Consider the following 55496-nt stretch of genomic DNA (forward strand, 5'->3'; position numbering starts at 1 on the left):
GACGTGCCCAACAGCCGTCCTCGGCAGATACGTGAAACCACGACCGCCGACGTTCTGCCGATGTCGGCCGCTGAGGATTCAGACACCAATGTGGGACTGGCCGCCGTCCGCGCGACGTGTCGTCGCTCAGTTCAGCGGCGGGCCCCTACGACAAGTCGCCCGGGAACCGACACGATCTGTCGGATCCCACGTGGGGTGTCCGCGGCGTGTCCGCGTTCCACCTTCCTGTCCAGGGCCGGCACATTCGGCGCGTGATGCCGGGCGGGCCCGGGCAGCCGCGAGGGCGCCGGGCCGGGTGTCGGCACGCAAGGTGCGTCGGTGATCTCTGCTCCACTCGGCGTCTGAGCCCCAGCTCCCAGCCCATCCGCGTCGCCGTCATGGCATTGGTCGACGACGGGCGGGTGCTCCTCGTCCGCCGCCACCAGGGCCGGGCCGACTACCCCGGCTGCTGGGACCTGCCCGGCGGGCACGTCGAAGCGGGTGAGACCCCCGCCGGTGCCGCACGCCGAGAGTGCCTCGACGACCTCGGCTCGTTCACCGCCGACGAGCTGCCCTCCCTGACGATGTTCGACCCCGCGGCGATCACGGACCCGGTCCGCGCGCAGCACGCGAGCACGTAATGTGGCGTGCCGCGGCATGAGGAGGCGATGTCAGCTTGCGGAGATTCGTTCGCCGAGGCGCTCGATCCCGCCGCGGATCATGGCTCCGTACCCGTCCGGCGGCAGCTCACGGGCCACGGCGCGGGCGAGGTCCACCTGGGTCCGGGCGTCGGCGATCCTGCCTGCGCGCAGGTAGCCATCGCCGAGGTTGAGCCGCAGGCTGGGCTCGAAACGAGCGGCGGAGGGAACACCGATCACCGCGAGGCCGTCGTCGGGGATCGAGGGGAAGGCCTCCAGGGCCTGCTCGTCCCAAGCGATCTCAGCCTCCAGGGAATCCTGTTGGTCGGCGAGGTAGTGCGCGATGACGCACCGCATGGCCGCATCGTCCGGAGCTGTGTCCGCCCAGCAGGCTTCCAGAGCAGCGCGCGCACTGTCGTTACGGCCTGCGAGGGCCTGCTGGATCGTCGCGAGAATGATGCCCCAGGTCTGCATGGCGGGAAAGCTAGCGGCGATGGGCGAGGCCGGTCTTGAACGAATCGGACACCGGCTGGTCAGGCTCTGGGAAGAGCGCGTGACGGTCGAGTCATGGTGAGGTCGCCGACTTCGCGGGTCAGGTGCGACTGGTCTGCGAACCCAGCCGTCGCGGCCACCCCGGCGAGACCCAGGCCCCGATTCTGCGCGCGCAAAACGGCTGCCGCGTGCAGGCGCAGGATGCGTCGTAGCGTCGTCGGCGGCATCCCGAAACTGTCCACGCAACGACGGTGCAGATGTCGAACCGAGAGACCGAGCCGCACCGCGGTCGTTGCGACCGGTTCCCCAATCCTGGCCGATCCGAGCAGCTCTACCGCTACCGGATCCAGGGCAGCGCCAAGTCGAGTAGCGGCGAACTTCGCCATGGCATGAGCCTGGGCATCCGGCGATCCGACTCCGTCCATCTGCTCGGTCAGGTCCACTGCGTCGGCCTCGGCGCCGGGCAGGGCAGGCAACTCCACTCTTGCATCGGCCCACGGGCGGAGGCTGCGGCCCGCGAAGGCGCGGCCGGTGACGTGCTCGAGCCGGATGCCCACGACGACATCCCGTCCCCGGCCTGCTCGCCAGGGGCGCGTGGCCGGGCCGAGCCACCACGCCCGATCTTCGACCCACGCCAGTCCGCAACGCCCATCCGGCACACTCACATAGTCGCCTGCGTGGATGGGTCCGGCGACGTACGCCAGCGCCACCCCCGGCGCAGGGTGCCGCCAGATCCGGACCATCTGGCGAGGCTACGACGTTCGGCAAGCCCCCGACGAGTGGCCGCCTCTCGACAGATCCGTGAAGCCACGACCACCGACAGCTATGGTGATCGCGGCCGCCGAGGATTCGGACACGAACGTGGGACTGGCGGTCGACCACGCAACGCGTCATCGCGCAGGCCCACGACGGGCACCGATGACAGACCGGCTGGGAACCTACACGTCGGAACGGGTGTCGGGAACGCCGTCGACGGCGTCCACGATGACGTCGACCCCGAGCAGTAGGTTCGGGGTAGCTGCCTCGTGGACGACGACGTAGCCGGGAAGTCCGACGTGGTCCTGGACTCGGGTCAGCGCCGCCTCCGCCTCGTTTGGCGTCCCCCTGCTCGCGCCACTACGCTCGACTTCCCCGCGGAGGCGAGGTCGCGCCGCTGCTCCACGATGAGGTCGACGCGCCGCCCACCGCCAGTGCCACGGTCGAGCCCAGGCGAAAAGTTCGTGGTGAAGCCTGGAGCGCCGTGCTGCTCGCCGACATCGACGAGACGGCAGTCCCCGAGCACTCGGCCGCGCAGATGATCACCCGCAACATCGCCACCGTCCGGCAGGCGGTCGAGACCCTCGCCACCCGCACGCAGTGGACCGCCGGGCAAATCGACGACATGCACCACACCTTGCTTCCTACCCAGCCGAGGGGCTTCCGCGACCGGTGGGTGTGGATCAGCGGAAGCTCTCCGGTCCGCGCCAAGTACGTCGCGCCACACCCGGAGCAGGTCGCGGGTCTCATGGACGACCTCGCCACCTACCTCGAGACGACGGATGACCCCCCGCTCGTCCAGGCTACACGCGCGCGGTGCACAGCCCGCGCTTCGACGCACGAAGGACCCACCTCCCTCGGGTGCGGAGGACGATCCGACGACCGGAGCGGCTACAGCGGGGAGCGCGCCCTCATCGACAGACGCGTGAAACCACGACCGCCGATGGTGGTGCTCATGCCGGCTGCTGAGGATTCGGGCAGCGACGTGGGATTGTCCGCCGTCCACGCGACGTGTCATCGCGCAGGTCGGCGCGAGCAGCTACGACGAGGAGACCGGAACCTACAGCGGCCGGGCGGAAGCAGCAGTGATGTCGGATCTCGTTCAGCGTGTCCGCGCCCCACCTAGTCGTAGACACCCCTGTCGTGTCCACGGTCGATGGCGGGGCCTGGGGCGGCCCTGACTGCGAACTTTGCAGTCGATCCACGGCTCCCATGAACCACGATGGGTCTGTGCTCATCGACATGGTGATGGTCCCGCCGCAGGGCCCCACAATCGAGACCGTCGTCGATCGGCGTGACGGACGCTCGTGGATGGTGAAGGTCGAGCCGCTCCTCATCGCCACGATCCCCGTCACGGCCGACCTCTGGTCCGAGGTCCACAGTCTGGCCCCGTTGGGGCTCGATCCGGCCCTTCCCGCGGTGAACGTGTCCTGGCGAGACGCCGTGATGTTCTGTAACGCTCTGTCGACGCGCGAGGGCCTGGCGCCGGTCTACACCGTGACGGAGCACGAGGTGCCACCGGGCGCCGCGTGGCGGCCTCACCACGAACCGGCATCCGACACCTGGCACGTCGAATGGAACCGCACGGCTGACGGGTACCGCCTACCGACCGAGGCCGAGTGGCAGGTCGCCTGCCGCGCCGGCACCACGGGCCCGCGTTACGGGAACCTCGACGACATCGCCTGGTACGACGCCACCACGGCCACCGGCCCGCGCCCCGCCGGACGGAAAAACCCGAACGCCTGGGGCCTGTACGACACCCTCGGCGGAGTGTGGGAGTGGTGCTGGGACCTGTATGACGAAGCCGTCTACGGTCCTTACCGCGTCATCCGCGGCGGCGGCTGGAGCGACCCCCACTGGAGCTGCCGCGCCGGGGTGCGCCGCAAGACCAACCCGCAGGCGTCCTTCGACGACCTGGGTTTCCGACTCGCCCGCAACCTCCCCGCCTGACTACGGCGGCTGTCCAGGGCGGGGCCGGTTGCGATCCGGGGACCTCCGCGGCAAGGAGCCTGCCAGGTCGAGACAGGGCCCCGCACCCGCGCAATGTCATCTGTTGGCCTGAGCAGGACGAGCACCCACGCTTCGGCTTCCCAAGGATTCGGACACGGACGTGGGACCACGCCGCTTACGCGCAACGCGTCATCGCGCAGGTCAGTGACGAGCACTCATGACAAGCCGGTTGGAACCTACACCTGGAACGCCGGCGACCGACAGGGCCTCGACGTCACGCAGAATCGTGCGCGGTGAGACCTCGAATCGTCGAGCCAGTTCTTGACTCGTCATCCGCTCGTGAGTCTGCAGGAGCAGCAACATCGACAACAGCCTCGAGGACTTCATGGCCCGATCCTCACGGAAAACATGACACAAGATGTCCTGTTTTGGTGATCGACTGATGCCACCTGATCCACCAACCCGAGGAGACATGCATGTCCGCACCCAACCTGTTCCTGACCTACGTCAGCGACGCCGAGCAGTCCACCGCCTTCTACAGCGACCTGTTCGACATCGAGCCCACCTTCACCAGCCCTCGCTATGTCGCCTTCGAGGTGGCACCCGGGGTGCTGTTCGCCATCTGGACCGGCCACAACGAGAACACCACCCGCGACACGCCACGCACGAGCGAGATCGGACTCATGGTCCCCGGCCCTTCCTCGAAGGTCGATGACGTCTACAAGGAGTGGGTTGCGAAGGGCGTGCGCGTGGTCGACGAACCCCATGACGACGTGTTCGGCCGAACCTTCGTGATCGCCGACCCCGACGGCAACCTCATCCGGGTCAGCCCCACCGACTGACTCGGCAACCGACTCCCACGTGGCGGCGAGCACCAGCTCGCCGCCACGACTACGTCCGCACGAGGCGCTTCGCCTGGTCCGCCGTCGTGGCGGTTCAGCCGACGAGGGCGAGGACGCCGCGCACGAGAGTCGTCGCCCCGCCGAGACCGGCGAGCCCGAGGGCGAGGGTGCGCGCCTGACCCGCCTCCACGTGGCGGGAGACCCGCCCGCCGAGGACGATGCCCACGATCACGGTCGCGAGGACGACCGGCAGGAACCACGGCGGGGGCAGCTCCCCGGAGGTCGGGGCGAGGGTCGTCTTGAGGATCACCGACATCGCGCCCATCGCCATGAAGATCGGTTGGAGGGTCGCGGCGAACGTCGCCTGCTCGAGGCGTGCGAGGCGGGAGTACACGACCATCACCGGGGCCGCGACGCCCGCCGTCGTGTTGAACAGGCCGCCGATCGCCCCCGCGACGACGGTCGGGAGGCGTCCGCCCCAGTGGGGCAGCCGCGGCAACGCGACGGAGGTCACGAGCGCGAGGACGACGACGCCACCGATGACGATCTGCAACCACGCCGCCGACAGGGCTCGCACGAGCAGCGCCCCCGCCACCGCGCCGGGCGCCGCGGAGACGATGACGAGACCCGCACGGCGCCATTCGATGTCGCGACGCACCGACAGGCCGATGAGGAGACCGGACATCGTCGTCGTCGCATTCGTGACGAGCACGCCCTGCGCCGAGCCGAGGAGCAGGGCGAGGATCGGCGCACACACGAGCCCGACGCCCGTGCCGGAGACGCGCTGCAGCACCGTGCCCACGAGAATCGCGAGCGCCGCCGTGGCCCAGAGCGTCATGCGCGCACTCTAGGGCCACGCGCCGTCCTGGCCGTGGCCGTCGTCCATCTCGTCGGCACCCTCGAACTCCCGCCCTCGCCACCACGGGTGCAGGCTCCGGCACCGTTGCCCCACCACGTCTCGTGTGCGGACCGTCTCTCGACAGATCGCCCCCATTGACACCGAGACGGCCCCGGCGCCGTCGTCACCGTGGGGGTGGCGAGGCGTCCGGGGCCGTCGGGGTGGGGCGTCGTCAGACGGTGGCGCGGGTCCGACGCTCGGCGTCGTTCACGGCGGAGCGCAGACTGATCCCCGCGGCGAGGAGCAGCACGCCCCAGGCGATCGCGAGGATCGCGAGCCACAGCGCGACCGTGAGGGCGGCGATGCCGGGGTTCGCGACGAAGACGACACCGGCGACGATCCACAGCAGACCGCCGAGGAGGAGCATCCACCGCGGACGCATCGTCATCTCTCCGAAGGCACCGACGGCCTCGACGATGCCGCGGACGACGAGCCACGTCCCGAGCAGCCACGCGAGGGCGACCTGGCCGGAGAACGGCCGGAAGATCACGAGCAGACCGGCCACGAGACCGGCGAGGCCGATGACGAAGAGGAGGCCGCGCCCGGGCAGGCCTCGTCCGGCGAACGCGAGGCCGAGCGCGGTGATGCCGTCGACGAGGGCATACACGCCCCACAGGATGACGAGGCCGAGGGCCGTGCCCATGGGCCAGAAGGCGGCGACGAGGCCGAAGAGGACGGCGACGACGCCAAGGGCGATGAGAGTGCCGGAGGAGCGGCGGGCGAAGACATCCATGAGGTACTCCCGAAGGAAGGGGCGGGTAGGGGACGGGCGGCCCACCGCTCGTCGGGCGGACCACATACACCTGGGGCAACGTTGTGGGCCCCCCCCAACTTCCCCCGACACCGAGGCCGCCCCGCGCGGAGGCCCCACCACGGAGGCCCCACCACGGAGGCCACGGGACACGCCACGTCGGCCGACGTGAGACGCTTCCTCCGAACTTTCGCGGCCCGTTCGCGAACACTCTCGACGGAAGGTGCGACATGAGCGACGAGACCCCGACGATCGACCCGCGCAACAACCCCGAGTCCCAGGTGGCGGAGGACCGCGCGAGCCAGACCGGCACCCGCAGCACCGAGGACAGCGGCGTCGTCATGTCGACCGCGCCGAGCGCGGAGGAGGGCGCCGACGGCGTCATCGACGGCTACGTCACCGGCACGTCCGACAGCGACGTCCTCGCCGGCGTCAAGGCCACCGAGGACGACGTCGAGGAGGCCGTGCCCGGCGACACCGGCCCCGAGCACCCCGGCGAGCGCTCCGAGCGCCCCTGACCTCTCACCCCTCGACGCCCCGCCCGACCCCTCCCGGTCGAGGCGGGGCGTCGTCGTTCCACCGCCCGACCCGGGAACGACTGGCTGCCGCGTCCGTGACGGGGACACGGACAGGGAACGCCGCGGCCCTTCCCGCCGAGCGGGCATCATCGATGGATGAGGCGCGGGAGCAGGGCGCGGGGGTTGCGGTACGTCGTGGCGGGGACGTGGATCCTCACGCCGGTGGTCGCGGTGGCGTCCGCGTCCGCGTTCTCTTCCGTGATCGACGGGCACCCGGCGTATCCCGTTCTCCTCGTGCCGTGCGCCATCGTCGGCGTGGTGCTCCTCGTGCGGGCTCGACGCCTCGACGCACGGGAGTCGCCTCCGCGGCGCCCGATCGTGCCAGGACTCGCCGCGGTGGGGGCACTGCTCGCGACCGCCCGGCCCGAGGACTGCATCGTCCCGCTCGCTCCTCAGCCCACCTCCCGGTACCTCCGCTCCACGAGCGAGACGATGGCCTCGTGTGAGCCGATCGCGTCGGTCACCGCCGCGTCAAGGTCCTCGGCGGTGCCGGTGAGCCGTCGGAGGAACACGCCCGGCGCGAGGAGATGCGCGGCGAGAACGACATGTCGCCGCCTGCGGGACCGCAGGTCGGCGACGGCCTCGGCCGGGGTCGCACCCGGGCCGGTGAGGAACGCCGCGGCGACGGGGACGTCGAGGCGCGACCCGAGTGCGGTCGCCACCGCCTCGACCTCGCTCCGGGCGTCGACATCGGAGGAGCCCGCGGCGGCGAGGACGACCGCTTCCGGTTCGCGCTCGACCTCGGCGATCCGCCCGGCGAGCGCGTCGAGGACCTCGGGCGCCTCGCCGAGCCACGGGGTCACGCGTGCCGACGGCGCGGCCTCGTGCACGGCCGCAGGCACGTCGTGTCGCACGTGATACCCCGCGGCGAGGAAGAACGGGACGACGACCGGTGCGTCCTCCGCGTCGACGAACTCACCGAGCACGCCCGCGAGTTCGGGCCCGCAGACGTCGACGAACCCGACCCGTGCCTCGACGCCGAGCCGCTCCCCCGCCCGCTGCGCCACCTCGACGGCAACGGCGCGCCCGGCGGGGTCGGTGGTGCCGTGGGCGGCGAGGACGAGGGGGACGCTCATGACACCAGCGTGCCGACGTCGGCTGCGCCACGCTCGGCGAGGACGTGACGCCGCGCCGTCGCCGCGACGACGAACACCGTCGCCGCGAAGGCGAGGACCCGCACGTCCGCCGCCGCACCGCCACGAACCCCGAGCCATGTGAGCACGGCGCCGAGGTTGAGCGTGACGATGAGGCCCCCGACGACGACACCGAGGATCTGCGGGGGGAGCTTCCCGGCGAACCGGGCCGCGACCGGCGCCGCGACCACCCCACCGAGCCCGAGCGCAACGATCGTCGCCCACGGCAGCCCCGCGAGGCCGAGCCCGGTGAAGAACCCGAGGCTCGCGCACACCGTGACGACGAACTCCGACGCCGACACCGACCCGATGACGATGCGCGGCGCGACCGGCGCCGTCGAGAGCAGCGTCGAGGTGACGACCGGCCCCCAGCCGCCGCCGCCCGTCGCCGTGACGAAGCCCCCGACGAGTCCGAGCGGCGCGAGGAACCGGCGTCGCAACGCCCGTTCGGAGCCCACCGTTCCGACCCCCGGCGTCCGGAGGGCGAACCGCAGCACGACCCCGGCGCCGAGCAGGCAGAGCAGTGCCGCCATGGCCGGTCGCGCGGCCGCCGTCGACAACCCGGAGAGGACGGTCGCGCCGACGAAGGCGCCGACACCGCCGGTCACCGACAGCCGCCGGACGATGCGCCTGTCGACGTTGCCGACGCGGTGATGGCTCACCCCGGAACTCAGGGTCGTGCCGAGCTGCGCGACGTTGCTGCACGCGCCGGCGAGCGCGGGCGTGAGTCCGGTCGCGAGCAGCAGTGTCGTGGCGGTGATCCCGTACCCCATGCCGAGGGACCCGTCGACGAGCTGGGCGCCGATCCCGGCGACGAACGCGAGCAGGTGGTCGATCATGCGACGGCTCCTCGCGGGGTCGGGTGCGGGCCGGACACGACGCGGACGGGCCCCCGGTCGCGGCCGCCCGCAGGACGACGCCGCGAGGTGAGGTCGACCGCCCCCGACGCGAGATGCGTCGCGGCGCACGTCGCGAGGTGGTCCTGCACCGCGCCGCGTACGGCCACCGCGCGACGTGGGTCGTCGGCGGCGTGCACCGCGAGGGAGATCGGGCCGGACTCGGTGGGGACGACGGCCCGCGCGGGGACGCGGGCGCTCCCGCGGGAGGCCTCCCCCGCCGCGACGCAGAACACGTGTCGCCGGTCGGCGTCGGCGGCCACCCGCGCGTCGACCTCCGGGTCGCCCGTGGCGACGTGGACGAGCCAGGCGCCGTCGAGATCGCCCTCCCCCGCATACGGCCGCGACTCCCAGGAGATCCGACCGTCGGACGCGGCGTGCGACGACGTCACTGCGACGCGCGCGCCGCCGGAGGTGTCTGCCACGAGGGCCACGATCTCGGGAGCGACGACCGGGGCGACGACGTGGACATGGGCTCCGGCGGCGACGAGATCGGCGACACGCCGCGCCGTGACGGGCCCGCCGCCGACGGCGACGACGTGGCGCCCCGCGAGTGACAGCCCGAGGAGGAACGGGGCGGGGCTCATGCGGCGACTCCCGGATCTGCGGTCGTGGCGGCGCGGGCCCCGTCGAACCCGGCGCCGACGAACCCGGCCGCGAGCGTGGCGCCGCTCGCCGGGTCGATGACGAGGAACGACCCGGCCGAACGGGATTCGGCGTACGGCTCGACGGGAAGCGGCTCGGCGAGCGTCACGTCGACGCGCACGAGGTCGTTGAGCGTGGCCTCCTCGGCGGGAGCGACGTCGAGGGTGTCGACGTCGAGCCGCTCCCCCACCACTCCGATGCGGGCGGGGACGGTGCGGGTGCCGTGCTTGACGAGCACCCGCGCCCCCGGGCGCAGCGGGGTACCGGCGAGCCAGCAGAGGACACCCTCGATGCGGGAGGCGACCTCGGGTGCGTCGGCGGCGGACGCGAGGAGGTCGCCGCGGGAGACGTCGACCTGGTCGGCGAGGCGGAGCGTCACCGACAGCGGCGCCTCGGCGCGCTCGACGGTGCGCCCCGAGACGTCGATCCCGACGACACGGGTGCGGCTCCCCGAGGGGAGCACGACGACCTCGTCGCCGACGGCCACGGCCCCGGAGGCGACGTGCCCCGCGTACCCGCGGTAGTCGACGTGGGCGGGGTCGACCGCGCCGTGCTGCGGGCGGATGACCGTCTGTACGGGGAATCGGAGGCCCGCCTCGCGTTCGTCGGCGGCGGGGAGGGTCTCGAGGAGGTCGAGCAGCGTCGGCCCGGAGTACCAGGGCGTGCGCTCGGAGCGGTCGACGACGTTGTCGCCGTGGAGGGCCGACACCGGCACGACGGTGAGCGCCGAGAGCCCGAGCCGCGGCGCGAGCTCGCCGAGCTGCGCCGACACGTCGGCGTGCACGGCCTCGGCGTCGTCGACGAGGTCGATCTTGTTGAGGGCGACGACGACGTGCGGCACCCGTAGCAGTCCGAGGACGGCGAGGTGGCGTCGGGTCTGCTCGACGACCCCGTGGCGCGCGTCGACGAGGACGATGACCGCGTCGGCACCGGAGGCGCCCGTCACGGTGTTGCGTGTGTACTGCACATGCCCGGGGCAGTCGGCGAGGACGAACGAGCGACGCGGGGTCGCGAAGTAGCGGTAGGCGACGTCGATCGTGATGCCCTGCTCGCGCTCGGCGCGCAGACCGTCGGTGAGGAGCGCGAGGTCGGCGAGTTCGCCCGTCCACCCGCGGCGGCGGCTCTCGGCGTGGGCCGCGGCGAGCTGGTCTGCGAGTACCGACTTCGTGTCGTGCAGCAGGCGCCCCACGAGCGTCGACTTGCCGTCGTCGACCGACCCGGCCGTCGCGAGCCGCAGCAGTCCGCCGACTCTCGAGGCGGCCTGGGCGACAACCACATCGGTGGCCGAGGGGGTGATGGTCGTCGTCGTGTCGGCGTCCTGGCCGGCCGCCGAGTCGATCGCGGGGGTGGTGGTCTCGTGCGTCTCGGTCACGGTGCTCATCAGAAGTAGCCCTCCTTCTTGCGGTCCTCCATGGCGGCCTCGGAGAGGCGGTCGTCGGCGCGGGTGGCGCCGCGTTCGGTGATCGTCGCGGCGGCGACCTCGGCGACCACGGCGTCGGCATCGCGGGCGTCGGACTCCACCGCGCCCGTGCACGTCGCATCGCCGACGGTGCGGTAGCGCACGGAGGCCGTCCGCACGACCTCCCCGGCACGCGGCACGACGTGCTCACCCGGGGTGAGGAGCATCCCGTCCCGCTCGAAGACCTCACGCTCGTGGGCGTAGTAGAGGCTCGGCAGTGCGATGCCCTCGCGGGCGATGTAGCGCCACACGTCGAGCTCGGTCCAGTTCGACAGGGGGAACACGCGCACGTGCTCGCCGGGGGCGTGGCGGGTGTTGTAGAGACGCCACAGCTCGGGGCGCTGGTTCTTGGGGTCCCACCGGCCGAACGTGTCGCGCAGGCTCACGACCCGCTCCTTGGCGCGGGCCTTGTCCTCGTCGCGGCGTCCGCCGCCGAACAACCCGTCGAACCGCCGCGCCTCGACGACGTCGAGCAACGGCACGGTCTGCAGGGGGTTGCGGGTGCCGTCCGGGCGTTCGACGAGGCGGCCGTCGTCGAGGTACTCCTGCACGGAGGCGACGACGAGTTCGACCCCGAACTGCTCCACCGTCGCGTCGCGGAACGCGAGGACCTCGGGGAAGTTGTGGCCGGTGTCGACGTGGACGACGGGGAACGGCACCCGCCCCGGCCAGAACGCCTTGGCGGCGAGGTGGAGCATGACGACGGAGTCCTTGCCGCCGGAGAACAGCATCGCGGGCCGTTCGAGCTCGGCGACGGCCTCGCGGATGATGTGCACGGCCTCGCTCTCGAGGAGGTCGAGCAGGTCGGGCCCTCCGCCGGGCGTCGAGGGGGCGTCGGCGGCATGGCCGGTGGACGGGGTCGCGACGGCGGTCATCGGGTCTCCTCGAGGGTGTCGGGATCGGTGGGGTGCGGGGTGGCGGGGTGGAGTCCGCACTCGGTCTTGGCGAAGCCCGCCCACCGGCCGGCGCGCGGGTCCTCCCCGGGCGCGATGCGGCGGGTGCACGGCGCGCAGCCGATGCTCGGATACCCCTGGGAGAGCAGCGGGTTGACGGGCAGGAGGTGCCGCTCGGAGTGGGCGAGGAGGTCGTCGAAGCTCCACGTGACCAGCGGGTTGATCTTCACGAGCCCGAACGCCTCGTCATACGTGACGAGCGGGGTGTCGGCGCGCGTCGGCCCCTCCTCGCGGCGCACGCCGGTGATCCACGCGTCGTACCCGGTGAGGGCCGCACGCAGCGGCTCGACCTTGCGCATCGCGCAGCACGCGCCCGGGTCGCGGTCGTGCAGTCGCGGCCCGAACCGGGCGTCCTGCTCCGCGACGGACTGCCGTGCCTGGACGTCGACGACGCGTACGTCGAGGGCGTCGGCGACGCGGTCGCGGGTCTGCAGCGTCTCGGGGAAGTGGTAGCCGGTCTCGAGGAACAGGACGTCGACCCCCGGGGCGTGTTCGGAGACGACGTGCGGCAGGACGGAGTCGGCCATGGAGCACGCGACGGCGAGCCGGTCACCGAACGTCTCTGCGGCCCACTCACTCACGGCGTCGGCGAGGGCGAGCGGTGAGAGGTCGGCCTCGACGGCGGCGAACCGCGCCGCCCCTTCCTCGGCGAGGGCACGCAGCCGGGCCTCGCGCTCCTCGGGCGCCTCGATGGCGGCGTGGTCGGTGTTCTCGGTGTGGTGGCCGGGAAGGACGGTGGTCATCGAAGCTCCTCGTCGTCGCTGCGGCGGACCCAGGCGGAGAAGGTCTGGTCGGGGGTGCGGGTGGTGACGTAGCGGCGCACGACGCGCTCGACGTAGTCGGGAAGGCCGTCGGCGGTCACCTTGAGGCCGCGCACGGTGCGGCCGAGCCCGGCCTCCTCGCGGTCCTCCGAGGCGAGGCCTCCGCCGAGGTGCACCTGGAACCCCGGCACCTGCGTGCCGTCGCCGTCGTCGATCATCTGGCCCTTGAGGCCGATGTCGGCGGTCTGGATGCGGGCGCACGAGTTGGGGCACCCGTTGATGTGCAGGGAGATCGGCCGGTCGAGCTGCGGCTCGACGTCGGCGAGACGTCGTTCCAGCTCGGCGATGGCCCGTGCCGCGGTGCCCTTGGTCTCGACGATCGCGAGCTTGCAGAACTCGAGGCCCGTGCACGCGATCGTCGTGCGGCGGAACGGGGAGGGGCTCGCGGTGAGGCCGATCTCCTCGACGCCGGCGAGGAGTGCCTCGACCTCCTCCTGCGGCACGTCGAGCACGAGCACCTTCTGGTGCGGAGTGAGACGCACCCGCGTCGACCCGGCGGCCTCGGCGAGGTCGGCGAGCCGCACGAGGGTCGTGCCGCTGAGCCGCCCGACCGTCGGCGCCAGCCCGACGTAGCGAAGACCGTCCTTCTGCTCGTGCACGCCGATGTGGTCGCCGGGGCCGCTCGCCGGGGCGGGCGGCGGGCCGTCGGGCAGCCGGTGGCCGAGGTACTCGTCCTCGAGGACCTGGCGCATCTTCTCGGTCCCCCACTCGGCGAGGAGGAACTTCAGTCGCGCCTTGTGACGCAGGCGACGGAACCCGTAGTCCCGGAAGATCGACGCGACGCCCTGCCACACCTCGGCCACCTCGCCCGGCGCGACGAACACGCCGAGCCGCTCACCGAGTCGCGGTGCGGTGGAGAGGGCCCCGCCGACCCACAGGTCGTACCCGGGGCCGAGCGCGGGGTGATTCACGCCCACGAACGCGACGTCGTTGATCTCGTGGACGACGTCGAGAGAGGGGTGCCCGGTGAGCGCCGTCTTGAACTTGCGAGGCAGGTTCGAGAGTTCGGGGTCGCCGATGAACCGCTCCCGGATCTCGGCGATGGTGGGGGTTGGATCGACGATCTCGTCCGCCGCGATGCCCGCCACCGGGGAGCCGAGGATGACACGTGGCGTGTCGCCGCAGGCCTCCGTCGTCGACAGGTCGACCTCCTCCAGTCGCCGCCAGATCTCGGGGACGTCCTCGACGCGCACCCAGTGGTATTGGACGTTCTGACGGTCGGTGAGATCGGCGGTGTCACGGGCGAAGTCGCGGGAGACCTCCCCGACGGTGCGGAGCTGCCGGGTCGTCAGCGCTCCGCCGTCGACACGCACCCGGAGCATGAAGTACCGGTCCTCGAGCTCGTGCGGTTCGAGCTGCGCGGTGCGGCCGCCGTCGATGCCGGGTTTGCGCTGCGTGTAGAGCCCCCACCAGCGGAAACGGCCGTGGAGATCGTCGGGGTCGATCGAGTCGAAGCCCTGCTTGGCGTAGACCTGCTCGATGCGGTCGCGGACGTTGAGCCCGTTGTCGGCGGCCTTGAACTCCTCGTTGTGATTGAGCGGTGCGCGGCCGTCGACCGCCCACTGCCCCTGGGGCTTTCCGGAGCGGGACGGGCGGACGCGGGCAGGAGTGTCGACGGACATGATGGTTCGACCCTTCGGACGGGGGATGGGCGGGGCGCCGTGGGGGCACGCCGGGGGTGGGGCGGAAGCGGGCGCGGAGTGACGAAGGCCGGGATCACGGCCGACGGCGTCACGTCCGGCGGACGCGGGTCACGACGGGGAAGCGGGTGGGACACGCCGGACGACCGGAGAGGTGGGCGCTCGGGCACGCGGTCCTGGGCGGAGTCGTCAGTGACGGCGACAGCGACACATCGGCATGCCGACGAGGTGTCGGCGGACCGAGTCGTCTTGCGGCATAGGGCGGGTCACCGGGAAGCGCATGTCGAACATCATGCGACGTTATCGGTATGAAAACAAATTGTTGCATCGTGACGGTTGTCTCGCCGCCGGATCCGAGCCGACGCGCCGCAACTTCACACGCGCTTGGACGCCGAGATGGGGCGCCGAGGGGTGATCCTGGAACCAGGGCCGATCGTCAGGCCACGACAGCGTGGCCGCGGCCCGGATGCGAGGCCTCGCGATGACACGACGACTGCACGAGTACCGCACGGACGCCGCCATGGAATCCCACCTGGAGACGTTCGGCCGGACGCTGGACGCCTACCCGGTGGGGGCGTGCCCGCTCACGATGGAGCTGACGATGCTCCACAACGCGAAGACCCAGTCGTGCGGCAAGTGCGTGCCGTGCCGCGACGGGATCCCGCAGCTCGAGGACATGCTCGCCTCCCTCCTCGACGGCGACGGCACGCCCGCCGACCGGGAGGAGCGGGTCGCGGAGATGCGCGCCCTCGCCGAGCTCGTCCGCGACACCTCCGACTGCGCGATCGGCTACCAACCCGCGACGGTGTTCCTCGACGCGATGCGCACGTTCGAGCGCGAGGTCGACAGCCACGTCCACGAGAGCCGCTGCCTCTCCGACCGGCGCCCCGTCATCCCGTGCGTGAGCCTCTGCCCGGCCCACACCGACGTGCCCGGCTACATCGCGCTCATCGAGAAGGGCGACCACGCGGGCGCGGTCAACCTCATCCGGCAGAACAACCCGCTCCCGTCGGCGTGCGCGCTCGTCTGCGAGCACCCCTGCGAGGCGCACTGCCGGCGGCAGCTCATCGACGAGGCGATCAACATCCGCGGACTCAAGGAGTACGCCGTCGACCACGCGCCCGGCGACGAGGTCCCCGTCCCGCAGCGGGGCCCGAACACCGGTCGGCGCGTCGCGATCGTCGGCAGCGGACCGAGCGGCCTCACCGCCGCATGGTTCCTCGCACTCATGGGCCACGAGGTCGTCATCCACGAGGCGAACGAGTTGCCGGGCGGGATGCTCCGCTACGGCATCCCCGACTACCGGTTCCCCAAGACCCGGCTCGACTCCGACATCGCGGGCATCCTCGCCGTCGGCAACATCGAGATCCGGTGTGGCGTGCACATCGGCCGCGACCTCACGATGGCGGATCTGCGGCGCGACCACGACGCCGTCTACCTCGCGATCGGCGCACAGGCCGGGCTCACCCTCGACCTCGAGGGCGGCGACGCCGAGGGCGTCGTGTCGGCGGTCGACATGCTCCACGGCCTCGCCACCGGAGAACGCCCCGACTTCCGCGGCAAGCGCGTCGTCGTCGTCGGCGGCGGCAACGTCGCGATGGACGCGACCCGCACCGCCATCCGGTGCGGCGCCGAACACGTCCACGTCGTCTACCGGCGACGCCGCGAGGACATGACCGCCCTCCAACACGAGATCGTCGGCGCCGTCCGCGAGGGCGCCCGGCTCTCGGCGCTGTTCGCGCCGACGCACGTCGAGAAGGACGACCGGGGCCACGTCGCCGCGCTGTGGGTGCAGCCGCAGATGCCCGGCCCGCACGACCACGCCGGACGCCCCACGCCGGTCCCCGCCGACAAGCCGCCGGTGCGGCTGGCCGCCGACGTCGTGCTCATCGCCGTCGGTCAGGGCATCGAGAGCACCCACGTCGAGGAGTCCGGACTCCCCGTCACCCGCCGGCGCCTCGTCGCCGACGACACCGGCCGCGTCGCCCCCGGCGTGCACTCCGGCGGCGACTGCGTCACCGGCCCCTCGACCGTCATCGAGGCCATCGCCGCGGGCAAGGTCGCCGCCTACGCCATCGACACCGACCTCGGCTACCACCACACGATCGACTTCGGCATCGAGGTGCCCCACCCCGGCCCGAACAACCGGGTCCCCACCGGCCGCGTCGAGGCCCCGCTGCGCGAACCCGACCTGCGCAGGACGGACTTCGACTACGTCGGCGAACCGATGACGGCCCAGGAGGCCGGGCAGGAGGTCTCCCGCTGCCTGCGGTGCGACCACTACGGAAGCGGAGCGCTCGTGGGAGGACGGTGCTGACATGACGACGAACACCCCGCCGCTCGTCGCGGCGTCGAACGGGGACCACGTCCTCACCGGCGCGGCGGCCGCCCCCACCCCGGTCGTCGTCGACCTCACCGTCGACGGACGCGGGATCTCCGTGCCCGGCGGCACGACGATTCTGCAGGCCGCCCGGGCGCACGACCGCCGCATCCCCACCCTCTGCTGGCTCGAGGGCGTCAACGAGACCGGCTCGTGCCGCCTCTGCGTCGTCGAGGTCGAGGGCCGCGACGAACTCGTCACCGCCTGTACCGCGGTCGTCGAGCCCGGCATGGTCGTGACGACGTCGAACCCCCGCATCCGCGCCACCCGCAAGGGCCTCGTCTCGCTGCTCATGGCGAACCACCGCGAGCACTGCTTCGACTGCGTCAAGGCGGGCGACTGCGAACTGCAGGATCTGGGCGAGGAGTACGGCGTCCCCGCCGACTCCTCCTTGGGCCGCAAGGGCCGTGTCGACCGCAACCGCATGCTGCTCGACGGGCACCCGTTCCTGCGCTTCGACCCGACGTTGTGCATCACCTGCGAGCGGTGCGTGTCGATGTGCGCCGACGTCGTCGGTCGCCACGCGATCGGCACGTTCAAGGAGGGGCGGAACACGATCATCGACGCGCCCTTCCACGAGGGCTGGCGCACGACGCTCTGCGAGTCGTGCGGCAACTGCGTCCAGGCGTGCCCGACCGCGGCGATCACCGACCTGCGGCGGCACACCTACCGCATCCGCGAGGTCGAGACGGTCTCCACGACGTGCCCCCACTGCGGCACCGGTTGCCAGATCGACCTCCGCGTCAAGGACAACCGCATCGTCGACGCCGTCGGTGGCGACGGCCCCGTCAACCACGGACTCCTCTGCGGCAAGGGGCGATCCGGCTCCATCGACTTCGTCCACTCCCCCGACCGCATCCGCACCCCGCTCATCAAGAACAAGGAGACCGGGGAGTTCGAGGAGGCGACATGGGACGAGGCGCTCGACCTCGTCGCCCGCGAGTTCACCCGCCTACGCGACACCTACGGGCCGCAGACCCTCGCCGGGTTCGCGTGCAGCCGCTCCCCCAACGAGGACATCTACCTGACGCAGAAGTTCGTGCGCACCTGCCTGCGCACGAACAACGTCGACAACTGCGCCCGCGTGTGCCATTCGGCCTCCGTCGCGGGCCTCGCCATGACCCTCGGGTCGGGCGCGATGACGAACCCCATCGCCGACATCACCGGCGACGTCGACGTCATCATGCTCGTCGGCTCCAACCCCGAGGAGGCGCACCCCGTCATCGGCATGCAGATCCGGCAGGCCGTGCAGCGCGGTGCCCGGCTCGTCGTCGTCGACCCCCGCGAGATCGACCTCTGCAAGGACGCCGACCTGCACCTTCGGGTGCGTCCGGGCACGAACGTCGCCTTCGCGAACGGGCTGCTCCACGTGATGATCGCCGAGGACCTCGTCGACCACGCGTTCATCGCGGAACGCACCGAGGGGTTCGAGGCGATGAAGGACCTCGTCGCCGACTACACCCCCGAACGCGTCGGCGAGATCTGCCACGTCGACCCCGACATGCTCCGCGAGGCCGCGCGTCTCTACGCCGGGGCGGAGAAGGCGCCGATCGTCTACTGCCTCGGCGTCACCGAGCACTCGAGCGGCACCGAGGGTGTCATGAGCCTCTCCAACCTCGCCCTCGCGACCGGCAAGCTCGGCCGCCCCGGCTGCGGCATCAACCCGCTCCGCGGGCAGAACAACGTCCAGGGTGGCTGCGACATGGGCGCCCAGCCCGGCGACCTCCCCGGCTACCAGAAGGTCGCCGCCGACGGCGTCGTCGAGAAGTTCGAGCAGGCGTGGGGCGTCGACCTCAACCACGAACCGGGGATCATGGCGACCGACATCCTCGCGATGTCCGCGCGCGGCGAGATGAAGGCCCTGTTCAGCTACGGCGAGGACCCGGTGCGCACCGACCCCGACACCGCCCACGTCGTCAAGGCCATGGAGAACCTCGAGTTCTTCGCGATCATCGAGCTGTTCATGACCGACACGGCCACGTACGCCGACGTCGTCCTTCCAGGGCTGAGCTTCGCCGAGAAGACCGGCACGTTCACGAACACCGAACGCCGCGTGCAGATGGTGCGGCAGGCGGTGATCCCCGAGCCCGGCATGCGGCCCGAGACCGAGGTGCTCGCCGACCTCATGCGCCGCATGGGCTACCCGCAGCCGACCCTCACGCCCGCGCAGATCATGGACGAGATCGCCTCGGTGACACCGAGCTTCGGCGGCATCTCCCACGAGCGGATCGAACGCGAGGGCGGCCTGCAGTGGCCGTGCCCGAGCGCCGACCACCCCGGCACGCCGATCCTTCACGTCGGCTCGTTCACCCGCGGCCTCGGACGATTCTTTCCCGCCGAGTACCGGCCGAGTGCCGAGACCCCCGACGCCGACTACCCGTTCATCCTCATGACGGGCCGGATGCTCTACCACTACAACAACGGCACGATGACGATGCGCGCGCCGGGACTGGCGGAGATCAGCGGCTCCTCCTACATCGAGCTCAACGTCGACGACGCCGCACGCCTCGGGATCCCCGACGGCGGTCGAGTGGCCGTATCCTCCCGCCGTGGCCGCATCGAGACCACTGCCCGCGTCGGCACCCGCGTCTCACAAGGGGAGACGTGGATGCCGTTCCACTTCGCCGACGGCGCCGTCAACGAGCTCACCAACGCCGCCCTCGACGAGTACGCCCGCATCCCCGAGTACAAGGTCTGCGCGGTGCACGTCGAACCCGTGGGTGGCTGACGGGCGGCGGGCGCCACGGCGCGATCGCGCCCTCCCGGGGCGAGGACCCACCACGTTCGGGGTTCCTCACCGGCCCCCGGACCCGGCGCAGTGCGTCGATTCGGCTCAGGCGAGGAGCGAGCGCAACGCGCGGGGCCCCTCGACGTCGACGTCGAACGGCTCGAGCCGGGCGACGAGGCCTCGGTCGGCGGTGACGACGACGACCCGCGCGCCCTCGTCCGCGAGCTGCCCACAGCGGTCGACGATCTCGTCGTCACCGCTCCCGGGGGCGTGGACGGTCGTCACCGTCGCCACCTCCCCCTCGGGAACACCCGGTCGAGCGGCCCCTTCGAGGACGAGGACGATGTGCTCCCACGGCAGGTCGACGGCGACGAGGGCGGCGTGGAGGCGTGCTGCCGCGCCCGCCCGATCGCGCCACCAGCCGTCGGGGACGCTGCCGACGACGTTCGCACCGTCGACGACGAGGGCCGTTCCGGGACCCGTCATGCCGCCCGCCTCGCCCGGGCCCGCGTGAGCGGACCGACGACGAGCGCGACCACCACCACGACGAGGAGTGCCAGGCGGAACACCGACCGTGCCGTATTCGGCCTCGGGGCGGGGCGCGCGAGACCGAGGTACTCGGCCGCGCGGGACAGGGGGCTCGAGGCTCGGGTCATCTCCCCACCGTACCGGCCACTCTCCGGCGAGCGGCGGCGTCGATCTCAGCCGGACGCGGGCGTCGACCACGTCGTCAGGTGGGTGATGGCGGCGTCGACCGAGTCCTCCCGTGCCAGGCGATCGGCGATCCGATGCGCACGTGACCACACCCGAACGTCGTCGAGAATCGTTCCGGCAGAACGAATGTCGCCCGGAGTGACATGGCGGCGGTCGAGGGGCGCGCTCGCCACCCCGAGCTGCACGAGGCGCCGCGCCCAGAACGGCTGGTCGGCGGCGAAGGGGACGGGGATCGAGGGGATACCCGCCCGCGTGACGGCATGGGTCGTGCCCGCGCCGCAGTGGTGGACGGCCGCGGCGCACCGCGGCAGGAGCCACGAGTGCGGGGTCTGGCCGACGACGTGGACGACCTCCGGGTCGTGACCCCACGCCGCGGGATCCACGCCGCTCCACCCAGGGTTGACGACGACCCGCCTGCCCGCGAGCCCGTCGAGCACGGCGCGCAGCAGGGGCTCCGTGCCGACCATGCTGCCGAACCCGACGTAGACCGGCGGCTCACCCGCGTCGAGGAACGCCACGAGGTCGGCGGGCGGGGTCCAGCCCGGGTCGTCGAGGTGCCAGTCGCCGCAGACCGCGACGTTGGAACGCCAGTCGCGCGGCGTGGGAAGTAGCACCGGGGAGTAGCCGTAGATCACCGGCACGTCGTCCCACACGGCACGGAACCGCCCGAGGCCCCGTCGGCGACGTGCGGCGGCGACCGGTCGGTGGAACACCGCGGACATCATCGCCGTCGCGACGTGATGGGTGGCGACGTTGAGCCATGCCGGTGGCACCCCGGGCGAGACGAGGGAGGGGAACGCACGGGTGGGGGCGAGGGGGAACGCCGCGGACGCCGCGAACCGCACACCCCGGGATTCCGCGGCGGTCTGGGCCGCCCACACGGTGAGGCCGCTGCCGACGACGACGTCGGGCCGGTGTTCGTCGATCGCCGTCTCGACCGTGCATACCCACTGCTCGGTGTGGGCGCGGGCGATCTCGCCGAAGAACGCGAGGCCGGTGAGCCCGCCGTCTCGGGTCGCGCGGGCCAGGGCCTCCTCGGCGCGGCCCCCGCTGAGATGCGCCCGGAAGTCGCCGTCGAGCTCCCGGTACGGCAGGCCGAGACGCGCGGCGGAGTCGGCGCCGCTGCGGTCGAGGCACACGGCGGCGGCGTGCCCACGGTCGGCCATCCCGGCCGCGAGCGCGAGGAAGGGCCGGGTGTCGCCCTCCGACCCCGACCCGGTGACGAGCACTCTCACGACATCCCCCTCGCCGTCGACATCCCCCGCAGTGTGACGGCTCCACGACGACCTCGCGCGCCGCTGGGACCCCGCGGACGCCGCGGGAGGCGGCCCGCACGGCCTGGGAGAACGCGCGCCCGTCGAAATCGAGGCCCTCCCGGCCGTGCCTCTCGCGGACCCCACCCTCGGGGGAGGCGTGGGGCGCGTGCGTCCGCCGGCGCCGGGGTGCCCGTGGCGACGGCCTCCTCGGCGGCGGACGAGGGCTCCGATCGGTGGGCCGTGTCGGCGCCCCCGCGGGAACGGTGGGCGCCGAGCAGTCCCGCCCGCAGCATGACCGCGGCGGAGGATCCGGCCGAGGTGCCGACGACGAGGTCGGCGGCGCGCAGGTCGACGCCCGCCGCGAGCAGTGCGGTGAGGAGCGCGCTCTCCCAGGCGATCCCGGCGACGCCTCCCCCGCCGAGGACGAGGGCACGGGTGGGGGTCGGAGCGGTCATGATGATGGCCATCGTCGCGGCGGAGACCGCCCGCACCCGGGCAGTCGGGAGGTCGGTGGTCGGATCAGCCCCAGAAGGCGACGACGTCGGCGGCGACGGCCTGCGCCTGGGCGAGGCCGGCGAGGAACGACGGCTCGATGGAGGCCGGGTCGAGCACGTTGGGGCCGAACGCGGTGCGGCTCGCGGCGTCGGCCTCGATGGTGAACACGTCGGAGGACTCGTTCCGCATGCGCTCCGCGGCCTGGGCGAGCACCGGCCCGAACGGGCTGGCGGCCCCCTCGTCGGAGCATGCGACGACGAGCACGCGGTCGTGCCCGGCGGCGGCGTCGGCGTTCGTCGCCGAGCGCATCCCGCCGTCCATGTACGGGTCTCCGTCGATGGTGACGAGCGGGAACACCGTGGGCAGGGTGCAGCTCGCGGCGACGGCACGGGCGAGCTCGACGCCGTCCTGCGCGCCGAACGTGTGGAACGAGCCGTCGGCCGCGTTGACCGCGGTGATCGCGAGACGCCCCTCCGGCCAGTCGCGCGGCAGGCGCGCGGCGATCTGCGCAACCCACGTCTCCTCGGGCAGGTCGACGGGGCGGGCACGACCCCACTCGCCGAGCTTGGCGCGCACGTCCTGCTCCTCGGTGACACCACGGGTGGCGTCGAGCTTCGCGTCGGCGAACGCGGTGGAGGAGTACGACTGCGAGCCCTCGGTCTGCGGGAGACCCGCGTCGTCGTTCGTCCGTTCCTCGACGGCCTCGGAGGCGGCGAGCACCTCCTGCAGGTGCTCCGTCGTGAGGAGGCCGTGCCGGAGCATCACCCCGACCGACGACCCGGCGGAGGTGCCGACGACGAGGTCGGCCGCCTCGAGGTCGACGCCCGCCTCCATGAGGCCGATGAGGAGGCCGCTCTCCCAGGCGATGCCGGCGACACCCCCGCCCCCGAGCACGAGGGCGCGAGTGGGGCGGGTGGTGGTGTCGGTCATGCGGTCTCCTTAGGAAGGACGCGTTCGATGTCGTCGGTGAGCGTGGCCGGCGCGGTGGTGGGGGCGTAACGCTGGACGACGGCACCGATGGGGTCGACCAGGAACTTCGTGAAGTTCCACTTGATCGCGCCACCGAGCACGCCGCCACGCTCCTTCTTGAGCCAGGCCCAGAGCGGGTGCGTCTCGGCGCCGTTGACGTCGACCTTCTCGAACATCGGGAACGTCACGCCGTAGTTCCGGGTGCAGAACTCCCCGATCTCGTCGGCGGATCCGGGCTCCTGGTGAGCGAACTGGTCGCAGGGGAACCCGAGGATCTCGAGGCCGCGCCCGGCGTAGGTGTCGTAGAGCTCCTGCAGCCCCTCGTACTGCGGGGTGAGGCCGCACTTGCTCGCCGTGTTGACGACGAGCACGGCCTTGCCCGCGTAGTCGGCGAGGTTCTTGTCCTCGCCGGTGAGGGTGGTGGCGTGGAAGTCGTGGAGGGTCGGCATCAGTCGTCGACCACCACGACGGCGACGTCGATGTTGCCGCGGGTCGCGTTGCTGTAGGGGCACACCTCGTGGGCGCGGTCGGCGAGGGCCTGGGCCTCGTCGTGGGGCAGATCGGGGACGACGACCTCGAGGGTCACCTCGAGGCCGAACCCGCCGCCGTCGATCTCACCGATGCCGACCTTGGCGCCGACGCTCGAGTCGCCGAGCTCGGCCTTGGCCTGGCGGGCGACCATCTGCAGCGCGGAGTGGAAGCACGCGGCGTAGCCGGCGGCGAAGAGTTCCTCGGGGTTGGCGCCCTCGCCGGTGCCGCCCATCTCGCGAGGGATGGCGAGGTCGAGGTCGATGCGCCCGTCGGTGCTGCGCACGTGGCCGTTGCGGCCGGCTCCGGTGGCGAGGGACTCGGCGGTGTAGACGACGTTCATTCCGATTCTCCGTTCCGACCCGTGAGGGTCCGACGTTCCGTGGAGGCGACGAGGCGGTGTGCCAGGTCGCGGAGGGTGGCGGCCTCGTCGGCGTCGAGGTCGACGAGCGGGACGAGGCAGCGCTGCACGTCACCGGCGCGACCGCGCAGGTCGCGGCCCTCCGGGGTGAGGTGGAGGGTGACGGTGCGGGCGTCGGTCTCGGCCCGCTGCCGCGTGAGGACCCCACGGGTCTCCATGCGGCGCAGCAGCGGCGAGAGGGTGCCGCTGTCGAGGTGGAGACGCTCACCGAGGGCGCCGACGGTCAGGCCGTCCTCCTCCCACAGCGCCAGCAGGACGAGCCACTGCGGGTAGGTGAGGTCGAGTTCGGCGAGCAGCGGGCGGTATGCGCTCTGGGCCGCCCGGGCGGCCGAGTACAGCGCGAAGCACACCTGGCTGTCGAGCCTGAGATCCGGTTCCACGCATGAATGGTTGCACACAATTGAATTGCGCGCAATTCAATTGTTCGAGGAGGTCCCCGGCGAGCCCCGGATCCCCCACGGGCGACGCGCCGGCGAGTGACGCCCTCACTCCCCCGCGCCACCACCCGGCACCGGGGCGACGACGAGTCCGAGGCTGAACCCCCTCGCCCCGTCGTGCGGCTCGAGCAGCGGGGTGAGGAGTTCGGTGAGCCCCTGCCGCAGTTCCGCCATCTCGTCCGCCGTGGCATGGAGCGCGGTCCGGGTGAGGCTCAGATCCCCCATCACCCCCTCCGCGCCGACGCCGTCGAGGTAGGACAGCACGTCCGCCTGGAGCAGCCCGAGGAGGAGGAGCGCCTGATCGCGGCGCCCCTCGGGAGTGGGATCCGGACCCGCGAGGACGCCGGCGAGGGCGTACGTGCGCTCGACGGCGCCACGCACCTTGGCCTCGTCCACGACGGCGACGAGGCCGGCGTCGAGCAGGGTCTGCAACTGTCGATACAGGGTGGCCGTCGCCACCCCGGACAGGGAGGCCTGGACCTGGGCAGGCGTCGCGGGCGACCGGGTGAGTCGCTGGACGATGCGCCACCGCACCGGGTGCAGGAGGACCTCGAGCGAGTTCGACATCTTGACCTTTCTCACTTCTGAGACCATTATCGAAACTGACATCGATCCTACTCGGGAGCACTCGTGACCACACCCCCTGCCGGCATCACCGTCTCCGGCCTCACCAAACGCTTCGGCCGTCGGCAGGTCCTCCACGGTGTCGACCTCATCGCCCGGCCCAGCCACGTCACCGGGCTCCTCGGACCCAACGGCTCCGGCAAGAGCACGACCCTGCGGTGCCTCCTCGGGCTCTACCGGAGCGACTCGGGCACCGCCCACGTCGAAGGCCGCCCCTACACGCAGCTCCGCCGCCCGACGACGGTCGTCGGTTCCGTCCTCGACCCCCTCGCGTTCGACCCCGCGACGACGGGGCGGCGCCACCTGCGCGTCCACGCGGCGATGGGAGGACACCCCGCCCACCGCGTCGACGACTGCCTCACCGAGCTCTCGATGACCTCCTACGCCGACACCCCGGTGGGCACGTGGTCGACCGGCATGCGGCAGCGACTCGTCCTCGCGACGGCGCTCCTCGGCGACCCCCGCGTCGTCGTCCTCGACGAGCCCACCAACGGGCTCGACCCCGAGGGGATCCGGTGGATCCGCGAACTCCTCCGGCAGATGGCCGACGACGGTCGCACCGTCCTCGTCTCGACACACGTCCTCGCCGAGATCGAGAGCATCCTCGACGTCGCCGTCATCGTCCGCGACGGACGCACCGTCGCCGAGGGCGACCTCGACCGCCTCTCGGAGGAGTGGCGGGCCGACACCCTCGAGGACGTCTACCTCGCCACGGCAGGAGGCCGACCGTGATCACGTCGCTCCGGGCCGAGCTGCTCCGCCTCCTCGGAACCCCCGCCACCGGCCGTTTCCTCCTCGGTGGTCTCGCGATCGGGCTGTTCCTCACCGGGGGCCTCGTCCTCCTCGGACCAGAGCGGATGAACCCGCCCATGCCCCTGCCGGACACGCCCACGGCCGCCCGGGGGCTTCTCGGCGTGCTCGTCCTCAGCGCACCCGTGCCCGTCCTCCTCGGCTCGCGCTCCATGACCGACGAGTACGAGCACCACACCATCGTCCCCACGCTGACGGCCCAGCCACGCCGGGCCGTCGTCGTCCTCGCGAAGCTCCTCTCCGCGCTCCTCACCGGGCTCGCGTACGGGGCCGTCCTCGCGGTGGGCGCGGCGGTGGGGATGTGGGGAGGCTGCCGCCTCGCCGGGATCCACCTCGGGCTCGAGGTTCCCGCCCTCCTCGCCGACGTCGGCCGGATCGGTCTCGCGATGGCGCTCTACACCGTCATCGGCGTGGGGATCGGCGCCCTCGTCCCACGGCCGCAACTCTGCCTCGGCCTGATCGTGGGGTGGTTCTACCTCGCGGAGTCCCTCCTCAGCGTCGTCCCCGGGGCCCGCTCGGCGTACCCCTGGTTCCCCGGCGGCGCCGCCGGGGCCGTCACCGGGCAGAGCTTCGTCCTCGACGCCCTCGCGCAGACGTCCGGCACCGCCCCCGTCGAGCTGCTGCCCGGCTGGGCCGGAGCACTCGTCCTCCTCGGGTACGCCGCCGTCGCCGCCGGGGTCGCCCTCGTCACCACCCTGAGGGTGGACGTCCGGTGACCGGGGGCCACCGCCCGATTCGCCCGACCGCAGGCGCGGCCCCGCAGGTGGGTGGTCTCATGGAAGGCATGACGAACTCGCTCCTGCAGCCCTCGACGTTGCCCTTCGCCCTGCCGGACTACGCGGCGCTCACGGATGCGGACTACCGCGAGGCGTTCGAGGTGGGCATGGCCGAGCAGCTCGCCGCGCTACGGGAGATCGCGCAGAACCCCGAGCCGCCGACGCCTCAGAACGTCCTCCACGCGTGGGAGGCGAGCCCGGCGACGCTCGTGCGCGCCGCGAACGCGTTCTGGGTCGCCCGCTCCGCCGACACCTCCCCCGAGCGCGACGCCATCGCCGAGGAGTTCGCGCCGAGGCTCGCGCAGCACTCCGACGCGATCACCCTCGACGCCGACCTCTACGCCCGTCTCAAGGCGCTGCGCGAACGCGCCGACACCGGCGAGATCACCCTCGACGAACAGGACGACTGGCTCCTCACCCAGCGGATGCGCGCCCACGAACGCGCCGGTGTCGCCCTCCCCGCCGAGAAGCAGGAACGTCTGCGGGAGCTCAACACCGCCCTCGCCTCGGCGGAGAACGAGTTCGAGCGCCTCGTCGTCGCCGGACGCAACGCCGCCGCCGTGCACGTCACCGACCGCGACGACCTCGCCGGGCTCTCCGACGGCGACGTCGAGGCCCTCGCCGAGAACGCCCGCGCCGCGGGCAAGGACGGGTGGCTCGTCCCCATCGTCAACACGACCGGGCAGCCGATCCTCGACACCCTCGCCGACCGCGCCCTGCGCGAGACGATCTTCCACGCCTCGACCCGCCGGGGGCTGAGTGGCGAGTTCGACACCCGCCCCACGCTGCTCCGCATCGCGCACCTGCGCGCCGAGCGGGCCACGCTGCTCGGCTACCCGCACCACGCCGCCTACGAGCACGAGGACACGTGCGCCGGGTCGACGACGGCCGTCGACGAACTCCTCGCGAGCCTCTCGCCGGGCGTCGTCGAACTCGCCGAACGTGAGGCCGAGACGCTGCGCCGCCGCCTCGCCGAGTCCGACCCCCGCGCGACCCTCGAGCCGTGGGACTGGCAGTACCTCGCCGCGCAGGACGCGGGCGAGGGCGGCGTCGACCCCGAGAAGCTCAAGCCCTACCTCGAGTTCGACCGTGTCCTCACCGAGGGCGTCTTCGCCGCGGCCACCGCGATGTACGGACTCACGTTCCACGAGCGGCCCGACCTCGTCGGGTACACCCCGGCCTCCCGCGTCTACGAGGTGCGCGAGGAGGACGGCTCGACGCTCGGCGCCGTGATCCTCGACCCCTACACGCGCCCGACGAAGCGTGGCGGCGCGTGGATGACGTCGATCGTCGACCAGAACCACCTCTTCGGCGAGTCCCCCGTCGTGACGAACACGTGCAACGTGCCGCCGCCCGCGCCGGGCGCGCCCAGCCTCATGACGTGGGACAACGTCATCACCCTCTTCCACGAGTTCGGTCACGACCTGCACGGACTGCTCTCCGACGTGCGCTACCCCTCACGCTCGGGCACGTCGGTGCCGCGGGACTTCGTCGAGTTCCCCAGCCAGGTCAACGAGATCTGGGCGTTCGAACCCTCCCTCATCCGCCGGTTCGCCGTGCACCACGAGACGGGCGAGCCGATCCCCGAGGAGTGGGTCGACGCCCTCGTCGCGGGCCGCACCAACCCCGCCTACGACACGCTCGAACTGTTGAAGGCGATGATCCTCGACCAGGCGTGGCACCAGGCCCGCCCCGAGGACCTCCCCGAGTCCCCCGACGGTGTCGAGCAGTTCGAGGCCGACGCCCTCCAGCGGGCGGGCGTCGCTTTCCCGCTCATCCCGCCGCGCTACCGCACGACGTACTTCAGCCACATCTTCAGCGGCGGCTACTCGGCCGGGTACTACTCCTACCTGTGGTCGGAGGTCATGGACGCCGACACCGTCGCGTGGTTCCGCGAGCACGGCACGCCCGACTCGCCCGGCGGCATGACCCGCGAGGCCGGCGAGCAGTTCCGCCGCGACCTCCTCGCCAAGGGCGGATCGGTCGAGTCGACGGCGACCTACCGCCGGTTCCGCGGCGCCGACCCGCAGGTGGGCCACCTCCTCGCCCGCTTCGGACTCACCGACTGACACCCGGCGACCGACGCGGCGACGCCGGACGCGTCCCGACGAGGCGGGTCAGCGGCGCAGCCACCGCCCGAGCGATCGACCGGCGGGGGCGAGCAGGCCGGAGACGACGCTGCGGGCGACGTCGAGCTCACCCTCCTCGGCCGCGCCGGGTTCTCCGGCGAGGGTGCGCACGAAGCGCGCGACGAGCGGCTCCGAGACGCGCTGGGCGATGCCGCCACCGAGGTCGACGGGCGAGCCCATGACCTCGAGCGTCGTGTCGAGTTCGACCCGGGTGCGGCTCGCGCCGAGGGCGGTGAGCCGCACCCGGGCGGCCATGCTCGCCCGCCCGAACCCGCGCCGTTCCCCGCCCGCGGCCTCGAGGGCGGCGACGTGGTGCTCCGGGTCGGCCTCCGTCATCCGGCCCTCCCCCTCGTACGTGAGGGTGAACGGCCCCATCCGCGTCGTGAGCCGCCCGGTGAAGTCGTCCCCGTCGACGGAGTCGACCTCCGCGCCGGGAAAGGCGCGCCCCACGCGACGCACGTCGGTGAACGCCGCGTCCATCTCCTCCACGCTCGCGTCGACCTCGTGGACGTGCCTGAGCTTCACCGGTTCTCCTCGTCGTGTGGTCGTGGGGCCCGTCTGTCGGGGGCCTCGGCACGATCCTGCCGGATGCCCGCCCACCCTGCCGGACTCGCGGGGCGGCGCGGATCTGTGAACATGCCCCCTGAACGCAGTGGACCCCGGCCCACCCGGGCCGGGGTCCACCGCTGCGTCGTGCGTCGTGTGTCGTCCGTCGTGCGCGTCAGCGGTGGTCGTGACGGCCGTGCTCGTCGACGGCCTCACGCTCGACGACGGCCTGCTCGCGGGCGAGGTCGGCGCTCACCTGCTCCGTCTCGGTGACGGTGCGGCGGCTGATGCGCACCCGCTCGACGGGCACCGTCTGGAGCGTGACGACGGGCTCCTCGGCGTGGAGGACGATCTCGTAGTCGCCGTCGGCGTCGCGGCGGATCTCCTCGAGGTCCGCGCCCTCCCCGGCACCCGCGAGACGGTCACCGGTGATCGAGGGCTCGTCGCCCGCGGGCGCCGCGTCGAGGTTCGTCGTGTCGTGGTCCTCGATGATCTCGAGCTTCTCACGACGGACCGTGACGACGACGGTGCGCTCCTCGGTGACGACGCGCTTGCGGAACGTCACCCGCCCGGAGGGCACGCGCTCGGTGCGCACGCGCATCTCCTCGGCGTGGAGGACGACGCCGTCCGCGGCGTCGCGGGCGTCCGTGTCGCGCAGGTCGCGGTGGTCGTCCCGCGTCGCGTCGAGGCGGGCGTCGTGGGCGTGGTCGCGGGGCATGTCGTGACCGGCGGTCATGGCTGCACTCCTTCGTCGAGCGGGTACGTGCGTCTCCGGATCGATCCCGGAGTGTCCCCTGAAGGGTGGCACGCTGCGGCCCGCCTGGCGAGTGGAGTCGCCGATCGCCGTGGCCCCGGCGGGCTCACGTCGTCGACGTCCCGATGCGATGCGAACCCGCCACGAGCGGCCCCGAGTAGACCTCACAGGGACGTCGGTGAGGACGTCACTCCGAGACGACGACGACGATCTTGCCGGAGGTGTGCCCCTCCCGGCTCAGATCGAACGCGTCCCGTGCCTTCTCGAACGGGAACGTCTCGGCGACGTCCACGCGGAGGCGCCCGTCGTCGACCATCTGCGAGAGGTGGGCGAGGTCGTCCGCGTCGGGACGCACCCACATCCACTGACCGCCCGCCTTCAGCACGTCGGGGTCGGCGATGGAGCCGTGACGGCCTCCCTCGGCGAGGACGGCAGTGGTGACGTCGACGACGCCCCCGACGAAGTCCGCCACGACGTCGACACCCTCGGGGGCGAGCTCCTTGACGCGGTCGGCGAGTCCGTCCCCGTACGTGACGGGTTCGGCGCCCAGCTCGCGCAGCATGTCGTGGTTCTTCTCCGACGCGGTGCCGATGACGCGGGCGCCGAGGTCCCGGGCGATCTGCACGCCCATGCGGCCGACGCCGCCGGAGGCACCGTGGACGAGCACGGTCGACCCCTTCTCGACGCCGAGACGCGTGAGCACCTGGTAGGCGGTGAGGCCGGCGAGCGGCAGGCCCGCGGCCTCGTTCCACGACGCCGAGGCGGGCCTGCGGGCGGCGCACCGCACCGGCACGGTGACGAACTCGGCGAACGTCCCGCCGTGGACGACGTCCTTGCGGGCGTAGGCGATCACCTCGTCACCGGCGGCGAACTCGGGGGCGTCGATGCCGACCTCCTCGACGACGCCCGCGACGTCCCAGCCCGGCACCACGGGGAAGATCGCATCCATCATCGCGTCGAGGCCGCCCGCCATGATCTTCCAGTCGACGGGGTTGACCGAGGCGGACCGGACCCGCACGAGGATCTCCCCGGGGCCGACCTTCGGCCGCGGCATCTCGGTGACGGACAGCACCTCGGGATCGCCGTAGCGCTCGTAGGTGACCGCGCGCATCGTGTCGCTCATGATGACTCCTTCACTGCCGAACCCGGGCGGCTCGGCACGGGTTCGGCAACGGGTGGCACCCGCCCGGTATTCCACACCGGAGGTCTGCATCGGATGTCCACGGCGGATGCCTGTGGCGGCGCGCCGCCGGGTCACGGCGCGGGGTACGTGCGGCGCGGGCGGGAGGGTGCCCCTACCCTGCCGTCATGACGACGGAGCCCGACGAGGCACGCCCCGAGACGAGGTCCGAGACCGGCGCCGAGGCGATGGCGGGTCCGGAGCGGACGCCGGACGGGCGGTACGTCGTCGTGAACGGGCGCCGGTGGCGGGCGACGGATCCGGGCGTGCCCGAGAAGCTGCGGGCCGAACTCGTCGACGAGCTCATGTCCGCGCGGCGACTCGTCCGCACCGACGCCGCACGGGCCCGGCCCCGGGTGCAGGACGCGAAGGTCGCCCTCGGCGAACGCGGCGAGGAGTGGTGGGCACCGACCGAGGAGGGGCGGCGGGTGCGCCTCGCCGCGGCGATCCGCGCGCTGCTGCAGCACCGCGACGGCACGACGATCTGCCCGAGTGACGCCGCCCGCGTCGTCGGCGGTGACGACTGGCGCGACCTCATGCCCCTCGCCCGTGTCGTCGCCGCGCAGCTTGCGGCCGACGGGGCGATCCGCGTGCAGCAGAAGGGCGTCGACATCGACCCCTCCCAGGCGGTCGGGCCGATCCGGTTGGCCCCGGCCGATCTCTGACCCGGCGCGGGCGTCGGCGGGTCAGACCGTCGCGTCGGCGAGGGCCCAGTAGTCGTAGAGGCCGGCAGCGCGGAGGCTGCGCAGGTAGGCGACGGGGTCGAGGGGGTCGAGCCAGCAGACCCGCCCTCCGATCGGCGGGTGCTCCCCGTGCGGGGCGTAGCTCGACGTGAGGAGGACGAGTTCGACGGGCGCGAGCCACTCGGCCTGCTCCCCCGGTGCGTCGGGGAGTTCGAGGAGGAGCGAGGCACGCTTGTCGGCCTCGAGGATCTCGACGAGGCCCCGGTCGTCGGGATCCGCCCGGTCGATCGTGCCGGCCGCGACCGCCGCGTCGATGCGCTGCTGCTGGGCCTCGAGCGCGGCCTGCGACGCATGCGCGACGAGAGCCTCGTGGCGGGCGTCCTCGGGCATCTCGACCCACCCCTCGATCACCTCCTCGAGGACCTCCTCGGCCGTGTCGGCGTACACCGAGCTGCCGTCGCGGAGGGTGAGGACGTGGGACCACTCCGACCCGTCGGACCTCGTGGGCACGTAACCGCAACACCCGGCGTGGAAGTTCCGAAAGCGCATGGGGTCATACTCCCAGCCGCACCTCGTCGCCACGCGCGGATCCCCGGTGCCGGTCCGCCGGGACGATACCGCCGCACCCTCCCGAACGGCCCCGGGGGCGACGGCCCGCCCGCCGGGACGACGTGACGACGTCCTCCTGGCGGGCGGAGCAGGACGTCAGCGCAGCGGGTCGAACGGGGCGAGCTCGCGCGGCATGGTGCCGGTGACGATCTGCTCGGCGAGGAGTCGCCCGGTCACCGGGCCCTGGGTGATGCCCCACATGCCGTGGCCACCCGCGACGTAGACGCCCGGCGAGCGGGTGGCGCCGATGAGCGCGAGACCGTCGGGGGTGCAGGGCCGGGCACCGACCCACTCGTCCTGCCGGTCGTCGAGGTCGACCCCGCACAGCAGCGGGCGGACGGATTCGACGATCGCCTCGACGCGGCGCGGGTCGAGCGGCGCGTCCGGGGCGCGGAACTCCATCATCCCGGCGACACGCAACCGGTCGCCGAGCGGTGTGCACGCCACCCGCTCGGCGGGGAGGTAGACCGGCCCGGCCGGCATCTGCTCCACCGGCACGCTGAAGCTGTACCCGCGCCCGGCCTGGACGAGGGTGCGGACGCCGTGCGGACGCGCGAGGTCACCCTGCCAGGAACCCGCGGCGAGGACGACGGCGTCGTGACGCTCGACGTGCGCGCCGTCGGCCGAGTCGACGGAGAGCTCCACGCCACGACCACGGGGGGCCGAACGGACCGCCCGCACCGTGGCACCCTCGACGATCCGGCCTCCGCGCGCACGCACGGAGTCGGCGAGCGCCGCGACGAACGCGCCCGGGTCGATGAACTTCTGGTCGTGGAGCAGGACACCGGCGTTCACCTCCCCGGAGAAGCAGCCGGCCGCCGCCCGGGTCGCAGGACCGTCGAGGATCTCGTGCTCGACGGGCTGCCCCATCTCGGTCATGTGCTCGATCTCCGCGAGCAGGGCGACCCGCTCCGCCTCCGTGCGGTACGCCGCGACGAACGCCCCTGCGTCACGGACCTCCGCCTCCACCCCGGCGTCGACGAGCATGTCGAAGCTCTCGAGGGCGATCGTGTTGATCGGCACGAGCGACCGCATCGCCTCCTTCCAGCTCCGATCGGTGCTGCGGAGGAGGAACCGCACGAGGAACGACCACAGGCGCGGGTCGGTCGACGGCGGCACGTAGACCGGCGAACTCGGGCTGATCATCGCCCGCATGCCGTAGGCGAGGACCGCCGGGTCGGGCAGTGGCGCCGCAAGCCCCGGGGTGAGCCAACCGGCGTTGCCCCACGAGCTGCCCGCGGCCACGCCCTCCCGGTCGAGGACCACCACCTCGCGGCCGTGCTCCTGGAGGAACCACGCGGTGGCGAGTCCCACCATCCCCGCCCCCACGATCGCGACCCGCTCCGGGGCCGCGCCGCCGCGACCTCGTTCCGTACCCGTCATCGGTCTCTCCCTTCTCGAACGTCGTCACCCCACCGAATCACGAAACGCGCGGCCGGGGGAGATCGTCGAGCGACGCCCGGGACGCGGGCGACCCCCACCACCGACCGGGGGGTCGGCGGTGGGGGTCGGCGTCGTGCCGGGCGCGAGGATCGGCCGATGTCACGCGTCAGAGCGCGGCGGCGACCTCCGTGCCCTGCTTGATCGCCCGCTTGGCGTCGAGCTCGGCCGCGACGTCGGCGCCGCCGACGAGGTGGACGTTCTCCTCGCCGAGGCGCGCGACGAGGTCGTCGTGGAGTTCGCGCCTCGGCTCCTGCCCGGTGCACACGACGACGGTGTCGACGTCGAGCGTGCGGGACTCGCCGTCGACGGTGATGCGGAGGCCGTCGTCGTCGATGCGGTCGTAGGTGACGCCCGGAACCATGACGACCCCCCGGTGCGCAAGGGACGTGCGGTGGATCCACCCGGTCGTCTTGCCGAGACCCTTGCCGAGCTTGGCCGTCTTGCGCTGCAGCAGCGTGACGTGACGTGCCGGCTCGGGGCGCTCGGGCGTCGTGAGGCCGCCGGGGTGGGTGTACTCGCGGTCGATGCCCCACTCGGCGTCGAACGCGGCCGGGTCCTCCGCGCCGGAGGGGCCGTTCTGGGTGAGGTACTCGGCGACGTCGAAGCCGATGCCGCCCGCCCCCATGACGGCGACGGTGCGCCCGGCGGACGCCCCGTTCTTGAGGAGGTCGTAGTACGTGACGACCTTGGGGTGGTCGATGCCCTCGACCTCGGGGATGCGGGGGACGACGCCGGTCGCGAGGACGACCGCGTCGAACCCGGTGAGGTCGTCGACGCCCGCGCGCGTGGAGAGGCGCACGTCGACGCCCGTCTCCTCGAGCTCGCGCCGGAAGTAGCGCATCGTCTCGGCGAACTCCTCCTTGCCGGGCACGCGGCGGGCGATGTCGAACTGGCCACCGATCGTGTCGTCCGCCTCGAAGAGCGTCACCTCGTGCCCACGGCGGGCGGCCGTCGTCGCCGCGGCGAGACCGGCGGGGCCGGCGCCGACGACGGCGATGCGCCGACGGGTCGGCGTGGGGTCGATCGTGAGGATCGTCTCGTGACAGGCCCGCGGGTTGACGAGGCAGGAGGTCGTGAGGCCCGAGAACGTGTGGTCGAGGCACGCCTGGTTGCACGCGATGCACGTGTTGATGCGATCGGCCCTGCCCGCGGCGGCCTTCGCGACGAACTCCGGGTCGGCGAGGAACGGCCGCGCCATCGACACCATGTCGGTGCACCCGTCGGCGAGGACCTGCTCGGCGACCTCGGGGGTGTTGATGCGGTTCGTCGTGACGAGCGGGATGCCGACCTCGCCCTTGAGCTTCTTCGTCACCCACGTGAACGCCCCACGCGGCACGGACGTCGCGATCGTGGGGATGCGGGCCTCGTGCCAGCCGATGCCCGTGTTGATGAGGGTCGCGCCCGCCTCCTCGACGGCGTGGGCGAGCTGCACGACCTCCTCGAACGTCGATCCGCCCTCGACGAGGTCGAGCATCGACAGGCGGTAGACGAGGATGAAGTCCTCCCCCACTCGCTCGCGCACGCGGCGGACGATCTCGACGGGGAACCGCATCCGGTTCTCGTACGGGCCGCCCCACTCGTCGGTGCGGCGGTTGGTGCGGGCGGCGACGAACTCGTTGATGAGGTAGCCCTCCGAGCCCATGATCTCGACGCCGTCGTACCCGGCCTTGCGTGCGAGTTCCGCAGCGCGGGCGTAGGACTCGATCGTCGCCTCGACGTCCTCGGTGCTCATCTCGGTGGGCACCGCCGGGGAGATCGGAGCCTGGATCGGGCTCGGCGCGACGAGGTCCTCGTGGTAAGCGTACCGGCCGAAGTGGAGGATCTGCAGGCAGATCCTGCCGCCCGCCTCGTGGACGGCGTCGGTGACGACACGGTGCCTGGTCGCGTCCTCCTCGCTCGCCATCATCGCGCCGCCCGGGAACGGGCGACCCTTCTCGTCGGGGGAGATGCCGCCGGTGACGATGAGTCCGACGCCGCCGCGCGCACGCTCGGCGTAGAACGCGGCGAGACGCTCGAATCCATCGGGGGCCTCCTCGAGACCCACGTGCATCGAGCCCATGAGGACGCGGTTGGGCAAGGTGGTGAACCCGAGATCGAGGGGCTCCAGGAGGTGCGGGTAATCGGCCATGGCCGTCACGGTAGCGACCGCGCACCCCGGTGACACCCCTCCGCGAGAGAGGCGCGCGTCACCTCCGGGCCGGAGGTCCCCCGTGTCTCTCGAGCGACCCGCGCTCCCCCACCCCCGTCTACCCTTGCGAGTGAGGCCAGGGTCGGCCTTCCTCCGGCGCCCCACGGGGAGACGGGTCGGCCCGCCGACCAGCAGACCTGCCGACCGGGGTCCGAGGAGCAACGTCGTGTCTCGAGAGCACCAAGAGGAGCTTCAGCGCCGCCGCGAGCACGCGATGGCGGGGGGCGGTGAGTCCGCGCAGGAGAAGCGTCGCAACCGTGGGCTCCTCACCGCCCGCGAACGACTCGACCGCCTGTTCCAACGGGGGACGTTCCAGGAGTCCGGGCTGCACGTCCGCCACGACTGCCGCGAACTCGGCGAGAAGGTCCTCGCCGCCGACGGTGTCGTCACCGGCACGGGCTACGTCGACGGAGGACTCGTCGCCGCGTTCGCCCAGGACGCGACCGTCGCCGCCGGCACCCTCGGCCACGCCCACGCGAAGAAGATCGTCGAGCTCACGAACAAGGCGATCCGGTTCGGCGTCCCCGTCGTCGCGTTCCAGGAGTCCGGCGGCGCCCGCATCCAGGAGGGCGTCGACGCCCTCTCCGGCTACGGCGAGGTCTTCTACCAGAACGTCCTCATGTCGGGCGTCGTCCCGCAGATCGCCGTCATCTGCGGCCCGTGCGCGGGTGGCGCCGCGTACTCCCCCGCCCTCATGGACTTCATCGTCATGACCCGCGAGAACGCCCAGATGTTCATCACGGGCCCGGAGGTCATCCGCGCCGTCACCGGCCGCTCCACCACCGCCGAGGAGATCGGCGGCGCGGAGATGCACGCGAGCGTGAGCGGCAACGTCCACTTCCTCGCCGAGGACGACGACCACGCCGTCGAGATCGTCCGCGAGCTCCTCTCGTACCTCCCGCCGAACAACACCGAGGACCCGCCGCACGACCTCCGGAACGACCTGCGCCTCGACCGCGACGAGCGCATGAACGACGTCGTCCCCGACGACCCGTCGATGCCGATGGACGTCCGCGAGGTCATCACCCGCCTCGTCGACGGCGGCCGTCTCCTCGAGGTGCAGGCCGAGTTCGCCAAGAACCTCATCGTCGGGTTCGCCCGCATCGAGGGCATGGTCGTCGGCCTCGTCGCCAACCAGCCCACCCATCTCGCGGGCGCGCTCGACATCGACGCCTCCGACAAGGGCGCCCGGTTCGTACGGTTCTGCAACGCGTTCAACATCCCGCTCGTCACGCTCGTCGACGTGCCCGGTTTCCTGCCCGGCATCGAGCAGGAGCGCGGCGGCATCATCCGGCACGGCGCGAAGATGCTCTTCGCGTACGCCTCCGGCACGGTGCCGAAGTTCACCGTCATCCTCCGCAAGGCCTACGGCGGCTCCTACCTCGCGATGTGCAGCAAGGAGATGGGCACCGACGCGGTGTACGCGTGGCCCGGCGCGGAAATCGCCGTCATGGGTGGTGCGGGCGCCGTCAACATCCTCTACCGGCGCGAACTCGCCGAGGCGGAGGACAAGGAGGCCACCCGGGCCGAGCTCATCGAGCGGTACCGGCGCGAACACTCCACCCCGTACCGGTCGGCGGCCCGCGGGTACATCACCGACGTCATCGACCCGGCCGAGACCCGCGCGACCCTCGCCCTCGGCCTGCGCAAGAGCCTCACCAAGCGCGAGCTGCGGCCCGCCAAGAAGCACGGGAACATCCCGCTGTGACCGCCATGACCAACATGACGACCCTGCCCGCGACGGTGGCGACCGCTCCGGCCGAGCCCGCCTCGACGGGATCGGTGACGCTGTCGGTGTTCCTCATCGTCCTCGTCGTCGCGATGCTCGTCGCCCTGCTCATCAAAGGCCTCACCGCGGCACTCGGTCGCACCGGCGCCGCAGCGGCCGCCCGCCGACCCGCCCCCGCGGCGCTCGCCGCCCGACCGGTGGGCGCCGCCGCGAGCGGCCCGACGACCGCCGCCGGACACGACCCCCGCCACGTCGCGGCGATCTCCGCCGCGGTGTCGAGCGTGTTCGACGACGCCGCCGTCGTCGTCCACATCGAACCCGTCCGCGGAGCCGGATGGGCGGCCGAGGGACGCGCCGCCCACCACACCTCCCACAACGTCGGCCGCACCCACCGCTGACACCCGTCGACGCGACCCGCCCACCGACGCCGTCGACCCCCACCACGACACCCGCACGACCCGGCCGGACCTCCTCGGCGCCGGGCACGACCCCCCAGGAGTGACATCCGATGCTGCGACACCTGCGCGTGACGGTCGAAGGACACGCCTACGACGTCACCGTCGAGGACCTCACGGATACCGGCAACCAGCTCTACCCCGACCACCGGTCGATGACGCCGACGAACGCCACCGCCCCCGTGATGGCCCCGGCCGCCCCCGCGGCCACGCCCGTCGGTGGGGTGAGCACCTCGGCCGCGGCGCCCGCGGCCTCCGGTACGAACGCGGGACCCGGCGGTGAGCCCGGCGCGACGGCCGTCCTCGCCCCCATGAGCGGGGTCGTCGTCGAGATCAACGTCGGCGTCGGCGACTCCGTCCAGTCCGGGCAGGTCGTCGCCGTCATGGAGGCGATGAAGCTCAAGAGCCCGATCGTCGTCGGCACCACCGGCACCGTGGCCACGATCGACGCCGCAGTCGGGGACGCGGTCGAGTCCGGCGCCTCGATCCTCACCCTCTCCTGAGGGGCGCGTCGTGGGTCTCTCCGATCTCGGCGACATCTTCCAGGGCGTCGGCACCCTGTTCGCGCAGGACCCGAGCATCGCCCTCGGTCGCGTCGTCCTCATCTTCCTCGGGTTCCTCCTCGTCTACCTCGGCAAGAAGGAGGTCCTCGAGCCGCTGCTCATGATCCCGATGGGCCTCGGCATGTCGGCCGTCAACGCCGGCGTGCTCGTCCTCGGCGACGGCCGGACCGGTACGTTGTTCGTCGACCCCCTCGTCAAGGAGCCGAACGACGTCATCAACGTGCTGCAGATCAACTGGCTGCAGCCCGTCTACACGTTCATGTTCAGCAACGGCCTCATCGCGTGCCTCGTGTTCATGGGCATCGGCGTGCTCCTCGACGTCGGGTACGTCATGGCCCGCCCGTTCCAGAGCATGATCATCGCCCTGTTCGCCGAGGCGGGGACGTTCGTCGTCTTCCCCCTCGCCCAGATGCTCGGCATGACCCCCGGTCAGGCCGCGGCCGTCTCGACGATCGGCGGCGCGGACGGCCCCATGGTCCTCTTCGTGTCGCTCATCCTCTCCCCCGACCTCTTCGTGCCGATCACCGTCGTCGGCTACCTCTACCTCGGCCTCGCCTACGGCGCGTTCCCGTACCTCGTGCGGGCCCTCGTCCCGGCGAAGCTGCGGGGGATCCCGATGCCTCCCGGCCCGCAGAAGAAGATCACCTCGGGCAGCAAGCTCGCGTTCGCCGTCGTCGTCTGCACCCTGCTGTGCCTGCTGTTCCCCGTCGCCGCGCCGCTGTTCCTCTCGCTGTTCATCGGTGTCGCGGTGCGCGAGGCCGGGATCGTCCAGTTCCAGGACCTCATCAGCAAGGTGTTCCTCTACGGGGCGACGTTCTTCCTCGGCCTCACCCTCGGCGTCCTCTGCGAGGCGGGCACGCTGCTCGACCCCGTCGTCCTCAAGCTCCTGCTGCTCGGCATGCTCGCGCTCACGATCTCCGCGATCGGCGGCATCGCCGGCGGGTACGTCATGTACTTCGCCACGGGTGGCAAGGTGAACCCCGTCGTCGGCATCGCCGGTGTGAGCTGCGTGCCCACCACGGCGAAGGTCGCTCAGAAGGTCGCCGGTCACGAGAACCCGGCCGCGGTGATCATGCCGCAGGCCCTCGGCGCGAACATCAGCGGCGTCATCACCTCGGCGATCATCGCCGGCGCGTTCGTCGCGCTGCTGCGCTGACCGCCCCGGCCCGCGTCCCCGAGCGCGGCGCCTCACCTCCGACGGGGGGCCCGCGGTCGCACACGACGACGGGGAATCCGACACCGCGTCCGACACCACGTCCGACCGTGGGATGCCCGCGAGGCGTCGTCCGGGAGAATCGGTACGGCCCGGCCGGGAATGACGCCCGTCCCCGACCCGTTGCCGCACACGTCCCACCCCCACGTCCCCGAGGTCCCCCATGCCTGCACGCCCCGACTCCACCCGTCCGTCCGGCGACCCCGGACCCGACCGGGAGAAGGGGATGATCGGGTCCCTCGTCGCGATCATGCGGTTCACCGGGGAGCTGCGCACGGCCTACGTCGTCGTCGCCCTGTGCGCCGTCGTCACGGCGGCCGCGGGGCTCGTCACGCCGTTCCTCATCGGCCGTGCGACGGACCTCATCGTCCAGGCGGTCTCCTCCGGGCGGACCGCCGACTCGGTGCAGCCGCTCGCACTGCTCGCCGGGGCGATCCTCCTCACCCAGCTCCTCGCCACCGTCGTCCAGAACGTCGGCGGCTACACCGGCGACGTCCTCTCCAACCGCATCCGGGCGATGCTCTCGACCCGATACCTCGACAAGCTGCTCCGCCTCCCGCAGAGCTGGTTCGACGAGGAGATGACCGGCACGATCGTCTCCCGCCTCAACCGGTCCATCGCCGAGGTGTCGCAGTTCGCCAAGGCGATGGCGAACACGTTCTTCACGATGCTCGTGCAGACGATCGCGGTGCTCGTCATCAGCGCCGTCTACTACTGGCCGCTCGCGGTGCTGCTCCTCGTCGTGTTCCCTGTCTACGTGTGGCTCACCGGCCTCACCTCACGCACGTGGCAGCGGCTCGAGGGCGAGAAGAACGCCCACATCGACGCCGCGGGTGGCCGATTCGCCGAGGTCGTCGGGCAGATCCGCGTCGTGCGCTCGTTCGCGCGGGAGCGGCACGAGCTCGAGACGTTCACCGACCACTTCGACGAGACCGACGCGACCACGGAGGCGCAGGCGCGGCACTGGCACACGATGGACGTCATCCGCCGGGGCGTCCTCAACGTCGTCTTCGCCGGCATGTACTTCCTCATCTTCTGGCGCACCCTCGAGGGCGGTTTCTCGATCGGCGTGATGGTGCTCCTCATCCAGCTCGTGTCGATGGCCCGCCAGCCCGTCGAGATGATGAGCTTCATGCTCGACACCGCTCAGCACGCGGTCGCGGGCTCCCGCGACTACTTCCGCGTCATGAACGCCACCGAGGCCCTCGCGGCCGAGACGATGCCCGCGCTCCCCGACCGTGCCGACGACGCCCCCGTGCTCGAGTTCGACGACGTGCGGTTCGGGTACGGCGACGGCCCCGACGTGCTCCGCGACGTGACGTTCGACGTGCGCCGCGGCGAGCGCGTCGCACTCGTGAGCGAGTCCGGCGGCGGCAAGACGACGCTCGTCAACCTCCTCCTCGGCCTCTACCCGCTGCGCTCCGGGCGGATCCTCCTCGAGGGCGTCGACATCGCCGACCTGCCCCCGGAGGAGCTGCGTCGACGCATCTCGATCGTCTTTCAGGACCCGTCGCTGTTCTCCGACACCGTCGGAGAGAACATCCGCTACGGCAACCCCGACGCCTCCGCTGCGGACGTCGAACGGGCCGCGGCGGGCGCGAACGCCGCCGACTTCATCGCCGGGCTCGACGACGAGTTCGACTCCCTCATCGGGGAGCGGGGCCTCAAGCTCTCCGGCGGTCAGAAGCAGCGGATCTCCGTCGCGCGGGCCATGCTCAAGGACGCGTCCGTCCTCGTCCTCGACGAGGCGACGAGCGCGCTCGACACCCGTTCGGAGCGGGCCGTGCAGGAGGGCCTCAAGACCCTCATGCGGGGGCGCACGTCCCTCGTCATCGCGCACCGGCTCTCGACGATCGCGGGCGTCGACCGCATCGTCACGCTCCAGGACGGCGTCGTCGACGAGATCGGCACGCCCGCCGAGCTCGCCCGCACCGACGGCGTCTACGGCCGACTCCTCGCCCTGCAGCGACGGGGCGAGGACTCCTACCTCAACGCCTACCAGACCGCCCGCTGACGGGCTCGGGTCGCCGGTCGGACCACGAGAGCGGGCCCTGACGACGATCACCGATGCGGGCCCTCCCCGGATCGCTTCCGGCCGCACCGCCGTGACCAGCCGATGCACGAACGGGCCCCGCACCCTCGTGTGCGGTGGAGCCCGAGGTGGGTCAGCGGCGCATCTCGAAGTCGATCTGGCGGGCGACGTGGACGGCCGCGTCGATCTCGGTGCGGCGGGTGGAGACGCTCTCGACGTTGAACCCGACGGGCACGCCGAGGTGGTCGCAGAACGCCCGCAGCTCGCGCGCGGTGTCGAGCGCGTGGACGACGGACATCCCGAGCGGGTCGTCGGAGTGGACGAGCTCGTTGCGCACCCACTGCGGCACGTCGACGCCGAGCCACTGGAGGAACTCGAGGGTCTTGCGGGAGCCGCACAACGACAGGGTGAACACGAGCCGCGCGGGCGCGAGGCCGCGGGTGCGGCACGTGTACGCGTAGTCGGAGGCGACGTTCTTCGCCCCCGCCATGTCGTAGACCACCTGGGAGACGAAGAAGCTCACCCCGGCCTCCTGCTTGGCGATGAGCCGCATGTGTTCGTCGCCGCGGCCACCGTGGCGCTCGGGGATCATCACCGCGCCGAGCGGCATGTCGGGACGCCGCGCCCGGCACAGTGCCTGCGCGTCGGGCAGGGAGATGTCGAGCGGCCTGTCGGAGGTCGGCGCGCCGACGAACACCGTCGCCTGCCCCTGCGGCGTCGAGTCCAGCCACGCCGTGAGGCTCGGCTCGTCGTGTTTGGCGATCGAGCGGTACACGACCGCGGGCGCGTCGAGCGCGCCGAGGTGCTGGTCGAGGAAGTCCCCGGGATCGAGGGTCTCGAGGTAGGGGAACGGACGCTCCTCGTCGGTGCGCTCGGACTCGTCGTCGAGGTCGTAGAGGATGAGGCCGTCGATGTCGAGACCGCCGAGGCGCGTGAGCATCGCGTCGGCGACCTCCTGCGCGCGGTCCTCGGAGACGGTGATGCGCGGCGGGGTCATCCCGAAGAGCAGGAGGACGTCCCGATCGGCAAGGGCGGTGGCGAAGTCGGACACGCCCGCAGGGTACGCGGCGCGCCCCGAGCGGATGCCGGGAAGGGGTCGGGCGGGACGGCGGCGTCGCACCCCGGCGGCGGGGGGGAGGTGTCGAGGAGGGGCATCGCGGGTAAGGGAGGGTCGATCCGCCGACGAAAGGAGCCATCACCATGGCCGACATCACCGACACGAAGGTCGCCTTCCTCCTCGGCAACGGAGTGGAGCAGGCAGAATTCACGGAGCCGTGGGACGCGGTGAAGAAGGCGGGCGGTACCCCCGTGCTCGTCTCCCCCGAATCCGGTTCGATCACCGCGATGAAGGGCGACTGGGACCACGCGGACTCCTTCGACGTGGACGTCGAGGTGAAGGATGCCAAGGCCGACGACTACGACGCGCTCGTCGTTCCGGGCGGTACGGTCAATGCCGACTCCCTCCGCATCGACTCGGACGCCCAGGAGTTCGTCAAGGCGTTCTTCGCCGCCGACAAGCCCGTCGCGTCGATCTGTCACGGGCCCTGGATCCTCATCGACGCGGGCCTCGCGAAGGGTCGCCGCATGACGTCCTACGTCTCGATCTCCACCGACCTGAAGAACGCCGGGGTCACGTGGACCGACGAGGAGTGCGTCGTCGACGGCAACCTGATCACGAGCCGCGCCCCCGGGGACCTCGAGGTCTTCTGCTCGACGCTCGTCGAGAAGATCGCCGCCGCGAAGAAGTGACGCGACCCCCGAACGGACGGGCCCTGCCTCACGGCGGGGCCCGTCCACGTCTCCGAGGGAGATCCTGGGGCGATCACGGGACGATCCGGCCCTCACGAGCCGGCGCGATTCCTCACCGATGGGCGCGATCGGCTCCGCGGATCGGCGCGGTGGGGGACGATGATCCCCACGCGACGGAGCGAAGGAGACGCCATGCCCCGCAAGATCGTCCTCGACTGCGACCCCGGCCTCGACGACGCCGTGGCGATCATGCTCGCGCAGGGCAACCCCGACGTGGAACTCCTCGCCGTGACGACGGTCGGCGGCAACCAGTCGCTCGAGAAGGTCACCCGCAACGCCCTGGGCGTCGGGTCCCTCGCGGGGGTCACCGCGCCGGTCGCGGCAGGCGCCGACAGCCCGCTGCTCGAGCCGGCCCAGGACGCGGGGCACGTGCACGGCGAGTCCGGACTTGGGGGCGTCGACACCCCCGAGTCGACGATCGAGCTGGACACCCGCCACGCGGTCGAGGTCATCGTCGACACCGTGATGTGTGAGGAGCCGGGGACGGTGACCCTCGTGCCCGTCGGCCCGCTCACGAACATCGCCCTCGCCGTCCGGCGCGAGCCGCGTATCGTCGAGCGCGTCGCGGAGGTCGTGCTCATGGGCGGGGCGATCCGCGTGGGCAACCAGTCCCCCGTCGCGGAGTTCAACATCGCATGCGACCCGGAGGCCGCCCAGATCGTCTTCTCCGCCGGTTGGAGGGTGACGATGGTCGGCCTCGACCTCACCCACCAGGCGCAGGCGACCGAGGAGGTCTTCGCCCGCATCGCCGAGGTGGGCGGCCCGGTCGCCGACCTCACCCTCGGGATGCTCTCGTTCTACCGCGACTCCTACCGGTCGAGCGGCCGCCTCGACCATCCGCCGCTGCACGACCCATGCGCCGTCGCCTACGCCGTCGACCCCGACGTGATGACGACCCGCCGCGCCCCGATCTCCGTCGAGCTCACGGGCACCCTCACCCGCGGCATGACGGTCGCCGACCTGCGTCTCCCGGCGGACGAGTCCTGCCCGACGCAGGTCGCCGAACAGCTCGACGTCGACCGGTTCTGGAATCTCGTGCTCGACGCGCTCCACCGTGTCGCCGCGGCCGGGCCCACACCCGCCCCCGGGGCCGTGGCGCCCACGCCGGCGGTCGACGCCGCCGACCTCGTCGAGACGACCGAGCAGGTCGACGCCCCCGGGTGAACCGCAGGACACCGACCCCGCCGCCACGCGCCCACGCGCGACACGCCCCCCGCCGGTTAGCCTCGAAGACATGAATCTCGAGAAGGTCGTCTTCTCCTTCGTCGTCCTGCTCGCCGCAACGCTCAACTTCGGGTTCTTCATCGGGGAGCTCGGCGACCCGGCGATGCACAGCCCGTGGGAGCTCTACGCCGCGGTCATCGTCAACGTCATCGCGCTCGTCCTCAAGTTCGGCGACCGCACCCTGATGGGAGCGACGCACCTCGCCACCTCCCTCGTTGCCGTGCTGCAGCTCTTCACCGCGACGTGCCTGCTCGTCTACTTCCAGAACACCCAACCCGACGAACTCACCCCGCGCGCGATCTCGATGGTCGTGTCCCTCTCCGGCGGGGCTCTCCTCGCCAACGTCGTCTCGCTCGTACTCCTCGTCGTCGAGACGATCTCCTTCCAGCGCCGCTGACGATGGCGAACCCGCTCCTCCTGCTGCTGTCGGACTCGCGGGCGCGCCGCGCCCGCCGCCACCTGCCCGTGGCCGTCCCCCGCGAGGTCCCCTCGACCGACGCGATCTTCCTCATGCTGCGGCGGCTGCGGGTGCCGCTCATCGTCCTCATCGTCATCTTCACGATCTCGGTCGTCGGCCTCAGCCTCCTCCCCGGGCAGGACGGGTCGCGGCTCAGCCTCTTCGAGTCGTTCTACTTCATCACCTACACGGCGACGACGATCGGCTTCGGCGAGATCACCGAGTTCACCACCCTTCAACGCATGTGGGTGACGTTCTCGATCTACCTCACCGTCATCGGCTGGGCGTACGCGATCGGCACGAGCATCAACCTCCTCCAGGACTCGACGGTGCGGGAGGCGTTCGCGACCCACCGGTTCGGCCGTCGGGTGCGGCGACTCCGGGAGAACTTCGTCGTCGTCGTCGGCTACGGCAAGGCCGGGCGTCAAGTCGTCCTCGACCTCGACGCGCACGGTCACCGCGTCGTCGTCCTCGACCGCTCCGAGTCCCCCATCGAGCGCCTCGCCACCGACAGCCTCTACGCCGACGTACCCGGGCTCGCCGCCGACGGCGCCCTCTCGGGGGTACTCGGCCTCGCCGGTCTCGGCGACGCCCGATGCCGTGCCCTCCTCGCCCTCTCCGACGACGACGACACCAACCTCGCCGTCGTCATGGCCGGTTCGCTCCTCCGCCCGGACATCCCCGTCATCACCCGCGCCCACGGCCGCGCCTCGGCGGGACGGATGCGCGAGTTCGAGACGGCCGTCGTCGTCAACCCCACCGACCGGTTCGGCGAGTACCTCCTCCTCGCCCTCGAACGGCCCGCCACGTACCGCCTCGTCTCCCTCCTCATGTCCGAACAGGGCGCCCCCACCCCCGACCGGTCGGCGATGACTGCGGACGGGCGGTGGATCCTCGTCGGATCCGACGCGTTCGTCCAGGAGGTCGCCCACGACCTCGACCTCGCCGGGCTGGAGGTCGAGGTCGTCGAGCCCGACGACGACCGCATCGACGTCACCGGTGCCGTCGGACTCATCGCCGGCACCGATTCCGACACGGTCAACCTCGCCCTCGCCGAACGAGCCCGCCGTGACGACCCCGACCTCTTCGTCGCCGTCCGACAGAGCTCGCACGCCCACCGCGCGCTCATCGAGGCGCTGCAGATCGACGCCGTCTACTCACCCACCGACCTCGTCGCCAACGAGGCGCTCGTCCGCGTCGTCACCCCGGTGACGTGGGCATTCGTCGAGCATGCGCTGCTCCAGGACGAGTCCTGGTCGACGAAGCTGCTGGAACGCCTCACCGCCCGGTCCGGGGAGAAGCCGCCGGAACGCCGCCTCGTCCACCTCGGCCGGCAGGGCGCACCCGCCGTCGACCGGTGGCTGCGACACTCCGACCTCACCGTCGGGGACCTCTCCCGCCACCCGGACGACCGCGACACGCCCCTGCCGCTCACCGTCCTCCTCCTCGCCCGCGACGACGAGACGCTCTACGGCCCCGCCGACGAGGAGCCCGTCCGCCACGGCGACCAGATCCTCGTCGCCGGCACCCGGCGGGGGCTCGACGAACTCGTCCAGATCCTCGACTACGACTCCGTCGTCGAGTACGTCGCCACCGGCCGCCGCGTCCCCGACAGCTGGCTGTGGCGGCGGCTCACCGGCGCCCACGGCACGAGCGACCGGGTCATCTCCCGTGGGCGGCACGTCCGGCGCCACGACGACGGTGACGGCGGCTCGACGAGCGTCACCGGCTCCTGACGCCCCGGGGGGCGCGTCCTCCTCGCCCCCGTCACGGGACGACGCGAGGACCGCCGACTCCCGTGGCGGCGGATGCGGGGATGTCCGTACGGTGGCCTCCGACCCCGTCACGAAAGGACCTCCCCGTGAAGCGCATCCTCACCTGCGGCGCCGCCGTGCTCCTCACCGCCCCCCTCGCCGCCTGCGGTGGCGACGACGCCGCCGACGCCCCCGCCGCGCAGCCACCGGCGAGCGCCGCGAGCACGACGTACACGATGGCCGACGTCAAGCAGCACGCCGACCCGAGCTCGTGCTGGACGATCGTCGACGGCAAGGTCTACGACGTCACGCAGTGGATCGGTCAGCACCCGGGCGGCCCCACCCGCATCGAGTCGCTCTGCGGCAACGACGCCAGCGGCGCGTTCAGCGGCCAGCACGGCAACGACACCGCGCCGAAGAACCGGCTCACCACCTTCCAGATCGGCGTGCTCGAGGGTTGATCCGGGCGGCGACCCACGACACGGCAGACCCGGCCCCGGGCCGGTGACACGCCACCCGGGCCGATCCGTCGGAGAACCTCCCCCGGATCGGTGTGGAACGGCCACCGGCGGCCGATGAGGACGCCGTGACCGTGGCAGGTGTGGAGGGCATGGACCCGATGCGGGCGTCGGCGACCGCCGCCGCGACGAACTCGCTCTCCGGTGTCGGTGCGCCTGCACCGACCCCGGCGCCGCCGCGCGTCCCAGGCCGGGACACCCAGCGGCCCACCGGCGGGTTCGAGAACCCGGAGCTCACCTCCGGCCTGCTCTCGGACAACATCACCCCGGTGCAACGCGACGGCCTCGGTCGACTCGGCCGCCTCCTTCGGATGCCGCCCCGCGAACTCCTCGACTCGCTGCGAGGAGGGACGGGCCTCGGGGCACTTCTCGCCGCGCGGCGCCTCGGCTCCCAGGCCCTCTTCGGGATGTTCGACAAGGGGCTGCTCATCGACGCCCAGGCCTGACCCTCCCGGGGCCCGCCCGACGACGAAACCGGTCGCCGATTCCCTGGCGCGGCCCCCACCCGAGGCCCCGTTCATGTCCGAGAATCATGGGGACGGGCCCGAGCTCACGATCCACGAGAGCAGACAGGGCGCCGACGGTGCAGACAGAAGGAGCGGTGGTGGCGATGGTGACCGACAACGGGGAACCGCGGGGCGCGGGTGACGCCGTCGTCACGTACTTCCAACCGTTCTACAACCTGCGCACGGGCAGGCTCCAGGGCCTCGAGGCCCTCGCCCGCAGGGAACGGACCGACCGGTCCGACGACGAACGGCTCCACGCCGGGTTCCTCGCCGAGGCGCAGGAACGCGGACGGCTCCGCGAGGTCGACCTCCAGGTCCTCGACGAGGCGCTCGGCCGCTTCGCCCACCTGCACGTCCCGACTGACGGCGACGGGGACGCGCCACGTCTCATCGTCCGCGTCAACGTCTCCCGCGACACGATCGCGCACCCCTACCTCGTCGCCGACGTCACCGGCGCTCTCGAACGCCACGGCGTCGCCCCGGACCGGCTCCTCGTCGACATCCCCACGGGCCTGTTCCGCGACCTCCACGCCGAGGACGCCGCCCTCGACCGGCTCAGGAGGCTCCAGGACCTCGAGATCTCCTTCTGCCTCGACGGGTTCACCGCGAAGGACCTCGACCTCCTCCCCGCCGCGGCCGCCGTCCCCGTCGACATCATCACGCTCCACCCCTCCGTCCTCGCCGGTGAGGACGGGCCGCTCACCGACCTCGCGCGCGCCGTGCAGGACGAGGGCCTCCCCGTCGTCGCGGCCGGTGTCGAGACACCCGAGCAACTCACCACCGTGCAAGACCTGGGCTTCGAGTGGGCGCAGGGCTTCCTCCTCGGGAAACCCGCCCCGGCAGGTGCCACCCTCTCCCACCCGGTGTTCCTCCCCGAGGCCTGACACCACCACCGGCGACGCCTCCTGCCCGGTCGGTGACGCACGCCCGCGCCCGGTCGAGGCGACGGCTCCTCACGGGCGGCGCCGTCGTCCTCGCCGCGGCCGCGGCGCTCGCCTACGCGGTCGACGCGTTAGGACGGGGCCACCCCTTCCATGCGGTCGCCGGCGCAGCCCTCATCGGCGTCTTCTGCTCCGCTTCGTGCTCCACGGCGTCCGCCCCGTGCGGGTGCGGATACCGCACATGCTCGCGGGACTGTCGTTCCTCGCGTCGCTCGCCGCCAACCGGGTCTCCGCCGACATCGACCCCACGAGCTTCGTCGGCATCTTCCACTTCGGCGGGTACGCCCTCCATCCCTCCGTGCGCGACCTCACGCGGGAGAGGGGAGGACGGGAGGCCTCGGGGTCGACGCCCCGCCGCGCTCATCCTCGTCACGATCTCCCGCGCCCTCCACGAGACGCTCACCGCACGCCTCTCCGCCGCCGCGTTGGCGGCGGTACTCGCCCGCCCGGCTGCTCTCTTGCGCAGGGATGGCTCTTCGGTCGCCCCGACCCAGTGGCGGGCGACCTCGCGTCCCCGCCGAGGGGGCGCACGTCGCGCCCTCCTCCCGACGGAGCACGGCCCCGGACGCGGGAGGCGTCCGGGGCCGTGCGTGGGCAGGGGCCGATCGGTCGGTGGTGGCGCCTCGACGGGGCGCCCGGTTCAGTCGGCCGTGGACTCGCCGGGGGCGAGATCCAGGTGGCGGAGGATCTCCTCGGTGATGTCCTCCGGGGAGCGTCGGACGTCGAGGACCAGACCGCGCTCGTCCCTCCCGAGGGCTTCGAGCGTGTCGAGCTGGGAGCGGAGGAGGCTCGACGGCATGAAGTGACCGCTGCGGCCGCTCATCCGGCCGGACAACACGTCCTCCGTGCCGTCGAGGTGGGCGAACGTCACGTCGCCCGCCTCCCGCAGCAGGTCGCGGTAGGAACGCTTGAGCGCTGAGCACGTGATGATGCTCGACCGCCCCCCACGCCCCCGTTCCGCCATCCACGCGGCGAGGGCCTTCAACCACGGCAGACGGTCCTCGTCGGTGAGGGGCGTGCCGGCCGCCATCTTGTCGATGTTGGCCTGCGGGTGGCAATCGTCGGCCTCGGCGAACTCCCAACCGGTCCGCTCCCGCAGCATGCCCGCGACGGTCGACTTGCCCGAGCCGGACACGCCCATGACGACGACGTGCCGGGGTCCGTTCTCGGTCGCCATGTCAGAACACCGCGCTCAGCAGTGCGGCGAAGACGAACCCGATGACGCCGAGGAGCGTCTCCAGTACCGTCCATGTGCGCAGCGTCGTCTTCTCGTCCATGCCGAGGAACCGGCCGACGAGCCAGAAGCCCGAGTCGTTGACGTGGGAGAGGACGGTGGCGCCACAGGCGATCGCGAGGACGATGCAGACGAGGTCCATCGCCGAGAGGCCCGGCGTGGCGGCGACGGTCGGGGCCATGAGACCCGCGGTCGTCGTGAGGGCGACGGTGGCCGACCCCTGCGCGACGCGGAGCGCCGTGGAGACGAGGAACGCCGCGACGATGACCGGCAGGCCGGTGGCCTGCAGGCTGCCCGCGAGGGCCTCACCGATGCCGCTCGCGCGGAGCACGCCACCGAACATGCCACCGGCGCCGGTGACGAGGATGATCGCGCAGACCGGGGCGAGCGCGTCGTTGCAGACCTTCTCGATGTCCCCGCGGCGGAAACCGGGGCGGGACAGGGTCGCGATGGCGACGAGGAGGGTGATGAGGAGCGCGACCGGCGTCTGACCGAGGAGCCGGAGGGCCTGGACCCACGTCTCCTCCTTGCCGACGACACCGTTCGTCGCGAGCGTGTTGAGGCCGGTGTTGAGGAAGATGAGGAACAGCGGCAGGAGCAGCAGGCCGAGGACGTGCCCGAAGGACGGCCGGCGGGCGGGGTCGACGTCGTGGACCTCGCCGAGCACGGCGGGGACGGGGACGTCGAACCGACGACCCGCGTGGAGACCGTAGAGGTAGGCGCCGAGGTACCACGTCGGCAGACCGACGAGGATGCCGACGATGACGAGGAGACCCATGTCGGCGCCGAGGAGATCACCGGCGGCGACCGGGCCGGGGTGCGGCGGCACGAAGGCGTGCATCACGGCGAAGGCACCGGCGGCGGGAAGGGCGTAGGTGAGGACCGAGCCCCCGAACCGGCGGGCGACGGTGAAGATGATCGGCAGCATGACGACGAGGCCGGCGTCGAAGAAGATCGGGAAGCCGAAGAGGAGCGAGGCGACGCCGAGCGCGAACGCGGCCCGCTTCTCGCCGAAGCGGTTGATGAGGGTGTCGGCGAGCACCTGGGCACCGCCGGTGACCTCGAGGAGGCGGCCGATCATCGCTCCGAGGCCGACGAGGAGCGCGACGTTGGCGAGCGTGCCGCCGAAGCCGTCGAGCAGGGTCTTCATGAGGTCGCCCAGCGGGATCTTCGTGATCACCGCGGTGGCGAGGCTGACGAGGACGAGCGACACGAACGCGTGCAGCTTGACCTTCATGATGAGGAAGAGCAGCACGAGGACGGCTGCGAGCGCGACACCGAGGAGCACTCCGGTGGAGTAGGCGGGCTGTACCGGAGCGGGGTCCGCGGCGATGAGGATCCCGGTGAGTCGTGACACGACGCCTCCTGATTTGAAAAACGAGTGGCACCACTATGGGCCATAAATATGCTCTTTGAGCAGGCATCTGGGAAACAAGCATGATGACTACGCGATGCGGGAGGCGCATCATCACGCCGCGGCGGCGGCGGGGTGACCAGGACGGCCCCGGTCCCAGGAGGGGTGCGGCAGGCATACCAGAGGCGCCCGGAGGCCGGGCCGCGGTGCGCCGCAGGTCACTGACGGACCGTAGGGCCCACCCCCCGCGCGACTCAGTCGGCGTCGCGGTCGCAGAACCACCACGAGGCGGCGGCATTGACCGCCGCGACGCCGAGGACCGACGGCCAGGCACCGATCTGCTTGGCGAGCGGGTGAGAGGCGCCGAACCCGGCGAGGTAGAGGGCCGCGAGACCGCCCGCCGTGGCCGGGCCCTTCTTCGCGAGCCAGGTGCGCCCGGCGTAGGCACCGGCGGCGCCGAGCACGACACCACCGAGCGGCCGGATGCCCGACTCCCGGGCGGTGAGGTAGCCGCCGACGAGGCCGAGGGCGGTGAGGGGTGCGGTGTGGACGTCCTTGGCAGGCATGAGGGTCGTCATGACCCCAGCCTACGAACATCGAGCACACGCGTTCAGGGCGTTCAGGAGGTACGTCGGGCTCAGGGATGCACCGGGTACGCTGGGCTCGCCCGGATGAACCGGCACTGGCCGGCGGAAAGTCGCTGCGGACTGCCGGCGCAGGTGGTTCCCTGGAGCGATGACGACCCCGACCGCACCCGTACCCGAGCTCGTCGACGGCCCCGTGCGCCTCCGCGCCCACCGCGACGACGACGTGCCGGGCATCGTCGAGCAGTGCACCGACCCCGACAGTGTGCGGTGGACGACCGTGCCCCGTCCCTACGGCGAGGACGACGCCCGCGGTTTTCTCGACCTCGTGCGGGCCGCCTGGGCCGACCCCCGCGGCCACCGCTACTGGGCCGTCGAATGGACCGACGACGACGGCGTCCCCCACTTCGCCGGCACGATCGACCTGCGACCCCGCGGATCCGGCGGCGCCGAGATCGGGTTCGGTCTCCACCCCGCCGCGCGAGGTCGGCACGTGATGACGACCGCGGTGCGCCTCCTCGCCCGATGGTGGTTCGAGGGCGGCGGCCGACGGATCACGTGGTGGGCGAACGTCGGCAACGTCGCCTCGTGGCGGGTCGCGCGCGCCTGCGGGTTCACCTGGCACGCGGTCGTGCCGGAGTACCTCCCCATGCCCGACGGCACCCTCGCCGACGCGTGGGTCGCCTCGCTTGGCGCGGACGACGACCCCCACCGGACCTCCGACCTCGACGGCCCGCCCGGGCTGGACGACTGAGGGTCAGGAGTCGTCGACGTCGGGGCGGGTGAGGGCGTCCTGCACCGCGGACTCGCGGCGCCCGTCCTGCGGACCGACGACGGGGATCGGAGACACCCGCGGCTCGCCGAGCGGGGCGATGACGGGCATCTCGTCGGGGCGGGTGCCGCCTCGCACGCCGGGGACGACGTCCTGGACGTCCGCGCGTCCGGCCTCGCGGGCGTCCTCGAGCCACTCCTCCCGCGCTGCCGCGTCGGGAGCGGGCGCGGCGATGACGTGCGGGACGAACCGCGAGTAGTAGTCGGTGACCCACCCGTCGCTCTCACGGATGCCGACGCCGGCGGCGATGCCGCCGACGACCCATGAGCCGAGGACGGCCTTGTTGCCGTCGAACTCCGGCAGCGGGAACCACTGCTGGTAGCACCAGCCCTCGTCGCCGTAGTCGCCCGGCTGCTCGACGTCGAGGCCGACGGCGTGGATGCGAATGTTGTCGCCCTCCCTGCCGTGGAGCGGCTTGGCGACCCACTCCTCGAGGTCGCGTGGCGAGCCGAGGTAGGCGGGCAGGAGATTGGGGTGGCCGGGGTAGGTGTCCCACAGCGCGGCGAGGAGTGCCTTGTTCGAGAGGAGCACCTTCCACGGCGGTTCGAGCCACGTCGTCGAGAGCACGCCGCGCGGATCGGGCTCGACGTACGCGCCGAACGCCTCGCCGAACATCTGCTCCCACGGGTAGAGCTTGAAGCACGTGCGCATCGGCTCCTCGCCCACGGCGACGAAGCAGCGACGGGCCGGGTCGTACCCGATGTCGCCGACCGTGATCGACCCCGTGCGGAGCCCGGCCTGGTCGGCCGTGTCCCGCAGGTACGTCACCGTCATGAGTTCCTCGCCCGTCGGCTCGTCCTCGTGATGGGCGAACCACACGGTCGCGTCGGGCAGTCGGCGCCGCAGCCCCTCCCACGCGAGGACGAGACGCTCGTGGAGGGAGTTCCACTGGTCGAGGTCGGGATGGACGTCCTGGAGCCAGTACCACTGCGCGATCGAGCTCTCGACGAGACCTGTCGGGGTGTCGGCGTTGTACTCGAGGAGCTTGGCCGGGCCCTCGCCGTCCCAGTGGAGGTCGAACCGGCCGATGAGGCTGGGCGGGTAGGCCTCGAGGCTCGCGCGGGCCACGTCGAGAGCGCCGGGCGGGAGGCCGAGATCACCGAACTCCCCGCGGGCGAGCCGGCGGGCGGCCTCGACGCACATGCGGTGGAGCACCTCGGTCGTCGCCTCGAGCTCGTCGACCTCACGCGGGTCGAGCTCGTAATGGGCGCTCTCGAACCAGTAGGGCAGCTCGGTGCCGTCCTCGAGCGGCGTCGTGGGGTAGACGAGGCCCTGGGACTCGACGCGGGCGCGCCAGTCGGGCCGGGGGGTCGAAGGAAGGCGTCGCATCATCCACCGTTGCTCTTGCCGGAGCCGCCGAAGCCGCCCCGCACCGTCGTCGTCTTTCCCCCGTGGACCGACTGGGAGCTCACCGTGCCTCCGCGGCCGTCGACGCCGCCGGTGACGTAGCTCGTGCCGCGGGGGGCGTCGAACGAGCCGCCCGAGACGGGCGCGCCCAGGCGGGGGGCGGAGTACCCGAACGGGATGAAGTACCAGCCGTGATGGACGTGCGTGCCGCCCGAGCCCTCACACTCCGAGTCGGGCAGGCGCGTGTTCGTGTCCTTGTCGACGCAGACGCCCGCGTGGGTCGTGGGCTGGTCGCGGTCGTCGGAGTCGGGCATGAGGACGAGGAGTCCGACGCCGGCGACGGCTGCGGTGAGACCGATCTTCACGCCCGTCGACATGCGCTTGCGCTCTTGCGGAGGCGACACCGTCGCGCCCGAGGCGGAGGGGCGCCCCGAGCGGGGCTCCTCGGTGATCGGCCCGCGGGACGACGTGTCCCGCGGCGTCCATCGGGGCACCTCGGGAATGTCTGCCTGCGGCTGCCACGGGCGCACCGGCGGCGTCGTGTCCTGGGGTTCCCAGGCCGATCCCGGGTCGCCGGCCGGCCAAGGGGCATCCCCGTCCTGTGGCCGTCGCGCGCCGTCACCCGCGTCCGTCATCCGTGTCCCCTCTCCCCGATCGACGGCCCATCCTCCCACCTTCCCCGAGGCAGGGCTGCCCCACAGACGGACGCGTCGCGGCCGGACCCGCCGACGTGCGTCGTGGCCTCGCAGCGGTGTCCGACACGATCCCCGGTCGGGACGGGCGTGGCCGGCGGTCGCGCGCTCGCGGCGCGCGGCGTGTGCCGGAGCCGCGGCCGGGCGTGGG

The 55496-nt window shown here is 72.2% G+C and carries 55 protein-coding genes; 23 read left to right on the plus strand and 32 right to left on the minus strand.

Going from position 1 to position 55496, the window contains the following annotated elements:
• Positions 1-377: 377 nt before the first annotated feature.
• Positions 378-620 carry an NUDIX hydrolase gene (locus tag MOPEL_RS16570; protein ID WP_009482050.1) on the plus strand — a complete coding sequence of 81 codons (243 nt, stop codon included), beginning with the start codon at positions 378-380 and terminating at the stop codon, positions 618-620.
• Positions 621-650: 30 nt separating this feature from the next.
• Here the strand turns inward: MOPEL_RS16570 and MOPEL_RS06395 are convergent, their stop codons facing one another.
• Together MOPEL_RS06395 and MOPEL_RS06400 are read right to left on the minus strand one after the other, a co-directional pair.
• Positions 651-1091 carry a hypothetical protein gene (locus MOPEL_RS06395; protein ID WP_009482051.1) on the minus strand — a complete coding sequence of 147 codons (441 nt, stop codon included), beginning with the start codon at positions 1089-1091 and terminating at the stop codon, positions 651-653.
• Positions 1092-1150: 59 nt separating this feature from the next.
• Complete coding sequence (locus MOPEL_RS06400; RefSeq protein ID WP_009482052.1) at positions 1151-1666, minus strand: AraC family transcriptional regulator; 516 nt, start codon at positions 1664-1666, stop codon at positions 1151-1153.
• 1429 nt (positions 1667-3095) lie between these two features.
• Here MOPEL_RS06400 and MOPEL_RS06410 point away from each other — a divergent pair.
• Positions 3096-3815, plus strand: coding sequence for a formylglycine-generating enzyme family protein (locus MOPEL_RS06410; RefSeq protein ID WP_009482054.1), 720 nt, complete (start codon positions 3096-3098; stop codon positions 3813-3815).
• Positions 3816-4016: 201 nt separating this feature from the next.
• Here the strand turns inward: MOPEL_RS06410 and MOPEL_RS19080 are convergent, their stop codons facing one another.
• The gene (locus MOPEL_RS19080) at positions 4017-4289 is read right to left on the minus strand and encodes an HTH domain-containing protein (RefSeq protein ID WP_444542955.1); all 273 of its coding nucleotides are present in this window, start codon (positions 4287-4289) and stop codon (positions 4017-4019) included.
• Between the two features lie 2 nt (positions 4290-4291).
• Here MOPEL_RS19080 and MOPEL_RS06415 point away from each other — a divergent pair, with 2 nt between their 5' ends.
• Positions 4292-4657, plus strand: a complete 366-nt coding sequence (locus tag MOPEL_RS06415) for a VOC family protein (RefSeq protein ID WP_009482055.1) — start codon at positions 4292-4294, stop codon at positions 4655-4657.
• Between the two features lie 94 nt (positions 4658-4751).
• Here MOPEL_RS06415 and MOPEL_RS06420 read toward each other — a convergent pair whose 3' ends face one another.
• Both MOPEL_RS06420 and MOPEL_RS06425 read right to left on the minus strand, forming a co-directional pair.
• On the minus strand, positions 4752-5495 hold the full coding sequence (locus tag MOPEL_RS06420; protein ID WP_009482056.1) for a sulfite exporter TauE/SafE family protein: 744 nt from the start codon (positions 5493-5495) through the stop codon (positions 4752-4754).
• Positions 5496-5727: 232 nt separating this feature from the next.
• Positions 5728-6288: an HdeD family acid-resistance protein gene (locus tag MOPEL_RS06425; RefSeq protein ID WP_009482057.1), complete on the minus strand. Its 561-nt coding sequence runs from the start codon at positions 6286-6288 to the stop codon at positions 5728-5730.
• Positions 6289-6536: 248 nt separating this feature from the next.
• Between MOPEL_RS06425 and MOPEL_RS06430 the strand changes: the two genes are divergently transcribed.
• Positions 6537-6824 carry a hypothetical protein gene (locus tag MOPEL_RS06430; RefSeq protein WP_009482058.1) on the plus strand — a complete coding sequence of 96 codons (288 nt, stop codon included), beginning with the start codon at positions 6537-6539 and terminating at the stop codon, positions 6822-6824.
• Between the two features lie 452 nt (positions 6825-7276).
• Here the strand turns inward: MOPEL_RS06430 and MOPEL_RS06435 are convergent, their stop codons facing one another.
• Genes MOPEL_RS06435 through MOPEL_RS06465 form a run of 7 tightly spaced genes read right to left on the minus strand, consistent with a single transcriptional unit; the run spans position 7277 to position 14413 of the window.
• On the minus strand, positions 7277-7960 hold the full coding sequence (locus tag MOPEL_RS06435; RefSeq protein WP_009482060.1) for a sirohydrochlorin chelatase: 684 nt from the start codon (positions 7958-7960) through the stop codon (positions 7277-7279).
• On the minus strand, positions 7957-8856 hold the full coding sequence (locus MOPEL_RS06440) for a sulfite exporter TauE/SafE family protein (RefSeq protein WP_009482061.1): 900 nt from the start codon (positions 8854-8856) through the stop codon (positions 7957-7959). The genes MOPEL_RS06435 and MOPEL_RS06440 overlap by 4 nt, the downstream gene beginning before the upstream one ends.
• Complete coding sequence (locus MOPEL_RS06445) at positions 8853-9500, minus strand: precorrin-2 dehydrogenase/sirohydrochlorin ferrochelatase family protein (protein WP_009482062.1); 648 nt, start codon at positions 9498-9500, stop codon at positions 8853-8855. Before MOPEL_RS06445 ends, MOPEL_RS06440 begins: the two co-directional genes overlap by 4 nt.
• Positions 9497-10939, minus strand: a complete 1443-nt coding sequence (locus tag MOPEL_RS06450) for a sulfate adenylyltransferase subunit 1 (protein ID WP_009482063.1) — start codon at positions 10937-10939, stop codon at positions 9497-9499. Before MOPEL_RS06450 ends, MOPEL_RS06445 begins: the two co-directional genes overlap by 4 nt.
• Positions 10939-11892 carry a sulfate adenylyltransferase subunit CysD gene (gene cysD, locus MOPEL_RS06455; protein WP_009482064.1) on the minus strand — a complete coding sequence of 318 codons (954 nt, stop codon included), beginning with the start codon at positions 11890-11892 and terminating at the stop codon, positions 10939-10941. Before cysD ends, MOPEL_RS06450 begins: the two co-directional genes overlap by 1 nt.
• The gene (locus MOPEL_RS06460; protein WP_009482065.1) at positions 11889-12713 is read right to left on the minus strand and encodes a phosphoadenylyl-sulfate reductase; all 825 of its coding nucleotides are present in this window, start codon (positions 12711-12713) and stop codon (positions 11889-11891) included. The genes cysD and MOPEL_RS06460 overlap by 4 nt, the downstream gene beginning before the upstream one ends.
• The gene (locus tag MOPEL_RS06465) at positions 12710-14413 is read right to left on the minus strand and encodes a nitrite/sulfite reductase (RefSeq protein WP_009482066.1); all 1704 of its coding nucleotides are present in this window, start codon (positions 14411-14413) and stop codon (positions 12710-12712) included. Before MOPEL_RS06465 ends, MOPEL_RS06460 begins: the two co-directional genes overlap by 4 nt.
• 499 nt (positions 14414-14912) lie before the next feature.
• Between MOPEL_RS06465 and MOPEL_RS06470 the strand changes: the two genes are divergently transcribed.
• Positions 14913-16748, plus strand: coding sequence for an NAD(P)-binding protein (locus MOPEL_RS06470; RefSeq protein ID WP_040633284.1), 1836 nt, complete (start codon positions 14913-14915; stop codon positions 16746-16748).
• A 1-nt stretch (position 16749) separates the two neighbouring features.
• Positions 16750-19539, plus strand: a complete 2790-nt coding sequence (gene fdhF / locus MOPEL_RS06475; RefSeq protein ID WP_009482068.1) for a formate dehydrogenase subunit alpha — start codon at positions 16750-16752, stop codon at positions 19537-19539.
• A 105-nt stretch (positions 19540-19644) separates the two neighbouring features.
• On the opposite strand, the gene MOPEL_RS06480 is transcribed toward fdhF, so the two are convergent.
• The 8 genes from MOPEL_RS06480 to MOPEL_RS15855 all read right to left on the minus strand — a co-directional run bounded on the left by MOPEL_RS06480 (position 19645) and on the right by MOPEL_RS15855 (position 24926).
• The gene (locus tag MOPEL_RS06480) at positions 19645-20025 is read right to left on the minus strand and encodes a hypothetical protein (protein WP_009482069.1); all 381 of its coding nucleotides are present in this window, start codon (positions 20023-20025) and stop codon (positions 19645-19647) included.
• A complete protein-coding gene (locus MOPEL_RS17615) occupies positions 20022-20195 on the minus strand; it encodes a hypothetical protein (RefSeq protein WP_169316289.1) in 174 nt (57 codons plus the stop codon). The genes MOPEL_RS06480 and MOPEL_RS17615 overlap by 4 nt, the downstream gene beginning before the upstream one ends.
• 45 nt (positions 20196-20240) lie before the next feature.
• Entirely contained in the window at positions 20241-21488 is a 1248-nt protein-coding gene (locus MOPEL_RS06485; protein ID WP_040633246.1) for a glycosyltransferase, read from the minus strand.
• A gap of 540 nt (positions 21489-22028) precedes the next feature.
• Positions 22029-22934 carry a patatin-like phospholipase family protein gene (locus MOPEL_RS06495; RefSeq protein ID WP_009482071.1) on the minus strand — a complete coding sequence of 302 codons (906 nt, stop codon included), beginning with the start codon at positions 22932-22934 and terminating at the stop codon, positions 22029-22031.
• Positions 22931-23422, minus strand: coding sequence for a glutathione peroxidase (locus MOPEL_RS06500; protein ID WP_009482072.1), 492 nt, complete (start codon positions 23420-23422; stop codon positions 22931-22933). Before MOPEL_RS06500 ends, MOPEL_RS06495 begins: the two co-directional genes overlap by 4 nt.
• Positions 23422-23844: an organic hydroperoxide resistance protein gene (locus tag MOPEL_RS06505; protein ID WP_009482073.1), complete on the minus strand. Its 423-nt coding sequence runs from the start codon at positions 23842-23844 to the stop codon at positions 23422-23424. The genes MOPEL_RS06500 and MOPEL_RS06505 overlap by 1 nt, the downstream gene beginning before the upstream one ends.
• Positions 23841-24302, minus strand: a complete 462-nt coding sequence (locus tag MOPEL_RS06510; RefSeq protein WP_009482074.1) for a MarR family winged helix-turn-helix transcriptional regulator — start codon at positions 24300-24302, stop codon at positions 23841-23843. The genes MOPEL_RS06505 and MOPEL_RS06510 overlap by 4 nt, the downstream gene beginning before the upstream one ends.
• 105 nt (positions 24303-24407) lie before the next feature.
• Complete coding sequence (locus MOPEL_RS15855) at positions 24408-24926, minus strand: helix-turn-helix domain-containing protein (RefSeq protein ID WP_009482075.1); 519 nt, start codon at positions 24924-24926, stop codon at positions 24408-24410.
• Between the two features lie 63 nt (positions 24927-24989).
• On the opposite strand from MOPEL_RS15855, the gene MOPEL_RS06520 reads away from it, so the two are divergent.
• From MOPEL_RS06520 to MOPEL_RS06530, 3 genes are read left to right on the plus strand one after another with little or no spacing between them, the layout of a single operon-like run.
• Entirely contained in the window at positions 24990-25715 is a 726-nt protein-coding gene (locus MOPEL_RS06520) for an ABC transporter ATP-binding protein (protein WP_009482076.1), read from the plus strand.
• Positions 25712-26509: an ABC transporter permease gene (locus MOPEL_RS06525; RefSeq protein ID WP_009482077.1), complete on the plus strand. Its 798-nt coding sequence runs from the start codon at positions 25712-25714 to the stop codon at positions 26507-26509. The genes MOPEL_RS06520 and MOPEL_RS06525 overlap by 4 nt, the downstream gene beginning before the upstream one ends.
• A gap of 59 nt (positions 26510-26568) precedes the next feature.
• The gene (locus MOPEL_RS06530; protein ID WP_009482078.1) at positions 26569-28638 is read left to right on the plus strand and encodes a M3 family metallopeptidase; all 2070 of its coding nucleotides are present in this window, start codon (positions 26569-26571) and stop codon (positions 28636-28638) included.
• A gap of 48 nt (positions 28639-28686) precedes the next feature.
• Here MOPEL_RS06530 and MOPEL_RS06535 read toward each other — a convergent pair whose 3' ends face one another.
• The 3 genes from MOPEL_RS06535 to MOPEL_RS06545 form a co-directional block, all read right to left on the minus strand.
• Complete coding sequence (locus MOPEL_RS06535) at positions 28687-29223, minus strand: SRPBCC domain-containing protein (protein WP_009482079.1); 537 nt, start codon at positions 29221-29223, stop codon at positions 28687-28689.
• Between the two features lie 196 nt (positions 29224-29419).
• Complete coding sequence (locus MOPEL_RS06540; RefSeq protein WP_009482080.1) at positions 29420-29980, minus strand: DUF2382 domain-containing protein; 561 nt, start codon at positions 29978-29980, stop codon at positions 29420-29422.
• Between the two features lie 205 nt (positions 29981-30185).
• Positions 30186-31109 (minus strand): NADP-dependent oxidoreductase, encoded by a 924-nt coding sequence (locus MOPEL_RS06545; RefSeq protein ID WP_141631227.1) that lies wholly within the window; start codon positions 31107-31109, stop codon positions 30186-30188.
• Positions 31110-31306: 197 nt separating this feature from the next.
• On the opposite strand from MOPEL_RS06545, the gene MOPEL_RS06550 reads away from it, so the two are divergent.
• Entirely contained in the window at positions 31307-31843 is a 537-nt protein-coding gene (locus MOPEL_RS06550; protein WP_009482082.1) for a DUF3253 domain-containing protein, read from the plus strand.
• 21 nt (positions 31844-31864) lie between these two features.
• Here MOPEL_RS06550 and MOPEL_RS06555 read toward each other — a convergent pair whose 3' ends face one another.
• The 3 genes from MOPEL_RS06555 to MOPEL_RS06565 form a co-directional block, all read right to left on the minus strand.
• Entirely contained in the window at positions 31865-32410 is a 546-nt protein-coding gene (locus MOPEL_RS06555; protein WP_009482083.1) for a hypothetical protein, read from the minus strand.
• A gap of 156 nt (positions 32411-32566) precedes the next feature.
• Positions 32567-33853: an NAD(P)/FAD-dependent oxidoreductase gene (locus tag MOPEL_RS06560; protein ID WP_009482084.1), complete on the minus strand. Its 1287-nt coding sequence runs from the start codon at positions 33851-33853 to the stop codon at positions 32567-32569.
• Positions 33854-34019: 166 nt separating this feature from the next.
• On the minus strand, positions 34020-36041 hold the full coding sequence (locus MOPEL_RS06565) for an NADPH-dependent 2,4-dienoyl-CoA reductase (protein ID WP_009482085.1): 2022 nt from the start codon (positions 36039-36041) through the stop codon (positions 34020-34022).
• A gap of 226 nt (positions 36042-36267) precedes the next feature.
• Here MOPEL_RS06565 and MOPEL_RS06570 point away from each other — a divergent pair, with 226 nt between their 5' ends.
• The 5 genes from MOPEL_RS06570 to MOPEL_RS06590 all read left to right on the plus strand — a co-directional run bounded on the left by MOPEL_RS06570 (position 36268) and on the right by MOPEL_RS06590 (position 42075).
• Positions 36268-37809, plus strand: coding sequence for an acyl-CoA carboxylase subunit beta (locus MOPEL_RS06570; RefSeq protein ID WP_009482086.1), 1542 nt, complete (start codon positions 36268-36270; stop codon positions 37807-37809).
• Positions 37806-38228 carry a hypothetical protein gene (locus MOPEL_RS06575; RefSeq protein ID WP_009482087.1) on the plus strand — a complete coding sequence of 141 codons (423 nt, stop codon included), beginning with the start codon at positions 37806-37808 and terminating at the stop codon, positions 38226-38228. Before MOPEL_RS06570 ends, MOPEL_RS06575 begins: the two co-directional genes overlap by 4 nt.
• A gap of 110 nt (positions 38229-38338) precedes the next feature.
• Positions 38339-38788, plus strand: coding sequence for an acyl-CoA carboxylase biotin carboxyl carrier protein subunit (locus tag MOPEL_RS06580; protein WP_009482088.1), 450 nt, complete (start codon positions 38339-38341; stop codon positions 38786-38788).
• A gap of 10 nt (positions 38789-38798) precedes the next feature.
• Entirely contained in the window at positions 38799-40004 is a 1206-nt protein-coding gene (locus tag MOPEL_RS06585) for a sodium ion-translocating decarboxylase subunit beta (protein ID WP_009482089.1), read from the plus strand.
• 220 nt (positions 40005-40224) lie between these two features.
• Positions 40225-42075: an ABC transporter ATP-binding protein gene (locus tag MOPEL_RS06590; protein ID WP_009482090.1), complete on the plus strand. Its 1851-nt coding sequence runs from the start codon at positions 40225-40227 to the stop codon at positions 42073-42075.
• A 151-nt stretch (positions 42076-42226) separates the two neighbouring features.
• On the opposite strand, the gene MOPEL_RS06595 is transcribed toward MOPEL_RS06590, so the two are convergent.
• Positions 42227-43144: a 5,10-methylenetetrahydrofolate reductase gene (locus tag MOPEL_RS06595; protein ID WP_040633306.1), complete on the minus strand. Its 918-nt coding sequence runs from the start codon at positions 43142-43144 to the stop codon at positions 42227-42229.
• Positions 43145-43293: 149 nt separating this feature from the next.
• Between MOPEL_RS06595 and MOPEL_RS06600 the strand changes: the two genes are divergently transcribed.
• The 7 genes from MOPEL_RS06600 to MOPEL_RS06630 all read left to right on the plus strand — a co-directional run bounded on the left by MOPEL_RS06600 (position 43294) and on the right by MOPEL_RS06630 (position 49245).
• Positions 43294-43842 (plus strand): type 1 glutamine amidotransferase domain-containing protein, encoded by a 549-nt coding sequence (locus MOPEL_RS06600; protein WP_009482092.1) that lies wholly within the window; start codon positions 43294-43296, stop codon positions 43840-43842.
• Between the two features lie 192 nt (positions 43843-44034).
• Positions 44035-45066, plus strand: a complete 1032-nt coding sequence (gene uriH, locus MOPEL_RS06605; protein WP_009482093.1) for a uridine-preferring nucleoside hydrolase UriH — start codon at positions 44035-44037, stop codon at positions 45064-45066.
• A 70-nt stretch (positions 45067-45136) separates the two neighbouring features.
• On the plus strand, positions 45137-45523 hold the full coding sequence (locus MOPEL_RS06610) for a DUF6394 family protein (RefSeq protein WP_009482094.1): 387 nt from the start codon (positions 45137-45139) through the stop codon (positions 45521-45523).
• Positions 45524-45525: 2 nt separating this feature from the next.
• Positions 45526-47319, plus strand: coding sequence for an NAD-binding protein (locus tag MOPEL_RS06615; protein ID WP_009482095.1), 1794 nt, complete (start codon positions 45526-45528; stop codon positions 47317-47319).
• A gap of 125 nt (positions 47320-47444) precedes the next feature.
• Positions 47445-47798 carry a cytochrome b5 domain-containing protein gene (locus MOPEL_RS15860; RefSeq protein WP_009482096.1) on the plus strand — a complete coding sequence of 118 codons (354 nt, stop codon included), beginning with the start codon at positions 47445-47447 and terminating at the stop codon, positions 47796-47798.
• Between the two features lie 125 nt (positions 47799-47923).
• Complete coding sequence (locus MOPEL_RS06625; protein ID WP_009482097.1) at positions 47924-48301, plus strand: hypothetical protein; 378 nt, start codon at positions 47924-47926, stop codon at positions 48299-48301.
• A 164-nt stretch (positions 48302-48465) separates the two neighbouring features.
• Complete coding sequence (locus tag MOPEL_RS06630) at positions 48466-49245, plus strand: EAL domain-containing protein (protein WP_009482098.1); 780 nt, start codon at positions 48466-48468, stop codon at positions 49243-49245.
• A gap of 697 nt (positions 49246-49942) precedes the next feature.
• Here MOPEL_RS06630 and MOPEL_RS06635 read toward each other — a convergent pair.
• The 3 genes from MOPEL_RS06635 to MOPEL_RS06645 all read right to left on the minus strand — a co-directional run bounded on the left by MOPEL_RS06635 (position 49943) and on the right by MOPEL_RS06645 (position 52468).
• Positions 49943-50479, minus strand: coding sequence for a gluconokinase (locus MOPEL_RS06635; protein ID WP_009482100.1), 537 nt, complete (start codon positions 50477-50479; stop codon positions 49943-49945).
• Between the two features lies 1 nt (position 50480).
• Positions 50481-51875, minus strand: coding sequence for a GntP family permease (locus MOPEL_RS06640; RefSeq protein ID WP_245544731.1), 1395 nt, complete (start codon positions 51873-51875; stop codon positions 50481-50483).
• Between the two features lie 269 nt (positions 51876-52144).
• A complete protein-coding gene (locus MOPEL_RS06645) occupies positions 52145-52468 on the minus strand; it encodes a hypothetical protein (protein WP_009482102.1) in 324 nt (107 codons plus the stop codon).
• Positions 52469-52625: 157 nt separating this feature from the next.
• Between MOPEL_RS06645 and MOPEL_RS06650 the strand changes: the two genes are divergently transcribed.
• Positions 52626-53228: a GNAT family N-acetyltransferase gene (locus MOPEL_RS06650; RefSeq protein ID WP_009482103.1), complete on the plus strand. Its 603-nt coding sequence runs from the start codon at positions 52626-52628 to the stop codon at positions 53226-53228.
• A 3-nt stretch (positions 53229-53231) separates the two neighbouring features.
• On the opposite strand, the gene MOPEL_RS06655 is transcribed toward MOPEL_RS06650, so the two are convergent.
• Together MOPEL_RS06655 and MOPEL_RS06660 are read right to left on the minus strand one after the other, a co-directional pair.
• Positions 53232-54635, minus strand: coding sequence for a glutathionylspermidine synthase family protein (locus MOPEL_RS06655; RefSeq protein ID WP_083841773.1), 1404 nt, complete (start codon positions 54633-54635; stop codon positions 53232-53234).
• Entirely contained in the window at positions 54635-55030 is a 396-nt protein-coding gene (locus MOPEL_RS06660; RefSeq protein ID WP_141631225.1) for a hypothetical protein, read from the minus strand. Before MOPEL_RS06660 ends, MOPEL_RS06655 begins: the two co-directional genes overlap by 1 nt.
• Positions 55031-55496 lie beyond the last annotated feature (466 nt).

It is taken from the genome of Mobilicoccus pelagius NBRC 104925 (assembly GCF_000247995.1).
GTDB classification, from domain to species: Bacteria; Actinomycetota; Actinomycetes; order Actinomycetales; family Dermatophilaceae; genus Mobilicoccus; species Mobilicoccus pelagius.

What these genes read in the sequence shown, in the direction of transcription:
- MOPEL_RS16570 (WP_009482050.1), top strand. Translation starts at nt 378, where the DNA reads ATGGCATTGGTCGACGACGGGCGGGTGCTCCTCGTCCGCCGCCACCAG.
- MOPEL_RS06395 (WP_009482051.1), bottom strand. Translation starts at nt 1,091, where the DNA reads ATGCAGACCTGGGGCATCATTCTCGCGACGATCCAGCAGGCCCTCGCA.
- MOPEL_RS19080 (WP_444542955.1), bottom strand. Translation starts at nt 4,289, where the DNA reads ATGTCTCCTCGGGTTGGTGGATCAGGTGGCATCAGTCGATCACCAAAA.
- MOPEL_RS06415 (WP_009482055.1), top strand. Translation starts at nt 4,292, where the DNA reads ATGTCCGCACCCAACCTGTTCCTGACCTACGTCAGCGACGCCGAGCAG.
- MOPEL_RS06420 (WP_009482056.1), bottom strand. Translation starts at nt 5,495, where the DNA reads ATGACGCTCTGGGCCACGGCGGCGCTCGCGATTCTCGTGGGCACGGTG.
- MOPEL_RS06425 (WP_009482057.1), bottom strand. Translation starts at nt 6,288, where the DNA reads ATGGATGTCTTCGCCCGCCGCTCCTCCGGCACTCTCATCGCCCTTGGC.
- MOPEL_RS06430 (WP_009482058.1), top strand. Translation starts at nt 6,537, where the DNA reads ATGAGCGACGAGACCCCGACGATCGACCCGCGCAACAACCCCGAGTCC.
- MOPEL_RS06435 (WP_009482060.1), bottom strand. Translation starts at nt 7,960, where the DNA reads ATGAGCGTCCCCCTCGTCCTCGCCGCCCACGGCACCACCGACCCCGCC.
- MOPEL_RS06440 (WP_009482061.1), bottom strand. Translation starts at nt 8,856, where the DNA reads ATGATCGACCACCTGCTCGCGTTCGTCGCCGGGATCGGCGCCCAGCTC.
- MOPEL_RS06445 (WP_009482062.1), bottom strand. Translation starts at nt 9,500, where the DNA reads ATGAGCCCCGCCCCGTTCCTCCTCGGGCTGTCACTCGCGGGGCGCCAC.
- MOPEL_RS06450 (WP_009482063.1), bottom strand. Translation starts at nt 10,939, where the DNA reads ATGAGCACCGTGACCGAGACGCACGAGACCACCACCCCCGCGATCGAC.
- cysD (WP_009482064.1), bottom strand. Translation starts at nt 11,892, where the DNA reads ATGACCGCCGTCGCGACCCCGTCCACCGGCCATGCCGCCGACGCCCCC.
- MOPEL_RS06460 (WP_009482065.1), bottom strand. Translation starts at nt 12,713, where the DNA reads ATGACCACCGTCCTTCCCGGCCACCACACCGAGAACACCGACCACGCC.
- MOPEL_RS06465 (WP_009482066.1), bottom strand. Translation starts at nt 14,413, where the DNA reads ATGTCCGTCGACACTCCTGCCCGCGTCCGCCCGTCCCGCTCCGGAAAG.
- MOPEL_RS06470 (WP_040633284.1), top strand. Translation starts at nt 14,913, where the DNA reads ATGACACGACGACTGCACGAGTACCGCACGGACGCCGCCATGGAATCC.
- fdhF (WP_009482068.1), top strand. Translation starts at nt 16,750, where the DNA reads ATGACGACGAACACCCCGCCGCTCGTCGCGGCGTCGAACGGGGACCAC.
- MOPEL_RS06480 (WP_009482069.1), bottom strand. Translation starts at nt 20,025, where the DNA reads ATGACGGGTCCCGGAACGGCCCTCGTCGTCGACGGTGCGAACGTCGTC.
- MOPEL_RS17615 (WP_169316289.1), bottom strand. Translation starts at nt 20,195, where the DNA reads ATGACCCGAGCCTCGAGCCCCCTGTCCCGCGCGGCCGAGTACCTCGGT.
- MOPEL_RS06495 (WP_009482071.1), bottom strand. Translation starts at nt 22,934, where the DNA reads ATGACCGACACCACCACCCGCCCCACTCGCGCCCTCGTGCTCGGGGGC.
- MOPEL_RS06500 (WP_009482072.1), bottom strand. Translation starts at nt 23,422, where the DNA reads ATGCCGACCCTCCACGACTTCCACGCCACCACCCTCACCGGCGAGGAC.
- MOPEL_RS06505 (WP_009482073.1), bottom strand. Translation starts at nt 23,844, where the DNA reads ATGAACGTCGTCTACACCGCCGAGTCCCTCGCCACCGGAGCCGGCCGC.
- MOPEL_RS15855 (WP_009482075.1), bottom strand. Translation starts at nt 24,926, where the DNA reads ATGTCGAACTCGCTCGAGGTCCTCCTGCACCCGGTGCGGTGGCGCATC.
- MOPEL_RS06530 (WP_009482078.1), top strand. Translation starts at nt 26,569, where the DNA reads ATGGAAGGCATGACGAACTCGCTCCTGCAGCCCTCGACGTTGCCCTTC.
- MOPEL_RS06540 (WP_009482080.1), bottom strand. Translation starts at nt 29,980, where the DNA reads ATGACCGCCGGTCACGACATGCCCCGCGACCACGCCCACGACGCCCGC.
- MOPEL_RS06545 (WP_141631227.1), bottom strand. Translation starts at nt 31,109, where the DNA reads ATGCGCGCGGTCACCTACGAGCGCTACGGCGATCCCGAGGTGCTGTCC.
- MOPEL_RS06550 (WP_009482082.1), top strand. Translation starts at nt 31,307, where the DNA reads ATGACGACGGAGCCCGACGAGGCACGCCCCGAGACGAGGTCCGAGACC.
- MOPEL_RS06555 (WP_009482083.1), bottom strand. Translation starts at nt 32,410, where the DNA reads ATGCGCTTTCGGAACTTCCACGCCGGGTGTTGCGGTTACGTGCCCACG.
- MOPEL_RS06560 (WP_009482084.1), bottom strand. Translation starts at nt 33,853, where the DNA reads ATGACGGGTACGGAACGAGGTCGCGGCGGCGCGGCCCCGGAGCGGGTC.
- MOPEL_RS06565 (WP_009482085.1), bottom strand. Translation starts at nt 36,041, where the DNA reads ATGGCCGATTACCCGCACCTCCTGGAGCCCCTCGATCTCGGGTTCACC.
- MOPEL_RS06580 (WP_009482088.1), top strand. Translation starts at nt 38,339, where the DNA reads ATGCTGCGACACCTGCGCGTGACGGTCGAAGGACACGCCTACGACGTC.
- MOPEL_RS06590 (WP_009482090.1), top strand. Translation starts at nt 40,225, where the DNA reads ATGCCTGCACGCCCCGACTCCACCCGTCCGTCCGGCGACCCCGGACCC.
- MOPEL_RS06600 (WP_009482092.1), top strand. Translation starts at nt 43,294, where the DNA reads ATGGCCGACATCACCGACACGAAGGTCGCCTTCCTCCTCGGCAACGGA.
- uriH (WP_009482093.1), top strand. Translation starts at nt 44,035, where the DNA reads ATGCCCCGCAAGATCGTCCTCGACTGCGACCCCGGCCTCGACGACGCC.
- MOPEL_RS06610 (WP_009482094.1), top strand. Translation starts at nt 45,137, where the DNA reads ATGAATCTCGAGAAGGTCGTCTTCTCCTTCGTCGTCCTGCTCGCCGCA.
- MOPEL_RS06615 (WP_009482095.1), top strand. Translation starts at nt 45,526, where the DNA reads ATGGCGAACCCGCTCCTCCTGCTGCTGTCGGACTCGCGGGCGCGCCGC.
- MOPEL_RS06630 (WP_009482098.1), top strand. Translation starts at nt 48,466, where the DNA reads ATGGTGACCGACAACGGGGAACCGCGGGGCGCGGGTGACGCCGTCGTC.
- MOPEL_RS06635 (WP_009482100.1), bottom strand. Translation starts at nt 50,479, where the DNA reads ATGGCGACCGAGAACGGACCCCGGCACGTCGTCGTCATGGGCGTGTCC.
- MOPEL_RS06645 (WP_009482102.1), bottom strand. Translation starts at nt 52,468, where the DNA reads ATGACGACCCTCATGCCTGCCAAGGACGTCCACACCGCACCCCTCACC.
- MOPEL_RS06650 (WP_009482103.1), top strand. Translation starts at nt 52,626, where the DNA reads ATGACGACCCCGACCGCACCCGTACCCGAGCTCGTCGACGGCCCCGTG.
- MOPEL_RS06655 (WP_083841773.1), bottom strand. Translation starts at nt 54,635, where the DNA reads ATGCGACGCCTTCCTTCGACCCCCCGGCCCGACTGGCGCGCCCGCGTC.
- MOPEL_RS06660 (WP_141631225.1), bottom strand. Translation starts at nt 55,030, where the DNA reads ATGTCGACGGGCGTGAAGATCGGTCTCACCGCAGCCGTCGCCGGCGTC.